This is a genomic window from Stenotrophomonas maltophilia, from assembly GCF_002799245.1.
In the GTDB taxonomy this organism is placed as follows: Bacteria; Pseudomonadota; Gammaproteobacteria; order Xanthomonadales; family Xanthomonadaceae; genus Stenotrophomonas; species Stenotrophomonas maltophilia_S.
On the sequence record NZ_NEQV01000001.1, the window covers coordinates 827,359 to 882,120 of the forward strand.

The window sequence follows — 54,762 nt, forward strand, 5'->3', positions numbered from 1 at the left end:
GTCGCCGACAACACCCGTTTCCGCGACCTTTCGCGCGAATTCGCCCAACTTGAACCGGTCGCTGCTGCACTCGCCGATGAAGCCCGTGCCAAGGCCGACCTGGCCGCCGCCGAAGGCATGCGCGCCGACCCCGACCTGCGCGAACTGGCCGATGAGGAAATCGCCGCGGCGCAGGCGCGCCTGCAGGAGCTGGAAGAAGAACTGGCCCTGCTACTGGTCCCACGCGATCCGCGCGACGAAGGCAACCTGTTCCTGGAGGTACGCGCCGGTACCGGCGGCGACGAAGCCGCGATCTTTGCCGGCGATCTGTTCCGCATGTACGCCCGCTATGCCGAGCGCCAGGGCTGGAAGGTCGAGATCGAATCGGACAACCCCGGTGAGCATGGCGGCTACAAGGAAGTGGTGGCACGCGTGGTCGGTCGTGGTGCGTTCTCGCGCCTGAAGTTCGAATCGGGCACGCATCGCGTGCAGCGTGTACCGGCCACCGAATCGCAGGGCCGCATCCACACCTCGGCGGCCACCGTGGCGATCATTCCCGAGGCCGACGAAGTCGATGACATCGTCATCAACCCGGCCGACCTGAAGGTGGATACCTTCCGCTCGTCCGGTGCCGGCGGCCAGCACGTCAACAAGACCGAATCGGCCATCCGCATCACCCACGTGCCGACCGGCGTCGTGGTGGAGTGTCAGACCGAGCGCAGCCAGCACGCCAACCGCGACAAGGCGATGAAGCGCCTGAAGGCGCAGCTGCTCGATGCCGAGCGCCAGCGCCAGGACGCGGCGCAGGCCGAATCGCGGCGCCTGCAGGTCGGCAGCGGCGACCGCAGCCAGCGCATCCGCACCTACAACTTCCCGCAGGGCCGGATCACCGACCACCGCGTGGAAGGCCTGACCCTGTACGACCTGCCCAACATCCTGGCCGGCGACCTCGACCCGCTGCTGCAGCGGCTCAGCCACGAACACCAGGTCGACGCCCTGGCCCAGCTGTCGGCGGGCTGAGCGCGATGTCGGCCTGGCAGCAGCGGCAGCACCTGCAGCAGGCGATCGCACGCCAGCCCGGCGATTTCGTCGCCTGGGTGATGCTGGCCGACCTGGAACTGGAAGCCGGCGACATCGCCGCCGGCGAGCAGGCCGCACGGCGTGCGCTGCAGCTGCGCCCGAATCACCCCGAAGCCCTGGCACGGCTGGGTCGCGTGGCCTGGATGGCCGGCGCGCATGCCGACGCCGCGAAGCTGCTCGGCCAGGCCTCGGCACTGGCCCCGCAGCACCCGGGCATCGCGCTGTGGCTGGGCCATGCCCTGGAAGATGCCGACGATGCCGAAGGCGCTGCAGCGGCCTATCGCCGCGCGCATGCGCTGATGCCGGGCGAACCCTACATCGCCGCGCAGCGCCTGGCCTGGCAGCGCCGCCTGTGCGACTGGCAGGACGTGGACACGCTGGCCACGCAGGTACGCGCGGCGCTCGCCGCCGGGCAAGGCGCAGTGGAACCGTTCGCCTTCCTCAGCGAAGACGCCAGCGCTGCCGAGCAGTTGGCCTGCGCACGTGCGCGCGCCGCAGTCGTGGCCTCGGCGGTGCGCCCCCTTCCTGCAGTGAAGGTTCGCGGGCATGGCCCGTTGCGCGTCGGCTTCCTCTCCAATGGCTTCGGCGCCCACCCCACCGGGCTGCTGACCGTGGCCCTGTTCGAACACCTGCGTCATGACCCGGCGCTGCAGCTGCACCTGTTCGCGCTGAACCGCGCCGATGGCAGCCGCATCCGCGAACGCCTGCAGGCCACAACCCGGTTGCACGATGTGGCCGCACTACGGCATGCCGACATCGCGGCCCGCATCCGCGCACAGGGCATTGACCTGCTGTTCGACCTGCGCGGCTGGGGCGGCGGTGGCACGCCCGAGGTGCTGGCAATGCGCCCTGCCCCGCTGCAGCTGAACTGGCTGGCCTATCCCGGCACATCCGGCGCGCGTTGGCTGGATGCCGTGGTCGCCGACGAATTCGTGCTGCCGCCATCGCTGGAACCCCACTTCAGCGAACGCGTCCTGCGCCTGCCACGTGCCTTCCAGCCCTCGGACAACACCCGCGCGCTGGAGCCGGCCCCGTCCCGTGCCGAGTGCGGCCTACCCGGGCACGGCGTGGTGTTCTGCTGCTTCAACAACAGCTACAAGCTCAACCCGCGCAGCATGGGCCGCGCCTTCGCAGTGCTGCAGGCCGTGCCCGGCAGCGTGCTGTGGCTGCTGTCCGGCCCCGGCAAGGCAGACGCTCGCCTGCGCACCGCCGCGCAGGCCGCCGGCCTGGACCCGGCACGACTGGTATTCATGGCCAAACTGCCGCATCCGCAGTACCTGGCGCGGTACCAGCTGGCCGACCTGTTCCTCGACACCCATCCCTACAACGCGCACACCACCGCTTCCGACGCGCTGTGGGCCGGCTGCCCGGTACTGACCTGCCCGGGCGACACCTTCGCCGCGCGCGTGGCCGGCAGCCTCAATCACCATCTGGGGCTGGCACGGATGAATGTCGCCGACGATGCGGCGTTCATCGCCACCGCCAGCGCGCTGGGCAATGACCCTGCGGCACTGGCCGCGCTGCGTGCCGAGCTGGTGCAGGCGCGCGACCACAGCGGACTGTTCGACATGGCCGGGTTTGCCCGCGACCTGTCGGCGCTGCTGCAGCGGCTGGCCGGCGAACAGGGCTGGCAGGGCGTCGACAACACCTGAGCGACCCCTGCGTTACGCTCGGGCTTCCTCCCCGCGTGGTGTGACGATGGCCAAGCTCAAGCGCAAGGATTACGACGAACTGCTGCTGCCGCTGCAGCTGGAACTGACCGCAATGGCGCGTTGGGTGCAGCACAGCGGGCAACGGCTGCTGGTGCTGTTCGAAGGCCGGGATACGGCAGGCAAGGGCGGCGCGATCCAGGCCATCAGCCAGCATCTCAACCCGCGCCAATGCCGGGTGGTGGCGTTGCCCAAGCCCACCGACCGTGAAGCCACGCAGTGGTACTTCCAGCGTTACGCCTCGCATCTTCCCGCCGCCGGCGAGATCGTGCTGATGGACCGCAGCTGGTACAACCGCGCCGGTGTCGAACGGGTGATGGGCTATTGCAGCGAGACCGAGTACCAGCAGTTCCTGCGCCAGGCACCGGTGTTCGAACAGCTGCTGGTGGATGATGGCATCCTGCTGTTCAAGTACTGGCTGTGCGTGGACCAGGAGCAGCAGGAAAAGCGCTTCGCCGAACGCCACCTCGATCCCCTGAAGGGCTGGAAGCTCTCCCCGGTCGACCTGAAATCGCGCAGCAAGTACAGCGCCTACACCGAAGCCCGCGAGGCGATGCTGCGCGCGACCCATCGCGAAGCGGCACCGTGGACGCTGGTGGATTTCAACGACCAGCGGCTGGGCCGGCTGACGCTGGTGCGCAACCTGCTGGACCGGTTGCCGGACACGCGGGTGGATGCGCCGCTGCCGGAGTTGCCGAAGCTGAAAGGCAAGCTGCATCGCGAGCACTACGATGTGCTGAAGCCGATCGAAGAGTTCCCGGTCGAGGATTAGGGGTGTTCGGCAGGGCCTGCGGCCCTGCACCCGCTACGATCCAAGGCAACAGCAACAGCCGAAGCAGGAGCGGGTTTCCTGTGGGTAGGCGGGATGGGTCCGGTTGCGGGGGACGCCGTGAATCCATCCATGGAGGCTCGGTCGCGCCATCCATGGCGCTCACGCCCCCGCAACCGGACCCACCCCGCCTTCGACAGATTTCTGCGATCTGCCCGCCTTCTGTAGAGCCGAGCCATGCTCGGCTCAGAGCGTTCCGATATCGAGATATTCGATTTCAATGGAAATTCATCCACGCATGGCGTGGATCTACCAGATCGCAGGAATATGTCAGAGGTGGGGCGGTGTCGGAGTGCGGGGTGCAGCCCTGCCGAGCCCCCCTACTTGGCAGCCGCGATCTGCTTTTCGATGTCGGCGGCAGTCACCGGGCCCAGGAAGGTGTGTGCCAGCTTGCCCTGCGGATCCAGCAGATGCGTCAACGGCAGGCCACGGGGGGTGGCGAAGTCCGCCGGCGGATCGAACGGGTCCACGATCACGATCGGATAGGTGACCGGGTGCTTGGTCAGGAACGACTGCATCTCCGGCACTTCGATGTCCTCATAGGCCAGGCCGACCACCTCGATGTTGCTGCGCATCGCATGCAGCGCCGACAGCTCAGGCATCTCCTTGCGGCACGGTGCGCACCAGGTGGCCCAGAAATTCACCACCACCCACTTGCCACGGTGCGCGGCCAGGTCGTAGTCGCTGCCATCCACCGTCTTCATCTTCAGCGTCGGGAACTCGGCGGTGGTGCGCTCGGCCGGCGTCTCCTCGACCGGTGCAGGTGCACTCGGCGTCGGTGCCTGCGCCGGCGGCTGGCTGCTGGCCGGCGCCGGCTCCTGGGCCGGCTTGCAGGCCGCCAGGGCCAGCAGCAGGGTCAACGGGAGCAGCAGCGGCAACGGCGTCTTGCGGGTCATGGCAGGTCTCCAGATTCGGTATAGATATCACTGACCTTGCGCTTCAGGCGTTCGCGCAGGGGCAGTCGCAGATCGTCCAGCGCCGCCAGTGCGGCACGGCCCAGGCTGTCATCGCGGTATGGCAGGTGCTGCTCGGCCACCGGAATGCGCAGTTGGGTGCATTCGTACAGATCGGCCAGGCTGACCTGGTCCAGGTCACGCGCCAGCAGCCACTCGCCGCGCTCATCGCGGCGCAGCAGGCCGATCTCCTGCAGGTTGCAGGCCAGATCCTGCAGCAGGGAGTCGGTCAGCAACGGTTCCAGCCGCAGGATTTCATCGTCGGCCAGGCCCTTGCCCTTGGCACGGGCATAGTGGAAGCGACCGAGCAGGCGCAGCAGCCCGTAGAACTCGTACCCCTGCGGCAGGCGCAGTTCAACCGGCTGGTAGCGGAAGGCGGCCATCGATGAGGCCAGTGACGCACCCAGCAGCACCGCCACCCAGCACAGGTAGATCCACAGCAGCAGGATCGGCACGAAGGCCACCGTGCCGTACAGCTTCTGGTAGGACTGGAAGCTGCCCAGATAAGCGCCGATGCCCCACTTCACCAGTTCAAGGATGACCGCGGCCAGGATCGCGCCGGGTACTGCATGCCGCCATTTCACCGTGTGGTGCGGCACCACCCGGAACATCAGCGTGATGCAGACGAACTCGATCAGGATCGGGGCCAGCCGCAGCGCCAGTTCGGCCAACCAGCGGCCTTCCTGGGTACCGAACAACGGCATCGCGAACACCCTGGCCGATACAGCCAGCGATGCGGCGGCGAGCATCGCGCCCAGGGTCAGTACGGTCCAGTAGACCAGGAAGCGGGTCAGCTTGGGCCGGGTCGAGCCGACCCGCCAGATCTGGTTGAAGGTCTCTTCCACGCTGTTGAGCGTGATCAGCAGTGATGCCACCAGTGCGATGAAGCCGGCTGCCGTCAGCTGGCCGGCACTGGCCGAGAACTGCCGCAGGTAGCCCTCGGCCGCACGCGCAGCGGAGGGCACGAAGTTGGAAAACACGTAGTCGCTGAGCTGATCGCTCCAGCGGTCGAAGACGGGGAAGGCCGACAGCACACCGAATACCACGATGGCCAGCGGCACCAGCGCGAACACCGTGGTGTACGCCAGCGCCGCCGCTGCCTGGAACAGGCGGTCGTCGAGGAAGCGATGCCACAGGAAGCGGCCGAAACTGATGGCCCGTGCGCGATCCCGCGCGCGCTCCATCCACAGGTTGAGCGTATCCAAAGGTTCCATCGGCGAAAGGGTACCCGATGCGGAATGCTCGCAGGATAGCCATACTGGTGGCCACACGACGAGGAGAAGCGGGCACGATGGGCGAGATTCTGGTGCTGTACTACAGCCGGGGCGGTTCGGTGGCACGGCTGGCGCGCCAGATCGCGCGGGGCATCGGCGAAGTGCCGGGCATGGCCGCGCGCCTGCGCACGGTGCCGCCGGTGGCCGCAGTGACCCAGACCGCGCAGCCGCCGGTGCCCGACGATGGCGCCCCCTACGTAAGCGTGCAGGACCTGGTCGAATGCCAGGGCCTGCTGCTCGGCAGCCCAACCCGCTTCGGCAACATGGCCGCACCGGTGAAGCACTTCCTGGATGGGCTGGGCGCCGAATGGGTCAACGGCACCCTGTCCGGCAAGCCGGCCGGCGTGTTCACCTCGACCGCCTCGATGCACGGCGGGCAGGAATCGACCCTGCTGTCGATGCAGGTGCCGCTGCTGCACCATGGCTGCGTGATCGTCGGCATCCCGTTCACCGAGCCGGCGCTGAGCCATACCACCAGTGGCGGTACCCCCTACGGCGCCAGCCATGTGGCCGGTGCCGCCGACGACCCGCAGCCGACCGACGACGAAGCGGTGCTGGCGCGCGCGCTGGGGCGCCGGGTGGCCGACATCGCGCAGCGGTTGGCGCGATGAACCGCGCGCCGCGCACGGTCCTGCTGCTGGCCCTGATGGGGCTGGCCGCCCTGTTCGCGGGTTGGTTCATCAACGACAAGCACTGGCTGGCGACCCAACTGGTGTTCACCGCACCACCGCTGGTGCTGGCCATCGCCGTGCGCCTGGGCTGGCGCAAGGCCGGATTCTGGGCCTCGGTGCTGGCGCTGGGCTGGTTCAGCCACGGCGTGATGAGCGCCTGGAGCCACCCGGAAACGCGCTGGCTGGCGCTGATCGAGATCGCGCTGGCGCTGCTGGTGATCTTCAGCGCCAGTCTGCCCGGCCTGCGCGCCCGCTTCGGCAAGCGACGCTGACGCTGCGCCCGCTGGGCCGTATCATCTGCATTCCTGGCCCCGCGCCGCAGTACCTGTCCTGGTTTCGCGCATGCACATGATGGAAGAGCTCCTGGTCGTCACCACCGGTGGCACGATCGACAAGATCTACTTCGACGACAAGTCGGACTACCAGATCGGCGATCCGCAGATCGGCATGATCCTGCGCGAGCTGGGCGTGACGTTCCGCTTCAACGTGATTCCGATCCTGCGCAAGGATTCGCTGCACATCAACGATGAGGACCGCGAGCTGATCCGCGCCACCATCGCTGCGCAGCCGACCCGGCACGTGCTGGTGACCCACGGCACCGATTCGATGGTGCAGACCGGCAAGGTGCTGGCAACGATCCCGGACAAGACCATCGTGATGACCGGCGCGCTGAGCCCGGCGCGCTTCCGCGGCTCGGATGCCGAGTTCAACATCGGCTGTGCGATCGGCGCGGTCCAGTCGCTGCCGAGCGGCGTGTACATTGCGATGAACGGGCGGATTTTCGACCCGCAGCACGTGCGCAAGAACGTGGCCGCGAACCGCTTCGAGTCGGTCTGAGGAAAAGCGTGCCGACCAAGGTCGGCACCTACCCGAATCCGCAGCGCGGCCCTTGTAGTGCCGAGCCATGCTCGGCAACCGCGCGCGAGCGCGGCACAAATGTCCGAAGCCGGGGCAGCCGAGCGCAGGCTCGGCTCTACAGAAACAAAAACGCCCCGGCCGAAGCCAGGGCGTGCCCTTGGAGAGGGTCTTGGGCTCAGTACTGGGCGTTGAGGGTCAGGCCCGAGAAGGTGCTGTAGGCCTTCACCCGCACATACCAGGTTCCGGCGGCAGGGCTGTTGATGGTGCAGGTCTCGCTGTTGCCGCTCAGGTACGGACGGCAGGTGTAGGTGGTATCGGTCGGGGCACTGCCCTGGCGCACGTACAGGTCGGCATCACCGCTGCCGCCACTGATCGCCACGCGCAGCTGGGTGCTGCCGGCCGGCACGGCGACGGTGTAGTTCAGCTCGGCACCGGTTGCGGCGCCCAGGCCGGTCACCGGCACGTTGTTCTGCAGCACATTGCCGCCCGGGTTCGGGCCACCGCCATTGATCGCCGCAGCCACCGCCGCATTGGCGTCGATGATGCCGGCGCCGCAGCCACCCGAGCAGGCACCCGGCAGCGGACGTGCGGTGCTCTTGATGATGCTTTCCACCTGTGCGGGGCTCAGCGGGCTCGGCGCCACCGACTGCATCAGTGCAACCACACCGGCCACATGCGGCGCCGCCATCGAGGTGCCGTTGTAGGACGCGTAGGTCGCGCTGCCCGGCGTGGTGGTGCCGGTGTTGAGGGTGGACAGGATGCTCTGGCCCGGGCCGGAAATATCGATGCCGGCACCATAGTTGGAGAAGCTGGCACGCGCACCGGCCGAGGTCGTGGCCGCCACCGCGATCACGTTCGCGCAGTTGGCCGGCACCGACGAGGACACGTTGGTGTTGCTGTTGCCGGCGGCGACCACCACGGTGGTACCACGGCTGACCGCACCGTTGATCGCATTCTGGTAGGTGGCCGAGCAGGTGCCGCCGCCACCCAGCGACATGTTGATGACTTCGGCCGGGTTGGCATTGGCCGGCACGCCACTGACGGTACCGCCCGAGGCCCACACGATCGCATCGGCGATGTCGGAGGTGTAACCGCCGCACTTGCCGAGCACGCGCACCGGGACGACCTTGGCATTGAACGCAGTACCGGCCACGCCGGTGCTGTTGTTGGTCACCGCCGCCACGGTGCCGGCGACGTGGGTGCCGTGCCAGCTGGAGTTGGAGGCCGGGATGCCCGAGCCGCACTCGTTGGCGCCGTACCAGTCGCCTTCGTCGTTCGGGTTGCTGTCGCGGCCACCGCCATCGCGCGCCATCGCCGCGTCGCTGATGAAGTCATAGCCGGGCAGGATGTTGGCATTGAGATCGGGATGGTTGGTGATGCCGGTATCGATCACGGCCACCACCACGCCGGTGCCGGTGGCCTTGTCCCAGGCCGGCTGCACGTTGATCGACGCGTTGGAGGTGCCGAAGCCCCACTGTTCGCTGAAGCGGGTGTCGTTCGGGGTCAACGTCGCACGCATGATCTGGTCGACTTCGACGTATTCGACGTTCGGATCGGCGGCGAGCTTGCGCATCAGCAGCTCGGATTCGGCCTGGTCGAGCGGACGGTCGGTCCTGACCAGGGTCGGGCCGATGGCCAGCTTGCGGACCTCCTGCAGGCCCAGCGCGCGGCCCTGGCTGCTGGCCAGGCCGGCGGCGGCACTCTTCAGCGAAGAGGCCAGTGCCGTGGTGTTGGCCACCGGAGCACTACCGTCGCGGTACTTCACGATGAAGCGCTGGTGCGTCGGCGCAGACTGCAGGCCGCTGAGCTGGACGTCACCGGCCAGCGCAGGCGTGGCCAGCAGCAGCGATGACAGTACGGACGCACCAAGGACCACCCACACTCGACGCACACGCGGTTGCGTTACCTGGGACATCGTATTTCCCTTTCTAGTGGTGTGAATGCCGGAATCGGCAGAAGCACCGGCCCGAACCCTGGGCTGGCTTGCGTTGGCGAGGTTCGAAGTCCGGAGAGTCAGCGGATCCCCCTATCGATCCGCCGTGCAGATGACGCTAATGGCCAGAACCGGACACCACAATATTTTCAGCGTCTTTTCAGCAAGATGAAATGTCTGATCTGAGACTTTTCGGGTCGAGGGTTTGTGAAGGTGAAGGAACTTTCTCGCGTCCTGCACACACCTGACTGGGTCGTCACGTGTCCTGCGATGACTTTGCCGACATCGGCGTCCACCGACGGCGGGGTCAGATCCCTTTTCCTCCAGAAAAGGATCTGACCCCCAGGCCCATAACGCAGAAAGCCCGTCGCGAGGACGGGCTTTCCAGAAAAGCAGCCGGGCGCGGGCCCGGCTCTACAGTTCAGTGCAGGCGATCAGCCCAGCTTGACCAGCCAGTTGTGGCGGTCCGGCAGGCGGCCGTACTGGATGTCGGTCAGCTCCTTGCGCAGCGACATGGTCACTTCGCCGGCCGGCGCGTTGATGTCGCCGACCGAGAAGCCCTCGCCCTTCAGCTGGCCGATCGGGGTGACCACCGCGGCGGTGCCACAGGCAAACACTTCGCTGATCGCACCGGAGGCAACACCGTCCTTCCACTCGTCGATGCTGACCTTGCGCTCTTCGACCTTCATGCCACGGTCGCGGGCCAGCTGCAGGATGCTCTCGCGGGTGATGCCCTCGAGGATGCTGCCCGACAGTTCCGGAGTGACCAGCGTGCCGTCCTTGTAGACCAGGAACACGTTCATGCCACCCAGTTCTTCCAGGTACTTGCCTTCGACCGGGTCCAGGAACAGCACCTGCGAGCAGCCCTGCGCCTGCGCCTTCTGCTGCGGCAGCAGCGAGGCGGCGTAATTGCCACCGCACTTGGCGGCACCGGTGCCACCCTTGGCCGCACGTGCGTACTCGGTCGACAGCCAGATCGACACCGGGGCGACACCCTTGGCGAAGTACGGGCCGGCCGGGCTGGCAATGACGTAGTAGCCGGCCTTGTGTGCGCCGCGCACGCCGAGGAAGGCTTCGTCGCCGATCATGAACGGACGGAAGTACAGGCTCGACTCGTCGGCCGACGGCACCCAGTCACTGTCGACGGCGATCAGCTGCTTCAGCGATTCGACGAAGATCTCCACCGGCAGTTCCGGCAGCGCCAGGCGCTGCGCCGAACGCTGCAGGCGACGGCCATTGGCATCCGGGCGGAAGGTCCAGATCGAACCGTCGGCGTGGCGGTAGGCCTTGATGCCTTCGAAGATTTCCTGGCCGTAGTGCAGCACGGCGGCGGCCGGGTCCAGCTGCAGCGGGCCGTAGGCACGCACGTTGGCGTTGTGCCAGCCGGCATCCTTGTCCCAGCGCACTTCCACCATGTGATCGGTGAAGTGCAGGCCGAAGCCCGGCTTCTCCAGGATCTTGGCGCGCTCTTCAGCGCTGCGCGGGTGGTCCGAACGGGTGACGGCGAAGCTGGGAATGGACTGGGACACCGGAGGATTCCTGTTCTGGTTGCGGGTAGTGCCGGGCCCGCGTCACTGCGGGCCCTGGGTCAAAGCATGCCGGTCTCGAGCCGCGCCGCCTCGGACATCATGTGCTGGTTCCACGGCGGGTCGAACACCAGGTCGACGTCGGCCTCGGCCACCGTCGGGATCATTTCAAGCTTGCTGCGCACGTCGTCGATCAGGATCTCGCCCATGCCGCAGCCCGGTGCGGTCAGGGTCATCTTCACGTCGATCTCGCGCTTGCCTTCGTCCAGGTGCTTGATCTCGACTTCATAGACCAGGCCCAGCTCGACGATGTTCACCGGAATTTCCGGGTCGAAGCAGGTGCGCAGCTGCTGCCACACCAGCTGTTCCACCTGTTCATCGGTGGCGTCGGCCGGCAGCTCGAGCGGTGCCGGAGCCTCCTTGCCGATGGCGTCGCCGTCCTTGCCGGCGATGCGGAACAGGTTGCCCTCGACGAACACCGAATAACTGCCGCCCAGCGCCTGGGTGATGTACCCATAGCTGCCGGCGGGCAGGGTCACGGTGTCGCCCTGCGGGACCATCACGGCCTCGCAATCGCGTTCGAAGTGGACAGGTTCGCTGCTACGGGAATACATGGGGACCGATATGGGGCCGTGGCCACAGCCACGCAAGACGGCATTCTAGCCCAGCCGCCCCGGCACCGCCGGTGCACTGCGGCAAACCACAGTATCCTGTAGGTGATCTTCAGGGAGCTTCGATGTCCTCCAATGCCGCGCGTGCCAGGACCGTGACCTGGCTCTGGCCCCTCATGCTGTTGCTGGGTCTGCTTGTTGCTCCCCTCGCCTGGATGGTGCTGGCGCTGATCACCGGCCGACAGGTCGGCTGGATGGCGGTACTGACCGCCCTGGAACTGGTGTTCATGCTGCGCCTGGGCACGCTGGGCCCGGGCCGGCTGCGCGTCGCCCTGGTCGTGCTCGGCACCCTGCTGGTGGCCGCCGTGGCCAACTGGGCCATTGCCAGCGCCTGGATGGGGGGCTCGATCGGCCTGGACCTGTGGGACGCCACCACGCGGATGGGCCCGCACCTGGCCTGGACCCTGATCACCCTCGCCAATGGCGCGATGGAATGGCTGTGGCTGGCCCTGGCCGTGGCCTTGGGCGCCTGGCTGGCGCGCTGAGCGCGCAGATCCACGCCGTGCGTGGGTGGGGGCCCCGGAAAGTGGGGTCAGAGCCCTTTCCTGCGGAAAGGAATCCGCCCCCGAGCCCTCAATGCCCGCCGTCGAGTGCCTTCAGCTCGCTCACCAGCGATGCGGCCGCTTCGGCGCCGTCGCCATACAGCATGCGGGTGTTGTCAGCGTAGAACAGCGCATTCTCGATACCGGCAAAGCCGGTGCCCTTGCCGCGCTTGATCACCACCACGTTGCGCGCATTGACCACGTCCAGCACCGGCATGCCATAGATCGGGCTGGCCGGATCGGTGCGTGCCACCGGATTGACCACGTCGTTGGCACCGATCACCAGCACCACGTCGGTGTTGGCGAACTCCGGGTTGATGTCGTCCATGTCGGCGATCAGGTCATAGGGCACGCCGGCTTCGGCCAGCAGCACGTTCATGTGCCCGGGCATGCGCCCGGCGACCGGGTGGATGGCGAACTTCACCTTCACCCCGCGCTGGCCCAGCCGCTGTGCCAGCTCCCAGATCTTGTGCTGGGCCTGGGCCACCGCCATGCCGTAACCGGGCACGATCACCACGCGTTCGGCATAGGCCATCATCGCGGCGACGTCCGAGGCTTCGATCGGCTTCTGCGCGCCTGTAATCGCCTGCGCTTCACCACCGGCGCCACTGCCGAAGTTGGAGAACAGCACGTTGCGGATCGGCCGGTTCATCGCCTTGGCCATCAGCCGGGTCAGCAGGATGCCCGCCGCGCCGACCATCATGCCGGCGATGATCAACGCCTCGTTGCCCAGCACGTAGCCCTCGAACGACACCGCCAGGCCGGTGAACGCGTTGTACAGCGAGATCACCACCGGCATGTCGGCGCCACCGATCGGCAACGTCATCAGCACGCCCAGTGCCAGCGCCAGCACGAAAAAGGCGACGATCGCCCAGGTGTTGAGCGTGCTGGCCGCGATGATCGCCAGCACCACCACGGCCAGCGCCACCAGCAGGTTCATCACCTGCTGGCCGGGCCAGGTCACGCGCTTGTCCAGGCGTCCATCCAGCTTGGCCCAGGCGATCACCGAACCGGACAGTGACACCGCACCGATCGCCGCACCGACCACCGCCAGCAGCAGCACCATGCCCGACGGCTGGCGCGCGGCCAGGTCGGCCAGCGCCTGCGCACTCCAGTGGCTGGTATCGCGGTTGGCAAGGAAGGCATAGCGCAGCAGCTCCACCGCGCCGATCGCCGCCGCCGAGCCACCGCCCATGCCGTTGTACAGCGCCACCATCTGCGGCATGTCGGTGATGGCAACCCTGCCGGCCGACCACCAGGCCAGGCCCGCACCCAGCAGCAGTGCCACCAGGATCAGCGGCACGTTGTGCAGTTCAGGCAGGAAGAAGGTCGCCACCGTGGCCAGCAGCATGCCCAGCCCGGCCCAGCGGATGCCGCTGCGCGCGGTCAGCGGCGAGGCCATGCGCTGCAGGCCCAGCAGGAACAGCGTGGCGGCGGCGAGGTAGCTGGCCTTGACCAGCCAATCGAGCAGTTCGACGGTGCTGATGTTCAAGCCTGCGGCTCCTTCGGTTCGTCCTTGCCGCCCTTGGGCGCGCTCGGCTTGAACATTTCCAGCATGCGCGCGGTGACCACGTAGCCACCGGCGGCGTTGCCGGCACCGAGCACCACGGCAAGGAAGCCCAGCGCCTTCTCCAGCGGCGTCTGTGCATGCCCCAGCACCACCATCGCACCGATCAGCACGATGCCGTGGATGAAGTTGGAGCCCGACATCAGCGGGGTGTGCAGGATCACCGGCACCCGCGAAATGATCACGTGGCCGGCGATGGCCGCCAGCATGAAGATGTACAGCGCCACGAACCCGTCACTCACTGGCAACGCTCCCGCTCTGTCTTCGTCGCCCCATCATAACCACGGGCTGAACCCGCGCGCACCCGGCGTCAACCGCGGCGGCGCTCACGCGTTGTCGATGGTGACCCCGAGCGAGGAACCGTACCCTGTGCTGGTGAGCAGCCCCGTCCCCCCGAGCGCCGAGACCGATGCCCTGCCGGCATCGCTGGAGGCGTTCCTGGCCAGCGTCGGCCCGCGTGCGTTCCGCTTCGCCGAGGCCGGCCTGCGCCAGCGCGAAGACGCCATGGACGCCGTGCAGGACGCGCTGCTGCGCATGCTGGATTACGCCGACAAGCCGGCGGCCGAATGGGCGCCCCTGTTCTGGAGCATCCTGCGCCGCCGGGTGATCGACGTGCAGCGCCGGCGCCGCTTCCGCCTGCCGTTCTGGCGCGACAACCAGGACGCCGAGGGCGGCGAGATCGACTGGGCCGACCCCGGCCCGGACCCGGCACAGGCGCATGAGCAACGCCAGCAGTACCAGCAGCTGGTGGACGCGTTGCGCAGCCTGCCCGCCCGCCAGCGCGAAGCCTTCACCCTGCGCGTGCTGCAGGACCTGGACGGGGCGACCACCGCCCGCGCCATGGGCTGCAGCGAAGGCGCGGTAAAAACCCATCTGGCACGCGCCCGGCAGGCGCTGCAGGACTACCTGGAGACCCACCCGTGAACCGCTCCCTGCCTTCCGATGACACCCTGCGCGGCCTGCATGCGCAGTCGCTGCAGTCGCTGTCGCCGGCCACGCTGGCACGGCTGCGCCAGGCCCGCCACGGCGCCACGGCCGCCCATCGCGGGCGCTGGCGCTGGTGGCTGGCCAGCACCTGTTCGCTGGTGGTGGCCCTGGGTATCGGCCTGCAGTTCACTGGCCATGGCACGCTTGCAGGCCCGTCGCCGGCACCCGTGATTGCCTCGGTGGAAGACAACAGCCCGCTGTACGACGAAAATCCCGACTTGTACCTGTGGCTGGGCGATACCGACCTGGCGATGGAGTAAATCATGTTCCGACTGCCTACCCTGCCGCTGCTGTTGAGCCTGTCGCTGCTGCCGGCCGTCCCGGCGCTGGCGCAGAGTGCCGCGCCCGCCCCTGCCACTCGCCCCGCGGCGACCGCCCCATTGCCCGCGTGGGAGCAGCTGAGCGAATCCCAGCGCGAATCGCTGCTGGCGCCGCTGCGCGACCGCTGGAACAGCGCCGATGCCGGCCAGCGCCAGCGCATGCTGTCACACGGCCAGCGCTGGCAATCGATGAGCCCGGAGGAGCGTGACAAAGCCCGCCGCGGCCTGCGCCGCTTCGAGCACATGAGCCCGGAACAGCGCGAGCAGGCGCGGGCCCTGTTCGGGCAGATGCGCAACATGCCGCCGGCACAGCGTGACGCCCTGCGCGAGCGCTGGTCGCAGATGACGCCGGAACAGCGCCGGGACTGGGTACGCGACAACCCGCCACCGGCGAAGCCGCGGTAAGGCCTCCGCCAGTCAGGGGCTACCCTTTGTAGAGCCGAGCCCATGCTCGGCTGCTCTCATGCCCAGCTGCATGCCGACCAGATCGCTAGCATCCCGGCTGCGCGCGAGCCGAGCATAGGCTCGGCTCTACAGCATTCTCGTCAGGGTCACGCCTGCCAGCGGGTCTTCGCCAGCAGCTCGTCTTCCCAGTCGAACGCCAACGCCCCGTCGCGCACGAACAGGGCGACGAAGTTGAGCAGGTTGCGGGCATACATCTCGCTGGCCTGGGTCGCGCCGCGGCTGGCCAGGCCCAGCGGGCCATCGATGGTCACGCCCTGGTGTTCGATGCATTGCCCCGGCTGGGTCAACCCGCAGTTGCCGCCGCTCTCGGCGGCCAGATCGACGATCACGCTGCCGGTGGCCATGCCCTCCACCATCGCCGCGGTCACGATGGTCGGTGCCGGGCGGCCGGGTACCGCCGCCGTGCAGATCACCACATCCACGCTGCGCAGGTGGTCGGCCAGCCGACGCTGCTGCTCGGCGCGCTCCTCATCGGTCAGCGCCCGCGCATAGCCGCCCTCGCCCGCCGCGCTGACCCCAAGGTCGAGGAAGCGCGCGCCCAGTGACTGGATCTGCTCGCGGGTTTCCGGGCGCACATCGAAACCTTCCACCTGGGCACCGAGACGGCGTGCTGTGGCGATGGCCTGCAGGCCTGCCACGCCGGCACCGATCACCAGCACCTTGGCCGGCCGCACGGTGCCGGCGGCGGTGGTCAGCATCGGGAAGAAGCGCGGCGCGCGTTCGGCGGCGATCAGCGCCGCCTTGTAACCGGCCATGCCGGCCTGCGAACTGAGTACATCCATCGCCTGCGCACGGGTGGTACGCGGCAACTGCTGCAGCGGGAACAGCTGCAGGCGATCATCGGCCGCCAGTGCGGCCAGCGCCGGATCGTTGGCCGGGGCCAGCAGGCCAACCACGCTGGCACCGTGCTTGAGCTGCTCCAGCACGGCAGCAGGGGGCGCCTGCACGCACAGCAGGATATCGATCTCCGCCCAGCGGCCCGCGTCGAAGACACGTGCGCCGGCCTCGTCATAGGCGGCATCGGTGAAGCCGGCGGCCAGGCCGGCGCCAGCCTCGTACCAGACGACAATGCCCAAGGCACCGAGCTTGCGCGCGGTTTCCGGCGTCAACGCCACGCGCCGTTCACCCGGCGCGGTCTCCTTGATCCCCAGCAACGCCACGGCCATGCAGGTCCCCGCTGATCGGTGAGTTTTCCCGATCCTAGCAGGCGGCCAGCGCTCAGTGCAGGGTGGCGCTGCCCGGGTCGAGGCGGTCGATCACGCCCTGCATGGCGCTGTCGAAGGCACCATCGTCAACGTGGGCACGCAGCCGGCCCAGCCGCACCATCACCGCCAGCTCTTCCGGCGAGGCCACGCAGAAGCGCACACCGCGACGGTTGACGAACAGCAGGCGCGAGGAAATCGGGCTGACCCAGGACAGCTTGCCGGCCTGCACCTTGCCGTCCTTGTCGACGAAGTCCAGCCAGTTGCCGATTTCCATGCGGCGGAAGCGGTCGGCATCGGCGTTGTCGAAATCATCGGTGTCGATCTGGCCACCCAGCTCCACCGCGGGCGATTCGGCCACCGGCGGTGCCGGCAGCGCGACCTGCGGCAGCTCGGGCAGCGCGCGCTGCAGTTCCGGCCGCGACTCGGCGATGCCCTGCAGCGTGTCATGCAAGGCGTCGATCGCTCCGGTGGCCGCATCGCCGTGCACGCCGACGCTGGCAAACACCTTGGCCAGCACCGGCTGCCAGGCCTGCAGCCACGGCTTGCCGACGATCTGGCGGCGGGCCTCGGCCACTTCCTCCAGCAGGCCGTCGCCAAGGCTCAATGCCTCGGCCACCGACGCGCCTTCTTCGCCTTCGCGCAGCAGCGCCAGGGTCAGATGGTGCTGCCACGGCTGGCGCAGGAACTCGGCAATGGCCGGCGGCAGGGTGGCGTCGCCGATGCGGCGGTCCAGTTCCGCACTGGCCCGGCTGCGGGCCATTTCCAGCTTTTCCTGCCCGCGCTGCGTTTCCGCAGCCCGTCGCTCGGCGATTTCCACGCGGCGGCGATGCTGCACCAGGAACTCGCGGAATTCTTCTTCCAGGGTCAGGAAGATCGCCAGGTTCTCGTTGAACTCGGCCACCAGGCGCTCGATGATCTCCTCGACCTTGGCCATCAGCATGCGCTCGGCCTGGCTCTCGCCGGTGTTGCCCTCGCAGGCCTCGGCCAGCGAGTTGAGCAGCTTGCGCGCCGGATGGGTCTTCTGCACGAACATGCGGCGGTCGAGCATGGCGACCTTGACGAAGGGCACCACCAGGCGGCCGATGAGTTCGCGCGAGCGGCCTTCCAGTTCACGCTCATCCAGCATCACGTCGAACAGCATGCCGACCAGGTCGATCGCATCCTCGTCCTGCGGGTCCAGGCGGGTCTGGCCTGGGTCCACGCCGAGCTGGGTGGCGCTGGACAGCACTTCGCTCTTCAGCCGCTGCGCCAGCGATTCGCCGTCCTCGCCGATGGCTGCACGCAGCGTCGCGCTGGGCGTGGCCTGCAGCAGCGACAGCACCGACATCATTTCGCGCTGGCTGAGCGGACGCTGCTGGCCAATCGCCACCTGTGCGGCCGACGTCGCGTCCTCGCGCACGTGGCGGGTCTGCTGCAGCAGTTCGTGCAGCGCTTCCAGCAGCATGCCCTGCTGGCCCGCGTAGGCCTCGCCGCTGCCGCCGTCTTCGCCGCCCAGATGCTGCTGCATGTGGCCACGGCGTTCGGACCAGCGCGCGGCAAAGCGCTGCGCCCAGGCCGGTGCGGCCTGCTCGTCATCGCTGAACCCGGGATCGAAGCCTGCACCCTGGCGCTGTTCGACCAGATCATCCAGCATCCCGGCCATGCGCGGATCCGGCGCCGCCGCCAGCGGACGCTGCGGCGCCCCCATCTGCGACATCACGCCGGCTGCGGCCAGCTGCTCGTCCAGCTTTTCGTAGATGCGGCCGACCGGTGCGCGCAGGTCGCGCTCGCACAGCTTGATCAGCACCAGATGCACTTCCGGCGCCAGTTCACAGCCGGCAAAGGCCTCGTGGATGGCCACGCCCAGATGTTCGGGGCTGATCGGATTGTGGTCGGCGTCCAGTTCCGCGCCACCGATCAAGCGGCCCAGGCGGCGGTCCAGCCGCGCCAGCACCGGCTTGAAATCGCGCAGCAGCACGGTGGCAAAGTTGCGCACCGCCAATCGCGATTCCAGTACGTGTTCAGCCAGCAGGCTCAGGCCATCCTCGGCCGGCCCGGACAGGGTCGCCTCGGCTGACAGCGGCTCACCGGCCGCCAATGCGGCCCAGGCCTGCTGCAGGTGGCCGGCGAAGGCCGCAGCGATGTCCTCACGGCGGCGGCGCAGTTCGCGCATCGCGTCAAGGAACAGCAACTGCGACGAGCCGGCATTGCCGGCGCGGTCGAACAGGGCATCGTCGAAACGCGCCAGTGCGGCCCCGAAGGCCTGGCACAGCGCGGGCAGGACCATGTCCCGGGCAAGCTGGAGCTGGGCCGGGTCACGGCCCGGCGATCCCATCGGTGTGGGCACGCTCATCATTCGGGAAGGCTCCCCACCTTCTCTGGTACGACAGACAGCATGGACATCGCGACGACCGGCACACCCCATGTACCGGTACGTCGATGGTAGGCCGGCCAGCCCGTCGCGGACAGTGAAACAGTCCTCACTTCAAACCTCATGACCGGCGGCCCGGCAAGACAGATATCGTAAGCCGTGCAAGGCCCACGAGGCGAGGGGAAGCGGCTGTCCGTTTCCCGCCAGTGGCATGATGTTCATCACAGTTTGGTATTCAGGGACCGGACGCGACACAGACGGCGTCATTGACCGCCCCGACTATAATCAAACACCCGTGATGACCGGTTCAGACTCCATGCCCGACCCCGCTGCCCTGCTCGCCCTGGATGCCCGCCGCTCGGTGCCCTCGCGGCAACTGGGCGAGCCCGGGCCGGACCCGGCCACCCTGCAGCGGATGCTGGCCTCGGCGGTGCGCGTGCCCGACCACGGCAAGCGCGTGCCGTTCCGCTTCCTGAAAATCGCCGGCGATGCACGTCACACTCTGGGAGACTTCCTGGCCGAACGCAGCCGCCAGCGCGACCCGCATGCGGGCGAGGCCGTGTTCGAGAAGGACCGCCAGCGTTTCAGCCATGCACCACTGGTGATCGTGGTAGTGGCCAGCCCGCGCCCGGACCCGAAGGTGCCCGAACAGGAACAGCTGATGACCGCAGGCTGCGTCTGCTTTGCCCTGCTGCAGGCCGCGCAGGCGCTGGGCTTCGGCGCGCAGTGGCTGACTGCCTGGATGGCGTTCGACCCGGTCGTACAGGCGCACCTGGGCCTGGCAGAAGGCGAAGGCATCGCTGGCTTCATCCACATCGGCACGCCCAAGGCTGCCGTCCCCGAGCGCGAGCGCCCCGACCCGGCGGCCCTGCTGCGCGACTGGACGCCGCCGGCATGACCCTGCCGGCTCCACCGCCGTCGCTGTACCTGGTCGACGCCAGCATCTACGTGTTCCGCGCCTGGCACTCGCTGCCGGACCAGTTCCAGGACGCGCAGGGCTGGCCAACCAATGCGGTGCACGGCTTCGCCCGTTTCCTGCTGGACCTGCTGGAGCGCGAGCGCCCGCGGCACATTGCCATCGCCTTCGACGAAGCGCTCGACAGCGGCTTCCGCCACCGGCTGTATCCGGCCTACAAGGCCAACCGTGATCCGGCCCCGGAGGCGCTCAAGCGCCAGTTCGTGCACTGCAAGGCCCTGTGCGCGGCGTTGGGCCTTGCCGTCCTGGCCCACCACGAATACGAGGCCGACGACCTGATCGGCAGCGCCCTGCACGTGCACCGTGGCAGCCATCGCGGGGTGATCATTTCCGCCGACAAGGACCTGTCGCAGCTGCTGGCCGACCACGACGAGCAGTGGGACTACGCCCGCAACCAACGCTGGGACGTGGCCGGAGTAAAGGCGCGGCATGGCGTGCACGCGCACCAGATCGCCGACTACCTGGCGCTGTGCGGCGATGCGGTGGACAACATTCCCGGTGTCAGTGGTGTCGGCAGCAAGTCCGCCGCCGTGCTGCTGGCCCACTTCGGCAGCATGGATGCGCTGTACGAACGCCTGGACGAAGTGCCGTTCCTGCGCCTGCGTGGCGCTGCGCAGATGGCGGTGAGGCTGCGCGAGCAGCGCGAGCACGCCCAGCTGTGGCGCCAGCTGACCACCATCGCGTTGGACGCGCCTCTGGAGGGCAGCCAACCCGGGCTGCTGCGCCAGTCAGCCGATCCAGAGCTGCTCGGTGGCCTGTGCCAGACCCTGCGCTTCGGCCCGATGACCCGCCGCCGGCTGTTCGATGCCGCCGGCGTGGCCGACCCTCTTCCCATCCATAGCGAGCCCGCATGAGCCAGCGCAATACCGAAGCCCCGCGCGTCGTCTACGAAGGCAAGTACCAGCGCATGCTGGTGCGCGGCACCTGGGAATACAGCGAACGCACCCACGCCGGTGGCCTGGCCGCGATCATCATCGCCGTTACCCCGGAGGACAAGGTGCTGTTCGTTGAACAGTTCCGCGTACCGCTGCAGGCCCCCACCATCGAGATGCCGGCCGGCCTGGTCGGCGACATCGATGCCGGCGAGTCGATTGAGGTCTCGGCCGTACGCGAGCTGGAAGAAGAAACCGGCTGGACCGCCGACCATGCAGAAGTGCTGATGATCGGCCCGACGTCTTCCGGCGCCAGCAGCGAGAAGATCGCCTTCGTGCGCGCCACCGGCCTGCGCCGGATCGGCGAAGGTGGCGGCGATGACAGCGAGGACATCACCGTGCACGAGATTCCACGCGGCGAGGCTGCTGCCTGGCTGGTGCAGAAGATGGGCGAAGGCTACGAGCTGGATGCCAAGCTCTGGGCCGGACTGTGGATGATCGAGCATCATCTGGACGGACGTCCGCGTGGCTGACGCCGACCTGCACGCGCTGCCTGCGTTGCTGGGCGCCGACGACCCGGCGATCTACACCGTCCACCGGCCGCAGGGCGCTTCGCCGTACCTGCTGCTGGCCGATCACGCCGGCCAGCAGGTGCCGCATGCGCTGGCCGGGCTCGGCCTGGCCCAGGCCGAGCTGGACCGCCATATCGGCTGGGACATCGGCATCGCCGGCACCACCCGCGCATTGTCTGATCGGTTGGATGCCTGGGCGATCGAACAGACCTACTCGCGGCTGCTGATCGACTGCAACCGCCCACTGGCCTCGCCGACGCTGATTCCGGAAGTGAGCGACCACACCGTGGTCCCGGGCAATGCCGGACTGTCGGCGGCGCAGCGCCAACAGCGCATCGATGCGATCCACGCGCCCTACCATGCGCGCATCGACGCGGAACTGGATGCGCGCCGCGATGCCGGCCGCCCCACCCTGCTGGTGATGATGCACAGCTTCACCCCGGCGATGAACGGGATGCAGCGGCCGTGGCATGCCGGCGTGCTTTACCACCAGGACACGCGCTTCGCCCATGCCCTGCTGCAGGCACTGCGCGACGAACGCGACCTGGTGGTGGGTGACAACGAACCGTATTCGGTCAGCAGTACCAGCGACTACGCGGTACCGGTGCACGGTGAAGGCCGCGGGCTGGTGCATGTGGAACTGGAGATCCGCCAGGACCTGATCGCCGATACCGCAGGGCAGCAGGCCTGGGCGGAACGTCTGGCACGGATCTTCAGCGCGTTGCAGCCGCCGTTGCTGGCATTGGGATGACCCCATCCATGCAGGGCGTGGACCCATGGGAGACCGGTAGTGCCGGCCGCTGGCCGGCAGCTGCAATGATCCGACGCCCCTGAGCTTGCCGGCCAGCGGCCGGCACTACTGCAATAGGCGTTGCGCCGATGGCGGCCAAGCCATCCTTGCAGGGCGTGGCCCCATGGGGAGTCGCGCGCCGCTGCCTGGCCTTTCGATCATGCGTCGTTGGCCAGGCAGGCGCTCGCTGCCGGGTCCGCCGGGCGCAGGCCCAGCGCGATAACCACACCGAACAGGGCGAACAACGCCGCGCCGTATTCGGCGCGCACCAGCCCGGCCAGCGCACTCGGCGAACCGGCGGCCCCTGCATCGGCATTGGCCACCATCACCAGCACCGCCAGGCCCAACGCGCCGCCGATCTGCTGCGCGGTGGCCGCCATGCCCGACGCCACGCCCTGCTGCGCGGAGGGAACGCCCTGCCCGGCCACGATCCACATCGAGGTCCAGGTCATGCCCTGGCCAATGCTCAGCACCACCACGCCGGGCAGCAGCGGCCAGAAGTTCGCTGCGTGCGGCAGTGCCGCCGCCACTCCGGCAATGCCGACGGCACCGGCCAGCTGCCCGACCACCAGCACCCTGCGCGCGCTCCAGCGCTGCAGCGTCCACTCGGCCAGCTGGATGCCGACCGTGCACACCGCGGTGGCGGGCAGGAACGCCAGGCCGGCCTGCAGCGGGCTCCAGCCGTAGCCGTCCTGGAAGTACAGCGCCATGAAGTAGTACTGCACCCCATAGCTGCTCATGAAGGCGAAGGTCAGGCCCAGTGCCGCGCGCAGTCCGGGCAGGCGCAGCAGCGCGAACTGCATCAGCGGATCGCGGCTGCGTTGTTCGATCTGCACGAACGCCACCAGCAGCAGCACCGACAGCAGCAGGCAGCCCAGCGTGGCCGGTGCGGTCCAGCCCCATTCCGGGCCCTGCACCAGGGTGGTCACCAGCAGGCTGCCGCCGAGAGTGACGGTGATGCAGCCGGCCAGATCGAACGCGCGGCCCTGCGCGCGCGGGCCATCGGCCGGCAACCACGCACCCGCAGCGACCGCGCATGCAGTGGCCAGCGGCACGATCACCGCCAGCACCGCCGGCCAGCCGAATGCCTGGGTCAATACGCCGCCGAGCAACGTGCCCAGCGCCAGGCCCACCGCGCTGGCCATGCTCCAGATCGCCAGCGCGCGGTTGCGCACCGGACCTTCCGCGTACAGCGTGTTGATCAGCGCCAGCGTGGCCGGGAACAACAGGGCCGCGCCGATGCCCTGCGCCGCACGCGCGATGATCAGCAGGGTGGCGTTCGGCGCCAGCGCGCCGAGCAGCGATGCCAGTGCGAACAGCAGCATGCCCAGCCGGTAGAAGCGGCGGCGGCCGATCAGGTCGGCGGCACGGCCCCCCAGCAGCAGGCTGCCGCCGAAGGCGACGGTGTAGGCACTGACCACCCACTGCAGCTGCTGCGCGTTGATCTGCAGCGCGCGCCCCATGTCATGCAGGGCAACGAAGATGATGGTGGCATCCAGGGCAATGATCAGCTGGGCGGTGGCCAGCAGGGCCAGCGCCCAGCGCGGGTGTTTGAGGGGAGGCATCGGCGGTCTGGTGCAGAGGGGGAGCGCAGTCTCATTGATGCAGAGCCATCAATAAACCCCCTGATCGCCATATCTGTCATGATTTTCAGCATGAATGGAACGTCGATGGACCTCAATGCGGTGCGCATGCTGGTGCAGGTGGCCGAAGCCCGCAGTTTCACCGTCGCCGCCGGGCAGCTGGGCCTGAGCCAGTCTGGCCTGTCGCGCGCGATCAGCCGGCTGGAGGCCACGCTGGGGGTGAAGCTGCTGCAGCGGAACACCCGCAACGTGGCGCTGACTCCGGATGGCCGCCAGTTCGTCGATCAGGTGGCGCCCCTGCTGTGTGGTTTCGAGGATGCCGAACGCCAGTTGGCCGATCGTCCCTGCACGCCCGCGGGCACCCTGAAGATCAGCGCGCCCTCGATGTTCGGGCGCAAAGTGCTGGTACCCCTGCTGGGGCCATTGCTGCAACGGCACCCGCAGCTGCAGGTGGAGGCCGTGCTCAGCGATCGCCTGGTCGATCTGGTCGAGGAAGGCTTCGACGCCGCGCTGCGCACCGGCGTCATCGCCGACCAGCGCATCGTCGCGCGCCCGCTGCGCCCCTTGCGCTGGGTGACGGTCGCCAGCCCGGACTACCTGGCCCGCTGTGGCGCACCGGACGCTGTGGCTGCGTTGCAGGGCCACGCCTGCCTGGCGGTGCGCAACCTGCGCAGCGGCCGGCTGGTGGACTGGCAGTTCCTGCAGGACGGCCAGCTTCATGAATTCACCCCGCCCGCGCGGATGGTGTTCGACAGCGGCGATCCGCTGGTGGAAGCGGCCATCGCCGGTATCGGCATCGTGCAGGTGATGGATTTCGCGGTGGCCGATGCGTTGGCTGACGGCCGCCTGCAGCGCGTGCTGCAGCCGTTTGAGGGACGCAACCGCGCGCTGTCGCTGATCTACCCCCCGTCGCGCCAGCATTCGCCGAAGCTGCAGGTGTTGGCCGAAGCGCTGTTGGCCGGGCAGTGGTAGATCCACGCCATGCGTGGATCGGGTTCCACACCGGGGTCAGAGCCCTTTCCGTGGGAAAGGGCTCTGACCCCTCGCCAGCCAGCGGCCGGCACTGACGATCAGGCGAAACTATCGGTGGCGCGCACCAGCGCGTCGATGTTCTCGGCTTCGAACGCGGAGTGACCCGACGCCGGGGTGATTTCCAGCTTCGCCTTCGGCCACACCTTGGTCAGGTCCCAGGCGTTGGCCAGCGGGCAGACCACATCGTAACGGCCGTGCACGATCACGCCCGGAATGTCGGCGATGCGGTGCGCGTCACGCAGCAGCTGGTCTTCCACTTCGAAGAAGCCACCGTTGACGAAGTAGTGGTTCTCGATGCGGGCAAATGCCAACGCAAAGTGCGGATCTTCGTGGCTGTTGATGAAATCATCGTCCACGTGCAGGAAGCTGGTCGCGCCTTCCCACACCGCCCACGCCTTGGCCGCTTCCAGGCGGGTGGTTTCATCATCGCTGGTCAGGCGGCGGTGGAAGGCCGAGATCAGGTCATGACGCTCCACCGACGGGATCGGCTTGAGGTAATGCTCCCACGCATCCGGGAACAGGCGGTTGGCGCCTTCCTGGTAGAACCATTCCAGCTCCCAGCGGCGCAACATGAAGATGCCGCGCAGGACCAGCTCGGTCACGCGCTGCGGGTGGGTTTCGGCATAGGCCAGCGCCAGGGTCGAACCCCAGCTGCCACCGAACACCTGCCAGCGATCGACCTTGAGGTGTTCGCGCAGCTTTTCGATGTCGGCGACGAGGTCCCAGGTGGTGTTGTCCACCAGGTCCGCGTGCGGGGTGGAACGACCAGCACCGCGCTGGTCGAACAGGATGATGCGGTACTTGGACGGGTCGTGGAACTGGCGCATCTTGTCGCTGCAGCCACCGCCCGGGCCACCGTGCAGCATCACCACCGGCTTGCCGTCCGGATTGCCGCACTGTTCGAAGTACAGCGTGTGGCGGTCGTCGACCTTCAGGGTGCCGACGTCGTAGGGGGTGATGGCGGGGTACAGCGTACGCATGCTTGCAGCTCCAGGGTGATGCCCTGCCGGGGCAGGAGAACCTCCATTCTAGGCCGGACGCCGGCCCAGGGTGATCCGGTCGCGCTGCTCCAGGTCCTGCACGGTCTGCACTTCGGCAAAGCCTGCCGTCTCGAACAGCGCACGGATCGCCGCACCCTGGTCCCAACCGTGCTCGATCAGCAGCCAGCCCCCGGGCCGCAGGTGGGCCTGGCCACCGTCGACGATACGGCGGATGTCATCCAGGCCGTCCACGCCGGAGGCCAGTGCGGTAGCCGGTTCGAAGCGCAGGTCGCCCTGTTCCAGGTGCGGGTCGTCGCTGGCGATATAGGGCGGATTGCTGGCAATCAGGTCGAAGCGCATGCCCTGCAGCGGTGCATACCAGTCGTACCCGCCCTCGGCGAAACGGACATTGCCCAGTTCATGGCGGGCGGCATTGCGCGCGGCCACGGCCAGCGCACCCTGGCTGGCATCGGTGGCCAGCACCTGTGCCTGTGGCCGTTCGCTGGCCAGCGCCAAGGCGATCGCGCCGCTGCCAGTGCCCAGGTCGGCCAGCTGCAGCGCCTGGCCTGATGGCAATCGCTGCAGCGCCAGCTCGACCAGCAGCTCGGTTTCCGGGCGCGGGATCAGCGTGGCCGGGTCGACCTCCAGGTCCAGCGTCCAGAATCCGCGGCGGTCGGTCAGGTAGGCGACCGGCTCCCCGGCCACGCGACGGGCCAGCAACGCCTCGAAGGCGGCCTGGTCGGCGGCGGCCAGCGGATCGGTGGCATGGGCGAACAGCCAGCTGCGCGGACGGTCCAGCACATGCAGCAGCAGCAGCTCGGCCTCGTGGCGGGCTTCGATGCCGCCCAGGCGGGCGCTGGCCTCGGCCACGATCTGGCGCAGGGTGGGTTCTGTTTTGAAGGGCATGCCGCAATTGTAGAGCCGAGCCCAGGCGCGGCTGCTGCAGGCGCAGGCGAGCATGGGCTTGGCTCTGCAAAAGCCGGGATCCGTTCAGGTTCCGTCACAGGGCATAAGGAGGGGCTATCGGCCCCACTCAGCGGTCCTGGGAGATTTTCCTTGTCACACAGTCAGTTGCAGGATGAGAGCGGCGAAGTTCAGTGCCCGCTCATCGGCCTTTGATAGTCTGCGTCTATCAAATAGATGCAATCAATGGATTGTTCTTATCGCGAGCGAATCGGTAACCTAGCTCCTGTCGATTCACCCACTCCCCTTCACCAGAGGAAAAATGATGTCCCTCATCAACACCCAGATCCAGCCGTTCGAAGCCAACGCTTACCACAATGGCGAGTTCATCAAGGTTTCCGACAACAGCCTGAAGGGCCAGTGGTCCGTCCTGATCTTCATGCCGGCCGCCTTCACCTTCAACTGCCCGACCGAGATCGAGGACGCGGCTGACCATTACGCCGAGTTCAAGAAGGCCGGCGCCGAGGTCTACATCGTCACCACCGATACCCACTTCTCGCACAAGGTGTGGCACGAAACCTCGCCGGCCGTCGGCAAGGCCCAGTTCCCGCTGGTCGGCGACCCGACCCACCAGCTGACCCGCGCCTTCGGCGTGCACATTGAAGAAGAAGGCCTGGCCCTGCGCGGCACCTTCATCATCAACCCGGAAGGCGTGATCAAGACCCTGGAGATCCACTCCAACGAGATCGCCCGTGACGTCGCCGAGACCCTGCGCAAGCTGAAGGCTGCCCAGTTCACCGCCGCCAACCCGAACCAGGTGTGCCCGGCCAAGTGGAAGGAAGGCGAGAAGACCCTGACCCCGTCGCTGGACCTGGTCGGCAAGATCTAAAGCAGTACCGGCCTGCCATGGCCCCACGCCACGGCTCGCCCTTCATCCCCGTGCCGGTCCCCCCGCCGGCGTGGGGGTGAACCCAAGACAGCCAACGCCCGCTCGCTTTGGCCAGCCAGCCCCTTCCACGATCGCTGTCTTGGGTTCACCCCTACCCCCTGCTGGTCCGCTACCTTCTACAGCGGTGCCACGCCCCCTGTTTGCCTGAAGCCAGGAGAAGACCCGATGTTGGACGCCAACCTGCAGTCGCAGCTGAAGACCTATCTGGAGCGCGTGACCCGCCCGATCCAGATCACCGCGCACGCCGACGATGGCGCCAAGTCGCAGGAAATGCTGGAGCTGCTGCAGACCCTGGACAGCCTGTCGGACAAGATCTCGCTGCAGGTCCTGCGCGATGGCCAGGGCCGCGTGCCGTCCTTCGACCTGGGCACCCCGGGCCAGGACATCCACCTGACCTTCGCCGGCCTGCCGATGGGCCACGAGTTCACCTCGCTGGTGCTGGCGCTGCTGCAGGTCGGCGGCCACCCGTCCAAGGCCACCGCCGAGCTGATCGAGCAGGTGCAGAATCTGGAAGGCGAATACAGGTTCGAAACCTACTTCTCGCTGTCGTGCCAGAACTGCCCGGACGTGGTGCAGGCCCTGAACCTGGCCGCGGTGCTCAACCCGCGCATCCAGCATGTGGCCATCGACGGTGCGCTGTTCCAGGATGAAGTCGAGAAGCGCGAGATCATGTCGGTGCCGACCGTGTACCTCAACGGTGAAGTGTTCGACCAGGGCCGCATGACCCTCGAGCAGATCGTGGCCAAGCTGGACACCAATGCCGGCAAGCGCGATGCCGAGAAGATCGCCGCCAAGGACGCCTTCGACGTGCTGGTGGTGGGCGGTGGCCCGGCCGGCGCTGCAGCGGCGATCTATGCCGCACGCAAGGGCATCCGCACCGGCATCGCCGCAGAGCGTTTCGGCGGCCAGGTGCTGGATACCATGGCGATCGAGAACTTCATTTCGGTGAAGGAGACCGAGGGCCCGAAGCTGGCTACGGCGCTGGAGCAGCACGTGCGCGAGTACGAGGTGGACATCATGAACCTGCAGCGCGCCAGCGCGCTGGTGCCGGCCGGTGAAGACGGCCTGGTGCAGGTGCAGCTGGAGAACGGCGCGGTGCTGAAGTCGCGTTCGGTGATCCTGTCCACCGGCGCGCGCTGGCGGCAGATGAACGTGCCGGGTGAGGACCAGTACCGCAACAAGGGCGTGGCCTACTGCCCGCACTGTGACGGCCCGCTGTTCAAGGGCAAGCGCGTGGCCGTGATCGGCGGTGGCAACTCCGGCGTGGAAGCGGCCATCGACCTGGCCGGCATCGTGTCGCATGTAACCCTGCTGGAGTTCGATTCCAGCCTGCGCGCCGACGAAGTGCTGCAGAAGAAGTTGCGCAGCCTGGCCAACGTCACCGTGTTGACCAGCGCCCAGACCACCGAAGTGCTGGGCGACGGCAGCCGCGTCACCGGCCTGGTCTACAAGGACCGTGTCGGCGGCGACGCCCACCGCGTCGAGCTGGAAGGCATCTTCGTGCAGATCGGCCTGCTGCCCAACACCGAGTGGCTGAAGGATGTGGTGGCGCTGTCGCCGCGCGGCGAGGTCGTCATCGACGACCGCGGCCAGACCAACCTGCCGGGTGTGTTCGCCGCTGGCGATTGCACGACGGTGCCCTACAAGCAGATCATCATCGCCATGGGCGCCGGCTCGACCGCCGCACTGAGCGCGTTCGACCATCTGATCCGCTCGTCGGTGAGCAACAGCAGCGGTGCCGTTGCTGAAGCTGCCTGATCCACCGTTCCCAGATCACCGGGAACATTGTCTGCCTGTCGGGTAACCATGCCGTCAGCCGGTCCGTTACCCCTGGGGTGTAAGGATGAACCTACGTGATCTGAAGTACCTGGTAGCCCTGGCCGACCACAAGCATTTCGGCCGGGCTGCCGCCTCCTGCTTTGTCAGCCAGCCCACGCTGTCCACGCAGATCCGCAAGCTGGAAGAAGAGCTGGGCCTGCCGCTGGTGGAACGCGCGCCGCGCAAGGTGATGCTGACGCCCGCCGGCCAGGAAGCGGCGGCACGGGCCCGGGTGATCGTGTCCGAAGTGGAACAGCTGAAGGAAGCGGCGCGGCGCAGCCGCGATCCGGAAGCCGGTACGGTGCGCCTGGGGATCTTCCCGACCCTGGGCCCGTACCTGCTGCCGCACGTGATCCCGCGCATCCGCGATCGCTTCCCGGAGCTGGAACTGCTGCTGGTCGAGGAAAAGAGCGATGTGCTGCTGGACCGCCTGCGCGAAGGCAAGCTCGATGCGGCGTTGCTGGCCCTGCCGGTGATCGACGACCAGCTGCATGCCGAGTTCCTGTTCGAGGAACCGTTCCTGCTGGCCGTATCCGGGCGCCACCCGCTGGCACGTCGCGAACACCTGGACGTGCAGGAACTGGCCACGCAGAAGCTGCTGCTACTGGAGGACGGGCATTGCCTGCGCGACCAGGCACTGGAAGTCTGCCGCCTGTTCGGCGCCAACGAGAAATCCGAGTTCCGCGCCACCAGCCTGGAAACCCTGCGGCAGATGGTCGCCGCCGACGTCGGCATCACCCTGCTGCCCAGCCTGTCGGTGCAGCCGCCGGTCCCGCGCTCGAACAACATCCGCCTGCTCGATTTCACCGGCGAAGGCCGTCCCAGCCGCCGCATCGCCATGATCTGGCGCCGCAGCTCGGCCATGAACGACTTCCTGATGGAGCTGGCCGATCAGTTCAAGCGCCTGCCGCAGGCGCTGTTCACCCTGGAGGCGGTGAACGCCGCCGCCGATACGGCAGCCCTGCCCGGCCCGGCGCTGAACGGCTGAGCCCCCACAGTACCGGCCTGGAATCGGCAGGAGTCGATTCCGGTCGCATTTGTCCCCACAATACAGACAGGCGGCGCCAGCAGGTGCCGCCTTTTGCATGGCTTTCAACCAAGGAGCTTCACCATGAACACCGCCAGCGGCCTGCCGCCGTCGATCACCGTCTCCACCTTCGACATGGACCGCCTGGACGCCATGCTCGAATCCCCTGCGCTGAGCCAGACGCCTGCCGCGCTCGCGCTTGCTGAAGAACTCAACCGGGCCACCGTGCTGGCACCGGACCAGATTCCCGAAGGCATCGTCATGATGCATTCGCGCGTGGAGTGCGAAGATGAAGTGTCGGGCGAAAAGCACGTCCTGACCCTGGTCTTCCCCCGCGAAGCCAACGTCGACGAAGGCAAGGTCTCCGTGCTGGCCCCGGTCGGCAGTGCCCTGCTCGGCCTGGCCATCGGCCAGAGCATCGACTGGAATGCGCCCGGCGGCCGCAAGCTGCGCCTGCGCGTGACCGCGGTCCACAACGACCGCCCCTGATTACCGCTGCGCACCGCGCGCGATTCGATCCCCCTGCACCAGGAGCCGTAATGAGTACCCCGTCCAAACTGTCCCAGCTGCGCGAACTGTCCGTGGTCGTTGCCGATACCGGTGACTACGAGGCGATCAAGCGCCTGCAGCCGGTGGACTGCACCACCAACCCGACCCTGGTGAAGAAGGCGCTGGACCTGCCGGTCTACGCCGAGCTGATCGAACGTGAACTGGCTTGGGGCCGCCAGCAGGCCGGCGACCGCGAAGCCGTGGTGCACGCCGTGGCCGACCGCCTGACCATCGGCGTCGGCGCGCTGCTGAGCACGCTGGTGCCGGGCCGCGTGTCCACCGAAGTGGATGCCGACCAGGCCCACGACACCGCTGCCACCGTGGCCAAGGCCCGCCAGTTCATCCAGATGTACGCCGATGCCGGCGTGCCGCGCGAGAAGATCCTGATCAAGATCGCCGCGACCTGGGAAGGCGTGGAAGCCGCGCGCATCCTGCAGGCCGAAGGCATCGACTGCAACCTGACCCTGATCTTCAACCCGACCCAGGCCCTGGCCTGCAGCGAAGCCGGCGCGTTCCTGATCTCGCCGTTCGTCGGCCGTATCCTCGACTGGTACGTGGCCAATGGCCAGGCCCCGGCCACCATCGACGAAGACCCGGGCGTGAAGTTCGTGCGCGGCGTGTATGCCGAGTTCAAGCGCCGCGGTTCGCCGACCGTGGTGATGGGCGCTTCGTTCCGTTCCACTGCGCAGATCGAAGCGCTGGCCGGCTGCGACCGCCTGACCATTTCGCCGGACCTGCTGGAGAAGCTGGACGCCGACCACGGCGAGCTGCCGCGCAAGCTGGTGGCCGGTGCGGCCGATGGCGTGGCGGTGACGCCGATCGATGCGGCGAAGTTCGCAGCAGATCTGGCCGCCGATCCGATGGCCACCGAGAAGCTGGCGACCGGTATCGATGCGTTTGCCAAGGATCTGCAGGCGCTGCGCGAGCGCATTCGTTCGGAACTGTGATTCCGGCCAACGGCTGAGCCCCTCGTGGCGGGTCGGTTGGTCGCGAAAGGCATGAAGCAAAAGCCGCGCTGGGTCGGGCGGGTTGGGTTCGCGGGAGACGCCGTGAATCCATCCCTGGAGGCTTGGCCGCCGCATCCATGCGGCGGACACTCCCGCGAACCCAACCCGCCCGCCCTCTGACAGTTTCCGGTGGCCGCCCGCCACGGAAGAAAGAAAGAAGAGCAAACGCGGGTCGCGCGCTTCGCTTGCTCGCAGCCGAGCATGGCTCGGCTCTACAGGAAGCAGAAGCAGAAAAGAAAAAGGACGCGGCGAAAGCCGCGTCCTTTTTCTTTTCCATCAGTTCGTCAGTAACCCAATGCTCCTGCCCACCGTCGCCGGGAAACTGTCGAAGGTGGGACGGGGGCGGCTGGCAGGACCGTTGGCGCCATGGATGGCGCCATCGAGCCCCCATGGGTGAGGGCGCTTTGCTTGCGAAGCACGGCTTCGCAAGCGCCCGAACGCACAGCCGCCAGCGGCTGGGCCGGACCGCAAAGCGGGGTTTACGGCGTGTCCTGCCAGCCGTCCCCGTCCCGCCAAACCATCAGCAACCCAGAGCCGCTTTGGATGTTGATGTTGATGTTGCCCGCCGCAGGCGGACCTCCGCGCGTCAGCGCGGCGCCTCCACATCCAGGCCGATCGGGCAGCTCACCCCGGTGCCGCCGATACCGCAGTAGCCGTTCGGGTTCTTCGCCAGATACTGCTGGTGGTAGTCCTCGGCGTAGTAGTACTCCGGTGCCGGGTACACGATCTCGGTGGTGATCGGGCCGTAGCCGGCCGCATCCAGCTGCGCCTGGTAGGCCTCGCGGCTGGCCAGCGCAGCGGCGTACTGCGCCTCGTCGGTGGCGTGGATCGCCGAGCGGTACTGGGTGCCGGTGTCGTTGCCCTGGCGCATGCCCTGGGTCGGGTCGTGGCTTTCCCAGAACAGCTGCAGCAGCCGCTCCAGGCTCACCACTGCCGGGTCGAACACCACCTGCACCACCTCGGTATGGCCGGTCAGGCCAGAGCAGACCTCTTCATAGGTCGGGTTCGGGGTGATGCCGCCGGCATAGCCGACCGAGGTGCTGTACACGCCCGGTTCGGTCCAGAACTTGCGCTCGGCGCCCCAGAAGCAGCCCAGCGCGAAGCGGATCTGCTGCAGGCCCGCGAAACGGTCCTTCAGCGGATGGCTGTTCACGAAGTGCTGGTTGCTGTGCAGCGGCAGCGGCTGCTCGCGTCCCGGCAGCGCCTCTTCCGGGCGCGGCAGGCGCTGCTTGAAGGCCCCGATGCCGAGGATGCCCTGGCCAATTCCCAACATGATGCGCTCCTACGCCGGCAGTCCGGCCATATCGTCTGCATCGGAAATGGGGTCGTCCGCGGCCTGGCCCAAGTCCAGCGCGGCGATGATGTCCTCCGCCTGCGGCCGCGCCGCATCGGGGATGCCGACCCGCAGTACGCCGAACAACGGCAGCTCGCCCATGCCCCCCAGCAGCTGCTCGCCGAACACGAAGGCGGGGATGCCGGCGTTTTCCAGCGCATGCTTGACCAGATGGGCGTCGAACAGGTTGTCGGCCTTGTACACGATGTGCATGCGGCGGCTCCTTGGGGCAGGGGTCCAGCATACGCCCGGGGGATGAATGGTGGCGGTGACGCCGGATGACCGTTCCGCCGGCCAGCGGCCGGCGCTGCCGGAAGATGGGCTGGCAGTGCCGACCGCCGGCCGGCACCCCCAGATGCCACCGGGCAACCCTTCCCGGTAAGCGTTAGACTGGCAATCTTTCTGCCTTTCTTTTCGCCGACTCATGTCCGAGCACACCCCCGCCAGCCCCGAGACCCCCGCCGACAGCCACGAAAAGCGCGATTTCATCCGCCAGATCGTGCGCGAGGACCTGGCCAGCGGAAAGCACCAGGCGATCAAGACCCGCTTCCCGCCGGAGCCGAACGGCTACCTGCACATCGGCCATGCCAAGTCGATCTGCCTGAACTTCGGCATCGCCGGCGAGTTCAGCGGCGTCTGCAACCTGCGCTTCGATGACACCAACCCGGCCAAGGAAGATCCGGAATACGTGGCCGCGATCCAGGACGACGTGCGCTGGCTGGGCTTCAGCTGGAACGAGCTGCGCCACGCCTCGGACTATTTCCAGACCTATTACCTGGCCGCCGAGAAGCTGATCGAACAGGGCAAGGCCTATGTCTGCGACCTGTCGGCCGAGGAAGTGCGCGCCTACCGCGGCACCCTGACCGAGCCGGGCCGTCCGTCGCCGTGGCGCGACCGCAGCGTCGAGGAAAACCTCGACCTGTTCCGCCGCATGCGTGCCGGTGAGTTCCCGGATGGCGCGCGCACGCTGCGTGCGAAGATCGACATGGCCAGCGGCAACATCAACCTGCGCGACCCGGCCCTGTACCGCATCAAGCACGTCGAGCACCAGAACACCGGCAACGCGTGGCCGATCTACCCGATGTACGACTTCGCCCATGCGCTGGGTGATTCGATCGAGGGCATCACCCATTCGCTGTGCACGCTGGAGTTCGAAGACCACCGCCCGCTGTACGACTGGTGCGTGGACAACGTCGATTTCGCCCATGACGATGCGCTGACCCAGCCGCTGGTCGATGCCGGCCTGCCGCGCGAAGCGGCCAAGCCGCGCCAGATCGAGTTCTCGCGCCTGAACATCAACTACACGGTGATGAGCAAGCGCAAGCTGATGGCGCTGGTCACCGAACAGCTGGTGGACGGCTGGGAAGACCCGCGCATGCCGACCCTGCAGGGCCTGCGCCGCCGTGGCTACACCCCGGCCGCGATGCGCCTGTTCGCCGAGCGCGTGGGCATCAGCAAGCAGAATTCGCTGATCGACTTCAGCGTGCTGGAAGGCGCGCTGCGCGAAGACCTGGACAGCGCTGCACCGCGCCGCATGGCGGTGGTCGACCCGGTCAAGCTGGTGCTGGCCAACCTGCCGGAAGGCCACGAAGAACAGCTGACCTTCAGCAACCACCCGAAGGACGAGAGCCTCGGCAGCCGCGAAGTGCCGTTCGCACGCGAAGTGTGGATCGACCGCGAGGACTTCGCCGAAGTGCCGCCGAAGGGCTGGAAGCGCCTGGTGCCGGGTGGCGAAGTGCGCCTGCGCGGCGCCGGCATCATCCGCTGCGACGAAGTGATCAAGGATGCCGACGGCACCATCACCGAGCTGCGCGGCTGGCTGGATCCGGAATCGCGTCCGGGCATGGAAGGCGCCAACCGCAAGGTCAAGGGCACCATCCACTGGGTCAGCGCCGTACACGGCGTGCCGGCCGAGATCCGCCTGTACGACCGCCTGTTCTCGGTACCGAACCCGGACGACGAATCGGAAGGCAAGACCTACCGCGATTACCTCAACCCGGAATCGCGCCGCACCGTCACCGGCTATGTCGAGCCGGCGGCGGCCAGCGCCGCCCCGGAGCAGTCGTTCCAGTTCGAGCGCACCGGCTACTTCGTCGCCGACCGCCGCGACCATACCGAAGCCAAGCCGGTGTTCAACCGCAGCGTGACCCTGCGCGACACCTGGTCGGCCTGAGGACCTGCGCGGGCGCCGGGATGGCGCCCGCACGAACCCGACGATGATCACCGCCCTGTCCGCCCTGCTCTGGTTCATCTCGCAGCATCCGCTGCTGACGTTCTTTGCAGCGATGGTGCTGGCCGGGCTGGTCTCGTGGTGGCGGCGTTCACCGGTCTACGCCATCGTGGTGTTCCCGCTGGCGATGCTCAACATCTTCCTCGGCAGCTTCCTCAACGCCACCTTCCTCAATGCGGTGGGCGAGCGCGGTGAAGCGGTGATCGTGAAGGCCGAGGAAACCAATTCCACGCTCAACGAACAGTACATCTGGCGCTACGAAGCGGTACTGCGCACCGCCGAGGGCCGTGATGTGGAGGTGGTGTTCCATACCAACACCGCCTCGCTGTGGCCGCTGGAAAACGCCATCCGCATCCCGGCACGCGACCAGCCATTCGTGGTGAAGTACACGCCGGGCTTCCCGCGCAATTTCGTCATCCTCACCAACGAATCACCCCATGGCATCGCCCAGGCCCGGGCCAGCGCGCGCGAGCGCGTGGAGGTAGCGGCACGCAAGCTGCATTTCAGCCCGGGCAATGCCGATTTCCGCGCCGACTATCGCCGCGAGCTGGAAGCCTGGCTGCGCGACCACGGCAACGATCCGCAGCAGCAGTCCGACGCGCAGCGATATCGCGCCGAACTCGACGCACTCGACCGCTAGCCCCAGGCCCCGCCTGGATGTTCCGCCCCATCCATCCACAGGCCTGACATGACCACGAGCGCCACCGCCCTCCTCCCACTGCTGCAACAGGCCCTGCAGGACGCCGGCACCGCCAGCCGCATCGACGGCAGCGCGCTGATGCTGGACAGCGGCCTGCGCCTGACCCCGCACGCGATGGCCGCGCATGCGCGCGACAATGGCGGCTGGCAGACCTCGACCGTCATCGAAAGCCAGCATCCGGTGCTGTTCGCCGATGGCCTGTTCGAGTACCAGCACGCCAACGGTGCCGATGAACAGGCATCACTGCTGTCCGGCTTCCAGGCCTGGGCACGGGTGGACCTGGTGACCTTGCAGACCGCGATCGGTGCCGAAGGCGCACAGGGCCTGCCGATGATGGGCCTAACCTATCCGGGCGGCGACGAGGGCGAAGAACACCAGCGCACCGTGGTGCTGGGACCGTTGGCGCACTACCGCGCGCACGAGGTGGATGCGTCCACCTGCAGCGAAGACGACCATGGTTCCTGCCCCTGCTGCCTGTTCACCCGCAGCATGGAAGCCTTCGACGACCTGCTGAAGGCACGCCCGTTCCTGGCCATCCGCCTGTTCGCCTCGCGCGATGCCGATGGCCTGTGCGAAGCCGATTGCCGGGTCAATGGCCACGACTTCGCTGCCGCCCTGCCCCTGCTGCGCGCCTATGCCGCCCGCTGGCCGCAGGCCGGGCTGGAGTTCCGCAAACAGTACGTGGTGATCCGCACCGGCGCGCCGGCCTGATCCGCCGCCACACCCGATACAGGCCGGTGCGGCTACACTGCGCGCCGGTTTCCCTGGCAACCGCACTTTCTTCCACTCCCTACGAGGCACCCCCGCGATGCTGTACGCGCAAGTCCACCTGACCCTTCCCGCCTGGATCCACGACCAGATCGACCTGGATCGTCGATATCCGGGCGACGAGGCCAAGGTCGCGCTGGCGATCGAGCTGTCGCGGCTGAACGTCGAGCACGCCAGTGGCGGCCCGTTCGGTGCGGTGGTGTTCGGCCCGGACGACAAGGTCATCGCCGCCGGCGTGAACCGGGTGATGCCGCACGCGACCTCGCTGGCCCACGCCGAGAACATGGCCTACATGCTGGCCCAGCAGCGCCTGCAGACCCCGCGCCTGAACGCGGTGCTGTCGCCGGTCACCCTGGCCACCAGTTCGCAGCCGTGCTGCCAGTGCTACGGCGCCACCGTGTGGGCCGGCATCGACCGCCTGCTGATCGGTGCCAACTCGGCCGACGTCGAGGAACTGACCCCGTTCGACGAAGGCCCGCTGCCGGCCGACTGGGTGGGCGAACTCAACAAGCGTGGCATCGAGGTGGTGCAGGGCCTGAACCGCGACGCCGCGCGCAGCGTGCTGCGTGCCTATGGGGAAAGTGATGGCGCCCGTTACTGAGGCCGGCATCGGCCTGCTGTGCCTGTGCCGGCAGGGCTTCGAACCCGAGCTGGCCGGCGAGCTGCAGTTCCGTGCCGGTGAAGCCGGTTTTGCCGGCTATGCGCGCACCCAGCGCAATGACGGCTACGTGCTTTTCATGTGCGACGAGGCCGCCGCGCTGGCGCCGCGCCTGCGCTGGCGCGAGCTGATCTTCGCGCGGCAGAAGCTGGTGGTGCTGGCCGAGCTGCCGCAGCTGGATCCGAGCGACCGCATCACCCCGATGCTGGAGGTGCTGGCCGATGCGCCGCGCTTCGGCGACCTGTGGGTGGAGCACCCCGATTCGGACGCCGGGAAGCCGTTGTCCGGCCTGGCGCGTGCCTTCGGCAATGCGCTGCGCCCGGCGCTGCGCAAGGCCGGCAAGCTCAGCGACAAGCCGAACAACCGCCTGCCGCGCCTGCATGTGGTGTTCGTCGACGGCACCCATGCCTTCGTCTGCGTGGCCGACCCGGCCGACAGTGCGCCTTGGGCGCTGGGTATTCCACGCCTGAAGCTGCTGCCCGAAGCGCCTTCGCGTTCGGCGCTGAAGCTGGACGAGGCGCTGCTGACCCTGCTGACCCCGGAAGAACGCGAGGCGCTGGCTAGGCCCGGCATGCGCGCGGCCGACCTCGGCGCCGCACCCGGCGGCTGGACCTGGGTACTGACCCGCCAGCACATGCACGTGCTGAGCATCGACAATGGCCCGCTGCGCCAGCACGTACTGGACACCGGGCTGGTCGAGCATCTGCGCGCCGATGGCTTCCACTGGCACCCGGAACAGCCGCTGGACTGGATGGTCTGCGACATGGTCGAACAGCCACGCCGCGTGGCCGAGCGGATGGCCACCTGGTTCCGCGAAGGCTGGTGCAGGCACGCGATCTTCAATCTGAAGCTGCCGATGAAGAAGCGCTGGGACGAGACCCGGCTGTGCCTGGACCTGTTCCAGGACCAGGCCGGCAAGCCGCTGGTGGTACGCGCCAAGCAGCTCTATCACGATCGTGAAGAGATCACCGTACTGGCCTCACCGCTGCGTTGATCCGTCATCGGCGGCACAGGTTGCCGGGAGTACGCTCCCGGTACCCTCTGGCAAGGAGCCTGCCATGAACATTCCGCGTTCCGCCGTGCTGTTGGCCACCCTGCTGGCCTCGGTACCGGCCATGGCCCAGCACGGCCCGTCCACTCCGGCGCAGAGCCAGCCGCTGGGCCCGACCGGCGGCGCCATCCGCCAACAGCCGCTGGGCGCCGGCCAGGTCACCGGCAGCGTCGAGATTCCGCAGCCGGCTGGCGAAGCCGCCGTCACCGTGCGTTCGCTGGAACCGAGCAGCGTGGTCGGCCAGTACCGCATCCGCTTCAGCGACCTCGACGTGAACGGCGATGGGTTCATCAGCCGCCAGGAAGCACAGGCCAACCCGGCGCTGGCCGATGAATTCAATTCACTGGACCGCAGGCATCGCGGCAAGCTGGACCGCGCCGACCTGGCTGGATGGCTGGTTGATTGAAAAAGGGGACGGAGGGGATTAAGTCGTTTGTGGCACAAACGTCGTGATTCCTGCCCCCCTTCCTGACGCTTACAGGATCAACGGCGCCGCCCGCAAAAGCTGCTGCGGCGAGGCGGGTACCTCCTGCAGTCCAACAACGTATCTGCCATCGTGGCTGATCACCGAAGCGACAGTGAACAGGCAGCGATGCGTGTAGATCTTTTCCCCACGCACCCGGTCATCTACGTACCGGCTGTGCAGGGACATGCCCGAGAAGCCACTGATCCTGAACCACACAGCCTGCGATCCGGCCCCCTCAACGGCCGTGCTGTTACCGGCATCCTCAACACTGGGCGCAGTGGAGAAGAACGCCTGCGGGCGCACCGGAGCCCCCGTCGCGATCATCGTACCCAGACGTTCCAGTTCCTCGGTCGTGCAGGTTGCCTGATAGTAGGTTGTTTCAGGTTCAACGCCTTGCGAGTAACGGATCAATGCAAGTTCACGATTGATTTCGGCGATTTCATTGACCGTGCCGGGATGGAGCATTTCCGCATAAAGCATCAAGTTGATTCCGGCACGGATCCTCCCTTCGTCATGCCTGAATGTGTCTCTACCCTGGGTGCGCACGATCTGCTCCTTGATGGTCAGGGCCCTCGTTCTGGAGCACAGCCCCCGGCACATTCCCTGGACCGCCTCGCGCCCCCGCCGGCTCGCCCACACCATGGCGAAACTTTCCCCATCCAGGCGCTGTTGCAGGTCCGCCTGCAGCCGATTGACGCGGCTCGAGCGACGCTCCTTGTCCTGAGGCACAAGTGCGGCCACCAAGGGCGCACGGTGCTGGACCCGCTCTTTCCGGTCCAACTCGCGCAGCGCAGCGTGTGCGTTGTCCCGCTCCACAGTCAGTTCCCGCTGGCGGATGCTCGACCAATGCTGATGGGCGTCGCTGACGTGATGGCAGAGGAGTTCAAGGCAACCCTGCACTGCCGGTGGCGATGACTGCCCAGGCCCCTCCGCCATTGAATGCGGGCTCTCTCCAATGTCCGGCATCAATGGCACGCATGCTTGATCCGGTCTGTGGCGCCTCTCCGGCGGATCAGCGAAAATCATGGCCTGCCGGACGGCTCGTCCCAGCATCCTGTCATCTTCATCAAGGCACTTCTGGATCGCGACAGCATCATCGGCCATCACGCGATCCCGTAGGGCGATCAGATCATTCCGGGTAGCCGCTCCAGCGTAACGCCGTGCCAGCGCCTCGGCCTGCGCGGTCCGCTTGGCCTCACCATGCCCCAGGAGATTCTTCCAGGCGCTGCCGCTCTGCAGTGGCTTGATCCGTTCCCCCTTCAGCCGCAACATCCTGTCGCCTTCCAGGTTCCAGATGGAATCCAGCGCCTGCGACAGTGATCGCGTATCCCGCACGAAGTCGGCACGGATGGCCGGCAGCCTGGCACCAAACTGATGGCTCGCCCGCCTGACTTCCTGCAAGGCGTGATGCAAAGCCACGCGATCGCCTCGCAATCGTTCCAGGCCCTCTTCTGCGGCAGCAGCGCTCTGCCGCCAGGCCTCGCGCGAAGCGCGTATCGGTACAACCGGATGGGATGCGGCGGCAGGAAACATGGAAGGGTTCGCTTGGCGAAGGGCAACACACGCTATCCCTCAGTAGACGGCCCTACATCCATTTTTCAATCATCCGGCGGCTGTCGCGCCCGGCGTGGCATCCGCCAGCGCAGGATGCGACAAAAGGGGCGGCAAACGACTTAATCCCCTCCGTCCCCTTTTTGCGCTAGACGCCGGCGGCGCGCTTCCAGAAGGCCTGCACCAGCGGCGGCCATTTGCCGACGCAGCCCAGCGCGCGGCCGCGGGCCAGGGTCAGGTGCATTTCGTCGTTGGAGAACAGGCGGTTGATCGCATCGAAGCTGTAGGCGGCGACGTGGTTGTCGCTGCGTCGCTCGCGTGCCCAGCGCTGCAGGCGCTGCGGCGACAGCCGCGGCTGGCCACGGCGCTCTGCCGATGGCGCCAGCCACTGCTGCAGGGCGGCGACATCGCGCAGCCCCAGGTTGACGCCCTGCCCGGCCAGCGGATGCACCACATGCGCGGCATCACCCAGCGCCAGCACGCGGCCGGCGACATAGTGACGGGCCAGCTGACGGCGCAGCGGGAATGCCGCACGCGGTGATGCCAGCCGCAGTTCACCCAGGCGCGCAGCGAAGGCGCGGGTCAGTTCCCGGTTGAACGTGGCCTCGTCCAGCGCCAGCACACGTGCCGCCTCATCCTCGGGCAGGGTCCAGACGATCGAGCTGCGGCGCTCGGCCACCGGCAGCAACGCCAGTGGCCCGCCCGGCAGGAAGCGCTGCCAGGCCGTGGCCTGGTTGGGAAGATCGCTGTCCACGTAGGCCACCACGCCACGCTGGTGGTAGTCATGGCGCTCGACCTCGATTCCGGCCAGCTGGCGCAGGGTCGATTCGGCGCCGTCGGCGGCCACCGCCAACGCCGCTTCCAGGCGACGACCGTCATCCAGGCGCAGGCGCACGCCGTCTTCGTCCTGCTCCAGCGCCTCCACCCGTGCCGGGCAGTGCAGCTGCACACCCGCCGCCGGCAATGCCGACCACAGGCGATCCTGCAGCAGGCCGTTCTCGACGATGTAGCCCAGCTCGCGCCGACCGAAGCGATCGGCGTCGAACAGCAGATCCTCGCCACCCGCCGCATCCCACACCTGCATGCGCCGGTACGGCCAGGCGCGGGCCTGCGCGATGGCCGGCCACACGCCCAGGCGGTTCAACAGCTGCACGTTGTCAGCGGCGAAGGCGAACACGCGCAGGTCCGGCTGTGCGGCCTGCCACGGCGCGGGCTCGCGGCCCTCCACCAGCGCAACCGACAGACCGGCATCGGCCAACGCCAGCGCACAGGCGGCACCGACCACGCCGCCCCCGACGATGGCCACGTCCAGACGCGCACGCCGGCTCATGCAGCTTCTCCACGGCACAGGCGCGGCACTTCGCCGCGGAAGCCCATCGCGCCGCCGACCAGCATCGATTGCACCGACGCGCGCTGCGCGGCAACCAGGCCGAGACTGCGCAGCGGCCGCATCAGCGGCGCCGGGTTGCTGGTCAGGCGTGCCAGCCCCCCGGAGAACGCCACCGTCTGCCGGCGGTCCTCCTCGCGGCGCGCGACATAGGCCTGCAGCAGTGCATCACTGCCGGCATCCCCGTGCGCATCTTCCAGCAGTTCGGCCAGGGTCAGCGCATCGCGCAGGCCCAGGTTGAAGCCCTGCGCGCCCAGCGGATGGATGGTCTGCGCGGCATTGCCGAGCAGCACCGTGCGTTCACCGGCCAACGCGCGCGCCAGCACCTGGATGAGCGGGTAAGCGCTGCGCGGGCCGGATTCGAGCAGGCGACCGGCACGCCAGCCGATCGCATCCTGCAGGCGTTGCAGCCAGGCCACATCGTCCAGCGCCATCACCGCATCGGCCTGGTCCCGGGCCACGCCATGCACGGTGCCGAAGTGGCGATCACCACGCGGCAGCAGGGCGGTCGGGCCGGTATCGGTGAAGCGCTCCCAGGCCGTGCCATCCGGCGCGCGCTGGCTGCGCACGCGGGCCACGAACAGGGTCTGCTGGAAATCATGCCGGTCGACCTCGATGCCCAACGCGCCTCGCACGCCGCTGGTCGTGCCATCGGCACCCACCACCAGCCGTGCCAGCAGCACGCGCTCGCCGGTCTCGTCGGCCACCCGCACCTGGCGGTAGCCATCGACCACCTCGCCCAGGCCCAGGAACCGCATCGGCCGGTAGCGCTGCAGCCGCGGCAGTTCCTGCAAGCGCGCCTCCAGCGCCTGGCCGAAGTCCCGCGCAACCACCACCTGGCCGAACCACGGCCGGTCGTAGTCGGACGCCTCCAGCTGCACGCGGCCGAAATCGCCGGCACGGCTGACGTGGATGCGACGGATCGGCCCCGGCGCCATCGCCAGCTTCTGCATGACCCCCAACGCGGTCAGCGCGTTGACGGTGGCAGCGGCGAAACTGAGGTTGCGCTGGTCGAACACCGCCGGCAGCTCGCCGGCCGGGCTGGCCTCGAGCAGGCCCACATCGCGGCCCAAGCGGTCCAGGGCGATGGCCAGGCTGGCACCGACCAGGCCACCACCGACGATCAGCACGTCATGTCGTTCACTCATGGTGTTCATGATACGCGCTCGCTCCGCCCGATCACCCAACACCCCCCGGCCTGCGCCAACCGGCGCGGCGGGCTAGAATGAAACCTGAATCCGCTCCGGGCCCGCTGCCATGTCCGCCACCGCCAACCGTGCCTTCGTCCTGTCCGTACTCGTGCTGGTGCTGGCGACGACCCGGGTCAACCACTTCGCGGCGATCCCCGATGCCTCCTGGGCGGTGTTCTTCATCGGTGGCTTCTACCTGGCCGCCTGGACACGCTGGGCGTTCCCGCTGCTGATGGTGTTCGCGGTGCTGGTGGACTGGATCGTGATCCGCAGCAGTGGCCTGGATTTCTGGCAGCACTACTGCGTGTCGCCGGGCTACTGGCTGCTGCTGCCGGCGTATTTCTCGCTGTGGGCCGGCGGCATGCTGCTGGGCCGCAACTACCAGGCCGCGCGCTGGCCGGTGCTGGCCAAGGGTGCGCTGCTGCTGGTGGCCTCGGTGGCGGTCTGCCATCTGCTGGCGCAGGGCGGCTTCTACTGGACCAGCCGCAACGTGGCCGAGCCGACGCTGGCCGGCTGGGCACAGAACTACACCCAGTGGTTCGGGCCATACCTGCGTACCACTGCGATCTACGTGGCACTGGCGGCGGCGCTGCAGCTGGCCGTGGAGCAGGTGCTGAAGCTCCAGCAGGCCCGCCGCGACATCCGCCACTGAGCCGCACCATGGGCCATCGCCTCTCGCGCATCTATACCCGCACCGGCGACGACGGCAGTACCGGCCTTGGCGACGGCCAGCGCGTAGCCAAGGACGATGCCCGCGTGGCGTCCTACGGCACCGTCGATGAAGCCAATGCCGCGCTCGGCCTGCTGCTGGCCACGGCGCTGCCCGAGGATGTCCGCGCGCTGGTGGTGCATCTCCAGCACCAGCTGTTCGACCTGGGCGCCGAGCTGTGCATCCCCGGCCACGCCGCGATCCACGCCGCCGATGTCTCGGCACTGGAACAGCAGCTGGACCACTACAACGCCAGCCTGCCGATGTTGAAGGAGTTCATCCTGCCGGCCGGTGGCGAGGCCGCCGCGCGCTGCCACCTGGCCCGCACCATCGTCCGCCGCGCCGAGCGCGAGACGGTCACCCTGGCCCGCCACGAAGCCGTGCGCAGCGAGGCGCTGCAGTACCTCAACCGGCTGTCGGACCTGTTGTTCGTGCTGGCCCGGGTACTGGCCCGCGCCGATGGCCATGGCGAAGCGCTGTGGCAGCCACAGCAGCGTCAGCGCTGAGTCGGCACGATGCTGGTCTTCACCCATCCGTCCTGCCTGCTGCATGACCCCGGCCCGGGCCATCCAGAGTGCCCGCAGCGCCTGCAGTACGTACTGGACGCCCTGCACGCCGCCTTCCCCGGCCAGCTGGACTGGCGCGAGGCGCCGCCGGCCAAGTTCGGGGAACTGACCCGGGTCCACGACAGCGCCCTGCTCGACTTCGTGCTGCAGCCGCAGACCGCGCCGCTGCGCCAGCTGGACATGGACACCTGGACCTCGCCGGGCTCGGCCAGTGCCGCCGTGCATGCAGCCGGTGCCGGTGTGGCCGCTGTCGATGCAGTGATGCTGGGCGAGGACCCGCTGGCGTTCTGCGCGGTGCGGCCACCGGGCCACCATGCCACCAGCAGCACCGCGATGGGCTTCTGCCTGCTCAACAACATCGCCATTGCCGCAGCCTATGCCCGCGACCGCCATGGGCTGGAGCGGATCGCGGTGGTCGATTTCGATGTCCACCATGGCAACGGCACCCAGGACATCTTCCAGCACGACGCCCGGGTCTCCTACTACAGCACCCACCAGGCCGGCCTGTTCCCCAATTCGGGCCTGCGCCGCGACCGCGGTGCGGGCAACCTGATGAACATCCTGCTGCCCCCCGGCAGTGGCGGGTTCCGCTTCCGCAATGTATGGGCCGACGAGATGCTGCCGGCCATCGACGACTTCCGCCCGCAGCTGCTGCTGATCTCGGCCGGCTTCGATGCCCACCTGCGCGACCCGCAGGCCGACCTGATGCTGGAAACCGACGATTTCGCCTGGATCACCGGTGAACTGCATGCGCTGGCGCGCCGCCATGCGGCCGGCCGGGTGGTCTCGATGCTGGAAGGCGGCTATGACCTGCAGGCCCTTGCCGAGTGCAGCGTGGCCCATGTCCGGGCCCTGATGCCGCCCCCTCGGGACAGCATCTCCGGATGAACCCGAACCGGCAGGATCCGACGCCCTTCATTGCCCCTATGCAAGGGATGGGGCAAGCTACCGTCCGTTTTCGCCCGAATCCGAACCGCGTGCGCCGAGCCCTCCGCCTGCTTCCCCTGCCTCTGAGCATCGCCATCTGCCTGCCGGCAATGGCCGATGAAAAGCCGCTCAACTGGGGCCTGTGCCCGGCTACCGACGTGATTCCCGCGTTCACCGATGCCCCTACCCCGGTCCCGGGGCAGGACAAGGCCGCCGCCAGCGCCGCGCGCGAGCAGCAGCCGACCGACATCGAGGGTGACCAGCTGCTGGGCACCACCACCGTGCCGCAGTACGAAGGCAACGTGGCCCTGCGCCGGGGCGACCAGTTCGTCGGCACCGACAAGCTCAGCTTCGATACCGAGACCGGCAACTACATCGCCGACGGCAATGTCCGCTACCAGGATTCCTCGATCCGCATGGTCGCCAAGCGCGCCGAGGGCAACCAGGAAAGCGACACCCACAAGATCACCGACATCCAGTACCAGCTGGTGTCGCGCCGCGGCAACGGCGATGCCGAGTCGGTCGACCTGCAGGGCGCGGTCGGCCAGATGCACCGCTCCACCTACACCACCTGCGACCCGTCGCAGCCGGTGTGGAAGCTGTCGGCACCGCAGATCGAGGTGGACAACGACGAAGGCTTCGGCACCGCCCGCAACGCCGTGCTGCGCATCGGCAAGGTGCCGGTACTGTGGGCACCGTACTTCAAGTTCCCGATCGATGACCGGCGCAAGACCGGCCTGCTGTTCCCGCAGCTGGGCATGTCCGGGCGCAACGGCTTCGACTACACCCAGCCGATCTACCTGAACCTGGCACCGAACTACGACGACACGCTGATGCCGCGCTACATGAGCCGGCGCGGCCTGATGCTCGACAACGAGTTCCGCTATCTCTACAACGGTGGCCGTGGCGAGCTGCTGACCGCTTACATCCCCAACGACAAGCTGCGCGACCGCGACCGCGGCCGGGTGATGTTCAGCGGTTACCACAATGTGGACAGCCACTGGCAGGCCCGCGCCAATCTGGCCTGGGTCAGCGACGAGCGCTACGTCGAAGACTTCGCCAACCGCCTGGTCGGTGTGACCGCCTCGAACCTGCAGAGCACCGTGGGCCTGTACGGCACCGGCAAGAACTGGACGGCCGGCATCATGGCCGACCGCTGGCAGCTGACCGACTACACGCTCAATGAAAGCGCGCTGCCGTACAACCGCCAGCCGCGCCTGTACTTCAACTGGGACAAACCGGTCCTGCCGTGGCTGGAAACCGGCATCTACGCCGAAGCCGTGCGCTTCACCCACGACGACATCAACTACAAGTACGACGCCAGCGCCGGCCCGGACCTGCAGTACACGCGCAATGGCCAGACCCTGCGCATGTACGGCGGCTCGCGCCTGGACGTGAAGCCATACGTGTCATTGCCGATCAGCGGCGCGGCCTGGTACATCACCCCGACCCTGGCCTACCGCTACACCGGCTACGACCTGGACCAGGGCCTGGCCGACAGCGTCCGCCGCAGCGTGCTGGTATCGCAGGGCATCGACCCGGCCACGGCGACGCCGGAGCAGCTGCGCGGCAATAAATCGCCCAGCCGCAGCCTGCCGATCGGCAGCATCGACGCCGGCCTGTTCTTCGATCGCGAGACCCGCATCGGCGGCAAGTCCTTCCTGCAGACCCTGGAGCCGCGCCTGTTCTACCTGCGCACGCCCTACCGCGACCAGGACGAGCTGCCGATCTTCGACACCCGCGACTTCACCTTCAGCTGGGGCCAGCTGTTCCGCGACTCCCGCTATACCGGCGCCGATCGCCAGAACGACGCCAACCAGCTGACCATGGCGTTGAGCACCCGCTTCATCGACCAGACCACCGGCAAGGAACGGTTCTCGGCCTCCATCGGCCAGATCCAGTACTTCGACGAGTCGCGGGTGACCGTCACCCCGGGCGGCGCGCCGGTGGAAAAGGGCAAGTCGGCGTGGATCGCCGACGGCAACTACATGATCAACGACCGCTGGACCCTGGGCGCCACCTACCAGTGGGACCCGAAGTACAAGCGCGAGGATCTGGCCAGCGTCCGTGCCCGCTACCTGATGCCCAACGATGGCGTGATCAACCTCAGCTATCGTTACCGCATCAACTCCGGTGCCCCGGCCACGGCCAACAAGCATGACCGGACCCTGCTGGAGCAGGCCGACCTGTCGTTCCTGTATCCGCTGAATGCGCGCTGGAGCCTGGTCGGCCGCTACTACTACTCGCTGCAGGACAAGGAGCCGCTGGAAATCATCGCCGGCGTCCAGTGGGACAGCTGCTGCCTGGCCGTGCGCGTGGTGGGCCGCCGCTACGTCCGCAACCGCGAAGGCGAGATGAACAACGCCATCCAGCTCGAGTTCGTACTCAAGGGCCTGAGCTCCCTCGGCCAGGACACGGACCGTACCCTGCGCCGTGCTATCCTCGGCTACAACCGCGACGACCTCTATCTCGTGCCGCCGAGCAACACCGGGGCGACCCGGGATGACTACGATCCGAATCTGATCCCATGACCAAGCGCTTCCCCGTTCTTCTTGCCTCGCTGCTTGCGGTTTCCAGCGTGTCCGCCCCCCTGCAGGTGCTTGCCCAGGAGGCGCAGCCGCTTGACCGCATCGCCGCCGTCGTCGATGAGGACGTGATCCTGCAGAGCGAGCTCCAGCGTGCGATCGCCAACATCAAGGCGCAGTACGCCGGCCGCGAAAACCAGCTGCCGCCGGAAGATGTGCTCAGCCGCCAGGTGCTTGAACGCCTGGTGCTGGTCAAGCTGCAGGTGGCTCGCGCCCAGGGCAGCGGCATCCGTGTCAGCGACCAGGAACTGAACCAGGCGATGAATTCCATCGCCCAGCAGAATGGTTCAAACCTGGACGCCCTGCGCCAGCGCCTGGCCCATGACGGTATCGACTTCAACGATTTCCGTGCCTCGGTGCGTGACGAGATCACCGTGCAACGCCTGCGCCAGAGCTTCGCGCAGAGCCGCATCAGCGTCAGCGAGGGTGAAGTCGACGCCGCGCTGAAGCAGCAGGCCACGGTGGGCAACCAGTACCATCTGGCGCACATCCTGATCGCCCTGCCCGACGGCGCCAACGCCGACCAGATCGCCACCGGCCAGAAGAAGGCCGATGGCGTGAAGACCCTGCTGGACAAGGGCGAGCTGGACTTCAACGCTGCGGCCGTGCGCTATTCGGACAGCCCGAACGCACTGGAAGGCGGCGACCTGGGCTGGCGCAGCCTGGATGAAATCCCCACCGCGTTCGCCCAGCTGATGGAAAAGATGAAGCCCGGCGAAGTGGTTGGCCCGATCCGCGGCCCGAGTGGCTTCCAGCTGCTGAAGCTGGTGGAAGTGCGTGACTCCAGCTCCGCCGCCGCCACCGGCGAGCACACGGTCACCGAGTTCCACGGCCGCCACATCCTGGTGCGCGTGGACGACCACCAGACCGACGCCGCCGCCAAGGCCAAGATCGATACCCTGCGTGCCCGCATTGCCGGTGGCGCCGAGTTCCAGACCGTTGCCAAGGAGTCCTCCGAGGACAACAACAGCAAGGGCCAGGGCGGTGATCTGGGCTGGTTCCCGGCCGACGCGTTCGGTCCGGCCTTCGGCCAGCAGGTGGAAGGTCTGCAGGACGGCGGCGTCAGCCAGCCGTTCCGCACCGACGCCGGCTGGCACATCGTGCAGCGCGTGGCGACCCGCCAGACCGACGTGACCACCGACAACCAGCGTGCCCAGGTCCGCGAGACCATCGGCCGCCGCAAGCTGGAAGACGAGTACAACCGCTTCCTGCAGGAACTGCGTGGCGAAGCCTACGTCAGCTTCCGCAGTGGCGACCGCGCGGAAAACACCGCCACCCCACCGCAGTCCTGACCGATGCGCCCCGAGCTCGCTCTGGTACCGGGCGAGCCCGCCGGGATCGGCCCGGAACTGTGTGTCCGCCTCGTCCAGCAGCCGCGTGAAGATTGCCGGCTGCTGGCTTTTGCCGACCCGGACACCCTGTGCGCGGCCGCGGCCGCGCTGAACCTGCCCCTGCAACTGCTGCCCGAGGACGCCGAAGCACGCGTTCCCGGCGATCTGCGCCTGCGCGACGTCCGCAATGCTGCGCCCAGCCGCTTCGGCCAGGCGGATCCAGCCAATGCCGGCGCGGTCATCGGCGCCCTGCTCGGCGCCGGCCAGGCCTGCCTGTCCGGCGAACTGCACGGCGTGGTGACCGGCCCGGTGCACAAGGCGGTCATCAACGAAGGCGGCATTGCCTACAGCGGCACCACTGAACTGCTGGCCGACCAGGCCGGAGTGAAGGTGGTGATGATGCTGGCCAACCACATCGTGCGCGTGGCCCTGGCCACCACCCACCTGCCGCTGCGCGAGGTGGCCGATGCCATCACCGCACCCGGCCTGGAGCACACGCTGCGCACCGTGCATGCGGCACTGCGCCGCGATTTCGGCCTGCCCGCGCCGCGCATCGCCGTGCTCGGCCTGAACCCGCACGCCGGCGAAGAGGGCCACCTGGGCCGCGAGGAACTGGACCTGGTCATCCCGCTGCTGCAGCGCCTGCGCGCGGAGGGCATGGACCTGGTCGGGCCGCTGCCGGCCGACACCGCCTTCCTGCCAGCCAAGCTGGCCGGCTTCGACACCGTACTGGCGATGTACCACGACCAGGGCTTGCCGGTACTGAAGTATTCCGGCTTCGAGCAGGCCGTAAACCTGACCCTGGGCCTGCCCTACCCGCGCGTGGCGGTGGACCATGGCACCGCGCTGGACCTTGCCGGCCGCGGCATCGCCGATCCCTCCAGCCTGCAGGCAGCAACGGCGCTGTGTGCGCAGCTTGCGCGGCAACGTACACTGAGCGCATGAATTCCCCGCATTCCCCCTCCGGCCCGGTGTTCACCGCCCCGGCCAAGAAGCAGCTTGGCCAGCATTTCCTGGCCGACCGCCACTACATCGACAAGATCGTGATGGCGGTCAATCCGAAAGACGGCGACCGCCTGGTCGAGATCGGCCCGGGCCAGGGCGCCATCACCCTGCCGCTGCTGCGCGTGCACCCGAAGCTGACGGTGATCGAGTTCGACCGCGACCTGATCGCACCGCTGACCGCCGCCGCCGAGCCGCTGGGCGAGCTGACCATCGTCCATCGCGACGTGCTGCGCGTGGACTTCACCGAGCTGGCCGACGGCCAGCCGATCCGCCTGGTCGGCAACCTGCCCTACAACATCTCCTCGCCGATCCTGTTCCATGCACTGGAGCATGCTGCGGTCATCCGCGACATGCACTTCATGCTGCAGAAGGAAGTGGTCGACCGCATGGCGGCCGGCCCCGGCAGCAAGGTCTATGGCCGCCTCAGCGTGATGCTGCAGGCTTACTGCCAGGTGACCTCGCTGTTCGTGGTGCCGCCGGGCGCGTTCCGGCCGCCGCCGAAGGTGGATTCGGCCGTGGTGCGGCTGGTGCCGCGTGACCCGGCCACGATCAACATCAACGACCACAGGCGCTTCGCCGACGTGGTCAAGGCCGCCTTCGGGCAGCGCCGCAAGACCCTGCGCAATGCCCTGAACAACGTGGTGTCCGCCGAGCAGTTCATCGCCGCCGGCGTGCGTCCCGATGCCCGCGCCGAACAGCTGGACGTGGCCGAATTCATCGCCTTGGCCAATGCCTCCTGATTACACTGCCGGTATGGAAGACGCTGACGTATACGCCATTTCCGTCGAAGTCGCGCCGCGCTTCCTCGACGATCAATCCGCGCCGGAAGACGGTCGCTTTGCGTTCGCCTACACGATCCGCATCCACAACCAGGGGCGGGTCGCTGCACGCCTGGTCGCACGCCACTGGCGCATCACCGATGCCAATGGCCGTGTCGAGCATGTCGATGGCGACGGAGTGATCGGCGAGCAGCCGCGGCTGCGCCCCGGTGAAGACTTCCGTTACACGTCCGGTGTCATGCTGGGGACCGATCACGGGACCATGCAGGGGCACTACGACATGGTCGCCGACGATGGCACCGAATTTGCCGCGCCGGTCGCACCGTTCGTGCTGGCCGTCCCGCGTACCCTGCACTGACACGGAGGCCGAACGATGAGTGTGTGGGCGATCGGCGACCTGCAGGGCTGCTATGACGTCACCCAGCGATTGCTGGAGAAGATCCGCTTCGACCCGGCGCAGGACACCCTGTGGTTCTGCGGCGACCTGGTCAACCGCGGCGGCCAGTCGCTGGAAACGCTGCGGCTGGTGCATTCGCTGCGCGAGCACAGCGTGGTGGTGCTGGGCAACCATGATCTTTCGCTGCTGGCCGTCGGTGCACGCACCGAAGAGGAACAGCGCAAGGTCAACCCGGACCTGCTGCGCATCGTGCAGGCCGAGGACCGCGACGAACTGCTGGACTGGCTGCGGCTGCAGAAGCTGGTGCACGTGGACCGCGAGCTGGGCTGGATGATGGTGCACGCCGGCCTGGCGCCGAAGTGGACCACGCAGATGGCCGAAAAGCACGCCGCCGAGGTCGAGGTGCAGCTGCACGGCGCCGGCTACCGCAAGCTGTTCCGCAACATGTATGGCGACAAGCCGAGCTGGGCCCCGAACCTGTCCGGCTACGACCGTTCGCGCGCGATCATCAACGTGCTCACCCGCATGCGCTACTGCACCCCGCGTGGGCGCATCGGCATCGAGGACAAGGGCACGCCGGGCACGCAGGAACAGGGGCTGTATCCCTGGTTCGAAGTGCCGGGCCGGGTCGAGCGCGACCTCAAGGTCGTCTGCGGCCACTGGTCGGCGCTGGGCCTGACCATCACCCAGGGCGTGCACGCCATCGACACCGGCGCGGTGTGGGGCGGCAAGCTGACCGCGATCCAGCTCGATACCGACGAACTGCGCGTGGTGCAGGTGCCGGGCCGCGATGTACCGGCACCGGTGCCCAACGCCCGCCCACCGGCGCGACCGGCACACGAGCGCCCCGCCGCTGCGGCACAGGGCAAGGAACAGGGCGCCGGCAACGCCGCTGCTGCCAACCCGGGTAACCGGGGCCCGCGCCGACGTCGTCGTCGAGGCGGCGGTGCTGGCGGCACAGGCGGCAGCAACAACAGCACGCCGCCACAGGCATGACGCGACGCGGCTGGGCACCATGGACGGTGCTGCTGCTGGCGCTGGCCAGCGCCAGCGGCTGCCAGCCCGGTCCGTCCCAGGCTCCCGACGCTGCCGCCGACGCCGCTCACGCGTCGGCATCCCCACAAACGCCTTCGCCGCCACTGGTGGCCGCAGCGCGCGCGCAGATCGGCGTCACCACCCGTTACGATCCGGCCTACCGGGTCCTGGCCTATCCCGGCGGCGACGTCCCGCTCGATCGCGGCGTGTGCACCGACGTGGTGGTGCGCGCACTGCGCAGCCAGGGCATTGACCTGCAGGCGCGCGTGCATGAAGACATGCGCGGCAACTTCAGCGCCTATCCCGCGATCTGGGGCCTGTCTCGGCCGGATCGCAACATCGATCATCGCCGCGTACCGAACCTGATGCGCTGGTTCGAACGGCAGGGCTGGCAGCAACCGATCTCGGCCCTCGCCACCGGCTACGCGGCCGGCGACATCGTTGCCTGGAAGCTCAACGGCAACGGCCTGCTGCATGTGGGCATCGTCTCTGACCGGCGCCTGGCCAATGGCACACCGCTGGTGCTGCACAACATCGCGCGTGGCACGCGCGAAGAGAACCTGCTGTTCCAGCACGCGATCATCGGGCATTACCGGATGCCGTCAACGTTACAACCGCCGGTTCTGTAGCCGAGCATGGCTCGGCTCTACAGCAAACCGCCCTCAGCGGCGCGTGTAATGCACGAAGCGGAACGCGTAGGCATGGCGCGCGTCGGCCGGGTGCGGCTCGCTGCTGGCTTCCTGCCAGTCCTGCGCGTCCAGCTCGGGGAAATGGGTATCGGCGGGGACTTCGGCATCCACCCAGGTCAGGTACAGGTCACTGGCCTGGTCGAGCAGCTGCCGGAAGATCTCGCCGCCGCCGATGATGCACAGCTCGCTGGCCCCTTCGGCTTCGGCAATCGTCTTCGCCTCGTCCAGCGACGCCACCGCACGCATGCCCTCGAACGGCACCTGGCCGCTGCGGGTCAGTACCAGGTTGGTCCGCCCCGGCAGCACGCGGCCGATCGATTCGGCGGTCTTGCGCCCCATCAGGATCGGCTTGCCCAGCGTCAGCGCCTTGAAATGCTTGAAGTCGTCCGGCAGGTGCCAGGGCATGGCATTGCCCTGGCCGATGCCACGGTTGCGGTCCAGCGCCACGATCATCGAGAGCTTCAGCATCATCCTTCCCGGGCTGCAGCGGCCGTAGCGTCAGCGCCGCACAGGATCTTCATGCCAGCGACAGCATCCAGCACCTGCGGGTCGATCGGCGTGTCCTGCGGCCGATCAAACTTGACCCAGGCAAACGACGTCGAGCCCAGGACCAGCCACTGCGTCAGCCGCGTAGCATCCCCGCGCACAGCCTCGAAGCGATAGGCCGGCAGGGAATCCAGCGTGATCCACTCGCCGGCCTTTTCGGGCTTCAGCGACTTGTCCATCTGGTTGGTTACCGCCGCCAACCGTTCCATGCCCTTCGCCGAGCCCAGCGCACCGAACACCGGCGCGCAGGTCATGGTCAGCGAAATCGGTCCGCGGGTCTCCGGCGCTGCCGGAAGCAACGTGACAACCGCACTCACCTTCAGGTTGGGATGTTCCCGGTTGGCCGGCGCCACCGATGTTTCAATCCCGTCGGGAAGCTCAAGGCTACCCGCCGGTCCCTGGACCGTGCCGGCGTGGGCGAGGCCACTGGCGGAAGCCAGCATCAGCAGCGTCGAAAAAGCGGAAAAGCGTGTTGCCATGAATTCGTCCTTGAGAGATCTCACACCGCTACCGGCGCCTTGATGGCCGGGTGCGGATCATATCCATCGATGCGGATATCGTCGAACTGGAAGCCGAACAGGTCGGTCACCTCCGGGTTCAACCACAGCTTCGGCAGCGCACGCGGCGCGCGCGACAGCTGTTCGCGCGCCTGCTCGAAGTGGTTTGAGTACAGATGCGCGTCACCCAGCGTATGCACGAAGTCGCCCACGCCCAGGCCGGTGGCCTGCGCCACCATGTGGGTCAGCAACGCGTAGCTGGCGATGTTGAACGGCACGCCGAGGAAGATGTCGCCGCTGCGCTGGTACAGCTGGCAGCTGAGCTTGCCGTCCACCACGTAGAACTGGAACAGGTTGTGGCACGGCATCAGCGCCATCTGCGAAA

General features: G+C 67.8%; 56 protein-coding genes (2 of these 56 cut by a window edge). 36 read left to right on the forward strand and 20 right to left on the reverse strand.

All coding sequences use genetic code 11. The features are described 5' to 3' along the window. The 3 genes in view from prfA to ppk2 are tightly spaced (at most 46 nt apart) and all read left to right on the forward strand, a layout consistent with a single transcriptional unit that may run on beyond the window. Nucleotides 1-999 carry the 3' portion of a peptide chain release factor 1 gene (gene prfA / locus B9Y64_RS03975; RefSeq protein ID WP_087921617.1) on the forward strand. 84 nt of this gene lie to the left of the window's left edge, so 999 of the gene's 1,083 nt are visible here — the last part of the coding sequence; its start codon lies beyond the left edge, outside the window; the stop codon is at nt 997-999. 5 nt (nt 1,000-1,004) lie between these two features. Next, on the forward strand, nt 1,005-2,711 hold the full coding sequence (locus B9Y64_RS03980; RefSeq protein WP_100439557.1) for a tetratricopeptide repeat protein: 1,707 nt from the start codon (nt 1,005-1,007) through the stop codon (nt 2,709-2,711). A gap of 46 nt (nt 2,712-2,757) precedes the next feature. Next, nucleotides 2,758-3,540: a polyphosphate kinase 2 gene (gene ppk2 / locus B9Y64_RS03985; protein ID WP_100439558.1), complete on the forward strand. Its 783-nt coding sequence runs from the start codon at nt 2,758-2,760 to the stop codon at nt 3,538-3,540. Between the two features lie 377 nt (nt 3,541-3,917). On the opposite strand, the gene B9Y64_RS03990 is transcribed toward ppk2, so the two are convergent. Together B9Y64_RS03990 and B9Y64_RS03995 are read right to left on the reverse strand one after the other, a co-directional pair. Beyond that, complete coding sequence (locus tag B9Y64_RS03990) at nt 3,918-4,493, reverse strand: TlpA family protein disulfide reductase (RefSeq protein WP_100439559.1); 576 nt, start codon at nt 4,491-4,493, stop codon at nt 3,918-3,920. Beyond that, nucleotides 4,490-5,764: a YihY family inner membrane protein gene (locus tag B9Y64_RS03995; RefSeq protein WP_100439560.1), complete on the reverse strand. Its 1,275-nt coding sequence runs from the start codon at nt 5,762-5,764 to the stop codon at nt 4,490-4,492. Before B9Y64_RS03995 ends, B9Y64_RS03990 begins: the two co-directional genes overlap by 4 nt. 77 nt (nt 5,765-5,841) lie before the next feature. Between B9Y64_RS03995 and wrbA the strand changes: the two genes are divergently transcribed. From wrbA to B9Y64_RS04010, 3 genes are all read left to right on the forward strand, one after another. After that, the gene (gene wrbA, locus B9Y64_RS04000; RefSeq protein ID WP_046985222.1) at nt 5,842-6,435 is read left to right on the forward strand and encodes an NAD(P)H:quinone oxidoreductase; all 594 of its coding nucleotides are present in this window, start codon (nt 5,842-5,844) and stop codon (nt 6,433-6,435) included. Further along, nucleotides 6,432-6,767 carry a DUF2069 domain-containing protein gene (locus tag B9Y64_RS04005; RefSeq protein ID WP_100439561.1) on the forward strand — a complete coding sequence of 112 codons (336 nt, stop codon included), beginning with the start codon at nt 6,432-6,434 and terminating at the stop codon, nt 6,765-6,767. Before wrbA ends, B9Y64_RS04005 begins: the two co-directional genes overlap by 4 nt. A gap of 79 nt (nt 6,768-6,846) precedes the next feature. Continuing rightward, nucleotides 6,847-7,332 carry an asparaginase domain-containing protein gene (locus B9Y64_RS04010; RefSeq protein ID WP_010481766.1) on the forward strand — a complete coding sequence of 162 codons (486 nt, stop codon included), beginning with the start codon at nt 6,847-6,849 and terminating at the stop codon, nt 7,330-7,332. A gap of 196 nt (nt 7,333-7,528) precedes the next feature. On the opposite strand, the gene B9Y64_RS04015 is transcribed toward B9Y64_RS04010, so the two are convergent. The 3 genes from B9Y64_RS04015 to sufT form a co-directional block, all read right to left on the reverse strand. Further along, a complete protein-coding gene (locus B9Y64_RS04015) occupies nt 7,529-9,268 on the reverse strand; it encodes a S8 family peptidase (protein WP_100439562.1) in 1,740 nt (579 codons plus the stop codon). 452 nt (nt 9,269-9,720) lie between these two features. After that, a complete protein-coding gene (locus tag B9Y64_RS04020) occupies nt 9,721-10,815 on the reverse strand; it encodes a branched-chain amino acid aminotransferase (RefSeq protein WP_005412326.1) in 1,095 nt (364 codons plus the stop codon). A 59-nt stretch (nt 10,816-10,874) separates the two neighbouring features. Beyond that, nucleotides 10,875-11,426 carry a putative Fe-S cluster assembly protein SufT gene (gene sufT, locus B9Y64_RS04025; RefSeq protein ID WP_100439563.1) on the reverse strand — a complete coding sequence of 184 codons (552 nt, stop codon included), beginning with the start codon at nt 11,424-11,426 and terminating at the stop codon, nt 10,875-10,877. Between the two features lie 122 nt (nt 11,427-11,548). Between sufT and B9Y64_RS04030 the strand changes: the two genes are divergently transcribed. Next, nucleotides 11,549-11,968 carry a hypothetical protein gene (locus B9Y64_RS04030; protein ID WP_100439564.1) on the forward strand — a complete coding sequence of 140 codons (420 nt, stop codon included), beginning with the start codon at nt 11,549-11,551 and terminating at the stop codon, nt 11,966-11,968. 88 nt (nt 11,969-12,056) lie between these two features. Here the strand turns inward: B9Y64_RS04030 and B9Y64_RS04035 are convergent, their stop codons facing one another. Next, a complete protein-coding gene (locus tag B9Y64_RS04035) occupies nt 12,057-13,517 on the reverse strand; it encodes an NAD(P)(+) transhydrogenase (Re/Si-specific) subunit beta (protein ID WP_100439565.1) in 1,461 nt (486 codons plus the stop codon). After that, nucleotides 13,514-13,834 (reverse strand): NAD(P) transhydrogenase subunit alpha, encoded by a 321-nt coding sequence (locus B9Y64_RS04040; protein ID WP_005408173.1) that lies wholly within the window; start codon nt 13,832-13,834, stop codon nt 13,514-13,516. Before B9Y64_RS04040 ends, B9Y64_RS04035 begins: the two co-directional genes overlap by 4 nt. Before the next feature lie 97 nt (nt 13,835-13,931). Between B9Y64_RS04040 and B9Y64_RS04045 the strand changes: the two genes are divergently transcribed. Genes B9Y64_RS04045 through B9Y64_RS04055 form a run of 3 tightly spaced genes read left to right on the forward strand, consistent with a single transcriptional unit; the run spans nt 13,932 to nt 15,304 of the window. After that, nucleotides 13,932-14,516, forward strand: a complete 585-nt coding sequence (locus B9Y64_RS04045; protein ID WP_100439566.1) for an RNA polymerase sigma factor — start codon at nt 13,932-13,934, stop codon at nt 14,514-14,516. Further along, nucleotides 14,513-14,839: a hypothetical protein gene (locus B9Y64_RS04050; RefSeq protein ID WP_100439567.1), complete on the forward strand. Its 327-nt coding sequence runs from the start codon at nt 14,513-14,515 to the stop codon at nt 14,837-14,839. The genes B9Y64_RS04045 and B9Y64_RS04050 overlap by 4 nt, the downstream gene beginning before the upstream one ends. Before the next feature lie 3 nt (nt 14,840-14,842). Beyond that, on the forward strand, nt 14,843-15,304 hold the full coding sequence (locus B9Y64_RS04055; RefSeq protein ID WP_100439568.1) for a DUF3106 domain-containing protein: 462 nt from the start codon (nt 14,843-14,845) through the stop codon (nt 15,302-15,304). A 146-nt stretch (nt 15,305-15,450) separates the two neighbouring features. On the opposite strand, the gene B9Y64_RS04060 is transcribed toward B9Y64_RS04055, so the two are convergent. Together B9Y64_RS04060 and B9Y64_RS04065 are read right to left on the reverse strand one after the other, a co-directional pair. Next, nucleotides 15,451-16,530 (reverse strand): NAD(P) transhydrogenase subunit alpha, encoded by a 1,080-nt coding sequence (locus B9Y64_RS04060; protein WP_100439569.1) that lies wholly within the window; start codon nt 16,528-16,530, stop codon nt 15,451-15,453. 52 nt (nt 16,531-16,582) lie between these two features. Then, entirely contained in the window at nt 16,583-18,904 is a 2,322-nt protein-coding gene (locus B9Y64_RS04065) for a DUF1631 domain-containing protein (protein WP_100439570.1), read from the reverse strand. Between the two features lie 331 nt (nt 18,905-19,235). Between B9Y64_RS04065 and B9Y64_RS04070 the strand changes: the two genes are divergently transcribed. Genes B9Y64_RS04070 through B9Y64_RS04085 form a run of 4 tightly spaced genes read left to right on the forward strand, consistent with a single transcriptional unit; the run spans nt 19,236 to nt 22,090 of the window. Then, nucleotides 19,236-19,817, forward strand: coding sequence for a nitroreductase family protein (locus B9Y64_RS04070; protein WP_100439895.1), 582 nt, complete (start codon nt 19,236-19,238; stop codon nt 19,815-19,817). Next, nucleotides 19,814-20,749, forward strand: coding sequence for a 5'-3' exonuclease (locus tag B9Y64_RS04075; RefSeq protein WP_100439571.1), 936 nt, complete (start codon nt 19,814-19,816; stop codon nt 20,747-20,749). Before B9Y64_RS04070 ends, B9Y64_RS04075 begins: the two co-directional genes overlap by 4 nt. Beyond that, nucleotides 20,746-21,300, forward strand: coding sequence for an NUDIX hydrolase (locus tag B9Y64_RS04080; protein ID WP_100439572.1), 555 nt, complete (start codon nt 20,746-20,748; stop codon nt 21,298-21,300). The genes B9Y64_RS04075 and B9Y64_RS04080 overlap by 4 nt, the downstream gene beginning before the upstream one ends. After that, nucleotides 21,293-22,090 carry an N-formylglutamate amidohydrolase gene (locus B9Y64_RS04085; protein WP_100439573.1) on the forward strand — a complete coding sequence of 266 codons (798 nt, stop codon included), beginning with the start codon at nt 21,293-21,295 and terminating at the stop codon, nt 22,088-22,090. The genes B9Y64_RS04080 and B9Y64_RS04085 overlap by 8 nt, the downstream gene beginning before the upstream one ends. Before the next feature lie 197 nt (nt 22,091-22,287). On the opposite strand, the gene B9Y64_RS04090 is transcribed toward B9Y64_RS04085, so the two are convergent. Further along, nucleotides 22,288-23,694 (reverse strand): MFS transporter, encoded by a 1,407-nt coding sequence (locus tag B9Y64_RS04090; protein ID WP_100439574.1) that lies wholly within the window; start codon nt 23,692-23,694, stop codon nt 22,288-22,290. A gap of 105 nt (nt 23,695-23,799) precedes the next feature. On the opposite strand from B9Y64_RS04090, the gene B9Y64_RS04095 reads away from it, so the two are divergent. Next, a complete protein-coding gene (locus tag B9Y64_RS04095; protein ID WP_100439575.1) occupies nt 23,800-24,684 on the forward strand; it encodes a LysR family transcriptional regulator in 885 nt (294 codons plus the stop codon). Nucleotides 24,685-24,782: 98 nt separating this feature from the next. On the opposite strand, the gene pip is transcribed toward B9Y64_RS04095, so the two are convergent. Further along, complete coding sequence (gene pip, locus B9Y64_RS04100) at nt 24,783-25,724, reverse strand: prolyl aminopeptidase (protein ID WP_100439576.1); 942 nt, start codon at nt 25,722-25,724, stop codon at nt 24,783-24,785. Between the two features lie 48 nt (nt 25,725-25,772). Further along, a complete protein-coding gene (gene prmC / locus B9Y64_RS04105) occupies nt 25,773-26,630 on the reverse strand; it encodes a peptide chain release factor N(5)-glutamine methyltransferase (RefSeq protein ID WP_100439577.1) in 858 nt (285 codons plus the stop codon). A 322-nt stretch (nt 26,631-26,952) separates the two neighbouring features. Here prmC and ahpC point away from each other — a divergent pair, with 322 nt between their 5' ends. The 5 genes from ahpC to B9Y64_RS04130 all read left to right on the forward strand — a co-directional run bounded on the left by ahpC (nt 26,953) and on the right by B9Y64_RS04130 (nt 31,917). Beyond that, the gene (ahpC, locus tag B9Y64_RS04110; protein WP_014036055.1) at nt 26,953-27,516 is read left to right on the forward strand and encodes an alkyl hydroperoxide reductase subunit C; all 564 of its coding nucleotides are present in this window, start codon (nt 26,953-26,955) and stop codon (nt 27,514-27,516) included. Between the two features lie 225 nt (nt 27,517-27,741). Then, nucleotides 27,742-29,334: an alkyl hydroperoxide reductase subunit F gene (gene ahpF / locus B9Y64_RS04115; RefSeq protein ID WP_100439578.1), complete on the forward strand. Its 1,593-nt coding sequence runs from the start codon at nt 27,742-27,744 to the stop codon at nt 29,332-29,334. Between the two features lie 85 nt (nt 29,335-29,419). Continuing rightward, nucleotides 29,420-30,382, forward strand: a complete 963-nt coding sequence (locus tag B9Y64_RS04120; RefSeq protein ID WP_100439579.1) for a LysR substrate-binding domain-containing protein — start codon at nt 29,420-29,422, stop codon at nt 30,380-30,382. 123 nt (nt 30,383-30,505) lie between these two features. Next, on the forward strand, nt 30,506-30,910 hold the full coding sequence (rnk, locus tag B9Y64_RS04125; RefSeq protein ID WP_014036052.1) for a nucleoside diphosphate kinase regulator: 405 nt from the start codon (nt 30,506-30,508) through the stop codon (nt 30,908-30,910). A 50-nt stretch (nt 30,911-30,960) separates the two neighbouring features. Beyond that, entirely contained in the window at nt 30,961-31,917 is a 957-nt protein-coding gene (locus B9Y64_RS04130; RefSeq protein WP_100439580.1) for a transaldolase, read from the forward strand. Between the two features lie 646 nt (nt 31,918-32,563). Here the strand turns inward: B9Y64_RS04130 and msrA are convergent. Beyond that, nucleotides 32,564-33,229, reverse strand: coding sequence for a peptide-methionine (S)-S-oxide reductase MsrA (msrA, locus tag B9Y64_RS04135; RefSeq protein ID WP_165929946.1), 666 nt, complete (start codon nt 33,227-33,229; stop codon nt 32,564-32,566). Between the two features lie 30 nt (nt 33,230-33,259). Further along, complete coding sequence (locus tag B9Y64_RS04140; protein WP_100439582.1) at nt 33,260-33,523, reverse strand: DUF2007 domain-containing protein; 264 nt, start codon at nt 33,521-33,523, stop codon at nt 33,260-33,262. A 211-nt stretch (nt 33,524-33,734) separates the two neighbouring features. Here B9Y64_RS04140 and B9Y64_RS04145 point away from each other — a divergent pair, with 211 nt between their 5' ends. The 6 genes from B9Y64_RS04145 (at nt 33,735) to B9Y64_RS04170 (ending at nt 39,123) form a co-directional block, all read left to right on the forward strand. Then, nucleotides 33,735-35,483, forward strand: a complete 1,749-nt coding sequence (locus tag B9Y64_RS04145; protein ID WP_100439583.1) for a glutamine--tRNA ligase/YqeY domain fusion protein — start codon at nt 33,735-33,737, stop codon at nt 35,481-35,483. A gap of 43 nt (nt 35,484-35,526) precedes the next feature. After that, nucleotides 35,527-36,180 carry a hypothetical protein gene (locus tag B9Y64_RS04150; protein WP_100439584.1) on the forward strand — a complete coding sequence of 218 codons (654 nt, stop codon included), beginning with the start codon at nt 35,527-35,529 and terminating at the stop codon, nt 36,178-36,180. A gap of 48 nt (nt 36,181-36,228) precedes the next feature. Beyond that, complete coding sequence (locus tag B9Y64_RS04155; protein WP_100439585.1) at nt 36,229-36,951, forward strand: DUF6348 family protein; 723 nt, start codon at nt 36,229-36,231, stop codon at nt 36,949-36,951. Nucleotides 36,952-37,048: 97 nt separating this feature from the next. Then, nucleotides 37,049-37,609, forward strand: coding sequence for a nucleoside deaminase (locus tag B9Y64_RS04160; protein ID WP_004154307.1), 561 nt, complete (start codon nt 37,049-37,051; stop codon nt 37,607-37,609). Further along, a complete protein-coding gene (gene rlmM, locus B9Y64_RS04165) occupies nt 37,593-38,660 on the forward strand; it encodes a 23S rRNA (cytidine(2498)-2'-O)-methyltransferase RlmM (protein ID WP_100439586.1) in 1,068 nt (355 codons plus the stop codon). Before B9Y64_RS04160 ends, rlmM begins: the two co-directional genes overlap by 17 nt. Before the next feature lie 64 nt (nt 38,661-38,724). Further along, complete coding sequence (locus B9Y64_RS04170; RefSeq protein ID WP_100439587.1) at nt 38,725-39,123, forward strand: hypothetical protein; 399 nt, start codon at nt 38,725-38,727, stop codon at nt 39,121-39,123. 69 nt (nt 39,124-39,192) lie between these two features. On the opposite strand, the gene B9Y64_RS04175 is transcribed toward B9Y64_RS04170, so the two are convergent. From B9Y64_RS04175 to ubiH, 3 genes are all read right to left on the reverse strand, one after another. Next, nucleotides 39,193-40,716: a hypothetical protein gene (locus B9Y64_RS04175; protein ID WP_157804479.1), complete on the reverse strand. Its 1,524-nt coding sequence runs from the start codon at nt 40,714-40,716 to the stop codon at nt 39,193-39,195. A gap of 166 nt (nt 40,717-40,882) precedes the next feature. Next, nucleotides 40,883-42,064 (reverse strand): UbiH/UbiF family hydroxylase, encoded by a 1,182-nt coding sequence (locus tag B9Y64_RS04180; protein WP_100439589.1) that lies wholly within the window; start codon nt 42,062-42,064, stop codon nt 40,883-40,885. Then, nucleotides 42,061-43,269 carry a 2-octaprenyl-6-methoxyphenyl hydroxylase gene (gene ubiH / locus B9Y64_RS04185; protein ID WP_100439590.1) on the reverse strand — a complete coding sequence of 403 codons (1,209 nt, stop codon included), beginning with the start codon at nt 43,267-43,269 and terminating at the stop codon, nt 42,061-42,063. The genes B9Y64_RS04180 and ubiH overlap by 4 nt, the downstream gene beginning before the upstream one ends. Before the next feature lie 109 nt (nt 43,270-43,378). On the opposite strand from ubiH, the gene B9Y64_RS04190 reads away from it, so the two are divergent. The 10 genes from B9Y64_RS04190 to B9Y64_RS04235 all read left to right on the forward strand — a co-directional run bounded on the left by B9Y64_RS04190 (nt 43,379) and on the right by B9Y64_RS04235 (nt 53,274). Next, nucleotides 43,379-43,963, forward strand: a complete 585-nt coding sequence (locus B9Y64_RS04190) for a hypothetical protein (RefSeq protein ID WP_100439591.1) — start codon at nt 43,379-43,381, stop codon at nt 43,961-43,963. A gap of 8 nt (nt 43,964-43,971) precedes the next feature. Then, nucleotides 43,972-44,526 carry a cob(I)yrinic acid a,c-diamide adenosyltransferase gene (locus B9Y64_RS04195; protein WP_014036041.1) on the forward strand — a complete coding sequence of 185 codons (555 nt, stop codon included), beginning with the start codon at nt 43,972-43,974 and terminating at the stop codon, nt 44,524-44,526. Between the two features lie 9 nt (nt 44,527-44,535). Next, the gene (locus B9Y64_RS04200; protein ID WP_100439592.1) at nt 44,536-45,474 is read left to right on the forward strand and encodes a histone deacetylase family protein; all 939 of its coding nucleotides are present in this window, start codon (nt 44,536-44,538) and stop codon (nt 45,472-45,474) included. An 89-nt stretch (nt 45,475-45,563) separates the two neighbouring features. Continuing rightward, on the forward strand, nt 45,564-48,044 hold the full coding sequence (gene lptD / locus B9Y64_RS04205) for an LPS-assembly protein LptD (RefSeq protein WP_202909038.1): 2,481 nt from the start codon (nt 45,564-45,566) through the stop codon (nt 48,042-48,044). Beyond that, nucleotides 48,041-49,390: a peptidylprolyl isomerase gene (locus B9Y64_RS04210; protein ID WP_100439594.1), complete on the forward strand. Its 1,350-nt coding sequence runs from the start codon at nt 48,041-48,043 to the stop codon at nt 49,388-49,390. Before lptD ends, B9Y64_RS04210 begins: the two co-directional genes overlap by 4 nt. Before the next feature lie 3 nt (nt 49,391-49,393). Continuing rightward, a complete protein-coding gene (pdxA, locus tag B9Y64_RS04215) occupies nt 49,394-50,374 on the forward strand; it encodes a 4-hydroxythreonine-4-phosphate dehydrogenase PdxA (protein ID WP_100439595.1) in 981 nt (326 codons plus the stop codon). Beyond that, on the forward strand, nt 50,371-51,174 hold the full coding sequence (gene rsmA, locus B9Y64_RS04220) for a 16S rRNA (adenine(1518)-N(6)/adenine(1519)-N(6))-dimethyltransferase RsmA (RefSeq protein WP_100439596.1): 804 nt from the start codon (nt 50,371-50,373) through the stop codon (nt 51,172-51,174). The genes pdxA and rsmA overlap by 4 nt, the downstream gene beginning before the upstream one ends. A 13-nt stretch (nt 51,175-51,187) precedes the next feature. Next, nucleotides 51,188-51,571 (forward strand): Co2+/Mg2+ efflux protein ApaG, encoded by a 384-nt coding sequence (gene apaG, locus B9Y64_RS04225; RefSeq protein ID WP_008268668.1) that lies wholly within the window; start codon nt 51,188-51,190, stop codon nt 51,569-51,571. Between the two features lie 15 nt (nt 51,572-51,586). Then, nucleotides 51,587-52,606 (forward strand): symmetrical bis(5'-nucleosyl)-tetraphosphatase, encoded by a 1,020-nt coding sequence (locus B9Y64_RS04230; RefSeq protein ID WP_100439597.1) that lies wholly within the window; start codon nt 51,587-51,589, stop codon nt 52,604-52,606. Continuing rightward, on the forward strand, nt 52,603-53,274 hold the full coding sequence (locus tag B9Y64_RS04235) for a DUF1287 domain-containing protein (RefSeq protein ID WP_100439598.1): 672 nt from the start codon (nt 52,603-52,605) through the stop codon (nt 53,272-53,274). The genes B9Y64_RS04230 and B9Y64_RS04235 overlap by 4 nt, the downstream gene beginning before the upstream one ends. Nucleotides 53,275-53,307: 33 nt before the next feature. Here B9Y64_RS04235 and B9Y64_RS04240 read toward each other — a convergent pair whose 3' ends face one another. The 3 genes in view from B9Y64_RS04240 to B9Y64_RS04250 are tightly spaced (at most 20 nt apart) and all read right to left on the reverse strand, a layout consistent with a single transcriptional unit that may run on beyond the window. Beyond that, nucleotides 53,308-53,799: a dihydrofolate reductase gene (locus tag B9Y64_RS04240; RefSeq protein ID WP_100439896.1), complete on the reverse strand. Its 492-nt coding sequence runs from the start codon at nt 53,797-53,799 to the stop codon at nt 53,308-53,310. Nucleotides 53,800-53,801: 2 nt separating this feature from the next. Further along, nucleotides 53,802-54,359, reverse strand: a complete 558-nt coding sequence (locus B9Y64_RS04245; protein WP_157804480.1) for a hypothetical protein — start codon at nt 54,357-54,359, stop codon at nt 53,802-53,804. 20 nt (nt 54,360-54,379) lie between these two features. Continuing rightward, nucleotides 54,380-54,762, reverse strand: partial view of a thymidylate synthase gene (locus B9Y64_RS04250; protein WP_100439600.1) — the end only. 412 nt of this gene lie beyond the right edge of the window; 383 of the gene's 795 nt are visible here — the last part of the coding sequence; its start codon lies off the right edge, out of view; the stop codon is at nt 54,380-54,382.

Coding starts and splice junctions, on each gene's coding strand:
- B9Y64_RS04120 (WP_100439579.1), top strand. CDS start 29,420: ATGAACCTACGTGATCTGAAGTACCTGGTAGCCCTGGCCGACCACAAG.
- pip (WP_100439576.1), bottom strand. CDS start 25,724: ATGCGTACGCTGTACCCCGCCATCACCCCCTACGACGTCGGCACCCTG.
- B9Y64_RS04065 (WP_100439570.1), bottom strand. CDS start 18,904: ATGATGAGCGTGCCCACACCGATGGGATCGCCGGGCCGTGACCCGGCC.
- B9Y64_RS04150 (WP_100439584.1), top strand. CDS start 35,527: ATGATCACCGCCCTGTCCGCCCTGCTCTGGTTCATCTCGCAGCATCCG.
- B9Y64_RS03980 (WP_100439557.1), top strand. CDS start 1,005: ATGTCGGCCTGGCAGCAGCGGCAGCACCTGCAGCAGGCGATCGCACGC.
- B9Y64_RS04235 (WP_100439598.1), top strand. CDS start 52,603: ATGACGCGACGCGGCTGGGCACCATGGACGGTGCTGCTGCTGGCGCTG.
- sufT (WP_100439563.1), bottom strand. CDS start 11,426: ATGTATTCCCGTAGCAGCGAACCTGTCCACTTCGAACGCGATTGCGAG.
- apaG (WP_008268668.1), top strand. CDS start 51,188: ATGGAAGACGCTGACGTATACGCCATTTCCGTCGAAGTCGCGCCGCGC.
- B9Y64_RS04210 (WP_100439594.1), top strand. CDS start 48,041: ATGACCAAGCGCTTCCCCGTTCTTCTTGCCTCGCTGCTTGCGGTTTCC.
- ppk2 (WP_100439558.1), top strand. CDS start 2,758: ATGGCCAAGCTCAAGCGCAAGGATTACGACGAACTGCTGCTGCCGCTG.
- B9Y64_RS04030 (WP_100439564.1), top strand. CDS start 11,549: ATGTCCTCCAATGCCGCGCGTGCCAGGACCGTGACCTGGCTCTGGCCC.
- B9Y64_RS04195 (WP_014036041.1), top strand. CDS start 43,972: ATGGGCCATCGCCTCTCGCGCATCTATACCCGCACCGGCGACGACGGC.
- B9Y64_RS04130 (WP_100439580.1), top strand. CDS start 30,961: ATGAGTACCCCGTCCAAACTGTCCCAGCTGCGCGAACTGTCCGTGGTC.
- B9Y64_RS04010 (WP_010481766.1), top strand. CDS start 6,847: ATGGAAGAGCTCCTGGTCGTCACCACCGGTGGCACGATCGACAAGATC.
- B9Y64_RS04095 (WP_100439575.1), top strand. CDS start 23,800: ATGGACCTCAATGCGGTGCGCATGCTGGTGCAGGTGGCCGAAGCCCGC.
- B9Y64_RS04015 (WP_100439562.1), bottom strand. CDS start 9,268: ATGTCCCAGGTAACGCAACCGCGTGTGCGTCGAGTGTGGGTGGTCCTT.
- B9Y64_RS04090 (WP_100439574.1), bottom strand. CDS start 23,694: ATGCCTCCCCTCAAACACCCGCGCTGGGCGCTGGCCCTGCTGGCCACC.
- prmC (WP_100439577.1), bottom strand. CDS start 26,630: ATGCCCTTCAAAACAGAACCCACCCTGCGCCAGATCGTGGCCGAGGCC.
- B9Y64_RS04005 (WP_100439561.1), top strand. CDS start 6,432: ATGAACCGCGCGCCGCGCACGGTCCTGCTGCTGGCCCTGATGGGGCTG.
- rlmM (WP_100439586.1), top strand. CDS start 37,593: ATGGCGCCCGTTACTGAGGCCGGCATCGGCCTGCTGTGCCTGTGCCGG.
- B9Y64_RS04045 (WP_100439566.1), top strand. CDS start 13,932: ATGGTGACCCCGAGCGAGGAACCGTACCCTGTGCTGGTGAGCAGCCCC.
- wrbA (WP_046985222.1), top strand. CDS start 5,842: ATGGGCGAGATTCTGGTGCTGTACTACAGCCGGGGCGGTTCGGTGGCA.
- B9Y64_RS04145 (WP_100439583.1), top strand. CDS start 33,735: ATGTCCGAGCACACCCCCGCCAGCCCCGAGACCCCCGCCGACAGCCAC.
- B9Y64_RS04180 (WP_100439589.1), bottom strand. CDS start 42,064: ATGAGCCGGCGTGCGCGTCTGGACGTGGCCATCGTCGGGGGCGGCGTG.
- B9Y64_RS04055 (WP_100439568.1), top strand. CDS start 14,843: ATGTTCCGACTGCCTACCCTGCCGCTGCTGTTGAGCCTGTCGCTGCTG.
- B9Y64_RS04070 (WP_100439895.1), top strand. CDS start 19,236: ATGCCCGACCCCGCTGCCCTGCTCGCCCTGGATGCCCGCCGCTCGGTG.
- B9Y64_RS04175 (WP_157804479.1), bottom strand. CDS start 40,716: ATGTTTCCTGCCGCCGCATCCCATCCGGTTGTACCGATACGCGCTTCG.
- ahpC (WP_014036055.1), top strand. CDS start 26,953: ATGTCCCTCATCAACACCCAGATCCAGCCGTTCGAAGCCAACGCTTAC.
- B9Y64_RS04155 (WP_100439585.1), top strand. CDS start 36,229: ATGACCACGAGCGCCACCGCCCTCCTCCCACTGCTGCAACAGGCCCTG.
- B9Y64_RS04080 (WP_100439572.1), top strand. CDS start 20,746: ATGAGCCAGCGCAATACCGAAGCCCCGCGCGTCGTCTACGAAGGCAAG.
- B9Y64_RS04160 (WP_004154307.1), top strand. CDS start 37,049: ATGCTGTACGCGCAAGTCCACCTGACCCTTCCCGCCTGGATCCACGAC.
- rnk (WP_014036052.1), top strand. CDS start 30,506: ATGAACACCGCCAGCGGCCTGCCGCCGTCGATCACCGTCTCCACCTTC.
- B9Y64_RS04190 (WP_100439591.1), top strand. CDS start 43,379: ATGTCCGCCACCGCCAACCGTGCCTTCGTCCTGTCCGTACTCGTGCTG.
- ubiH (WP_100439590.1), bottom strand. CDS start 43,269: ATGAGTGAACGACATGACGTGCTGATCGTCGGTGGTGGCCTGGTCGGT.
- B9Y64_RS04200 (WP_100439592.1), top strand. CDS start 44,536: ATGCTGGTCTTCACCCATCCGTCCTGCCTGCTGCATGACCCCGGCCCG.
- B9Y64_RS03990 (WP_100439559.1), bottom strand. CDS start 4,493: ATGACCCGCAAGACGCCGTTGCCGCTGCTGCTCCCGTTGACCCTGCTG.
- pdxA (WP_100439595.1), top strand. CDS start 49,394: ATGCGCCCCGAGCTCGCTCTGGTACCGGGCGAGCCCGCCGGGATCGGC.
- B9Y64_RS04060 (WP_100439569.1), bottom strand. CDS start 16,530: ATGGCCGTGGCGTTGCTGGGGATCAAGGAGACCGCGCCGGGTGAACGG.
- B9Y64_RS04230 (WP_100439597.1), top strand. CDS start 51,587: ATGAGTGTGTGGGCGATCGGCGACCTGCAGGGCTGCTATGACGTCACC.
- B9Y64_RS04075 (WP_100439571.1), top strand. CDS start 19,814: ATGACCCTGCCGGCTCCACCGCCGTCGCTGTACCTGGTCGACGCCAGC.
- B9Y64_RS04170 (WP_100439587.1), top strand. CDS start 38,725: ATGAACATTCCGCGTTCCGCCGTGCTGTTGGCCACCCTGCTGGCCTCG.
- rsmA (WP_100439596.1), top strand. CDS start 50,371: ATGAATTCCCCGCATTCCCCCTCCGGCCCGGTGTTCACCGCCCCGGCC.
- B9Y64_RS04140 (WP_100439582.1), bottom strand. CDS start 33,523: ATGCACATCGTGTACAAGGCCGACAACCTGTTCGACGCCCATCTGGTC.
- B9Y64_RS04245 (WP_157804480.1), bottom strand. CDS start 54,359: ATGGCAACACGCTTTTCCGCTTTTTCGACGCTGCTGATGCTGGCTTCC.
- B9Y64_RS03995 (WP_100439560.1), bottom strand. CDS start 5,764: ATGGAACCTTTGGATACGCTCAACCTGTGGATGGAGCGCGCGCGGGAT.
- ahpF (WP_100439578.1), top strand. CDS start 27,742: ATGTTGGACGCCAACCTGCAGTCGCAGCTGAAGACCTATCTGGAGCGC.